The sequence below is a fragment of the Nocardia seriolae NBRC 15557 genome (assembly GCF_007990715.1).
GTDB classification, from domain to species: domain Bacteria; phylum Actinomycetota; class Actinomycetes; order Mycobacteriales; family Mycobacteriaceae; genus Nocardia; species Nocardia seriolae.
The window spans coordinates 1-55,882 of the sequence record NZ_BJWY01000001.1 but is presented as its reverse complement, the minus strand read 5'-3'; the positions used below and the strand labels follow the sequence as shown (position 1 = coordinate 55,882).

57 protein-coding genes and 1 pseudogene (1 of these 58 cut by a window edge) are annotated in these 55,882 nt (G+C 68.8%); 32 read left to right on the top strand and 26 right to left on the bottom strand.

Translation table 11 applies throughout. The features are described from left to right. Positions 1-4, bottom strand: partial view of a pyridoxamine 5'-phosphate oxidase family protein gene (locus NS2_RS00290; RefSeq protein ID WP_033085715.1) — the 5' portion only. The gene continues 689 nt to the left of window position 1, outside the view; only the first 4 of its 693 coding nucleotides appear in the window; it begins with the start codon at positions 2-4; the stop codon falls past the left edge of the window. Between the two features lie 82 nt (positions 5-86). Between NS2_RS00290 and NS2_RS00285 the strand changes: the two genes are divergently transcribed. The 4 genes from NS2_RS00285 (at position 87) to NS2_RS00265 (ending at position 5,370) form a co-directional block, all read left to right on the top strand. Then, positions 87-782, top strand: coding sequence for a DUF4184 family protein (locus NS2_RS00285; protein WP_052085984.1), 696 nt, complete (start codon positions 87-89; stop codon positions 780-782). Continuing rightward, positions 779-1,948, top strand: coding sequence for an alpha/beta hydrolase family protein (locus tag NS2_RS00280; protein ID WP_033085716.1), 1,170 nt, complete (start codon positions 779-781; stop codon positions 1,946-1,948). Before NS2_RS00285 ends, NS2_RS00280 begins: the two co-directional genes overlap by 4 nt. 45 nt (positions 1,949-1,993) lie before the next feature. Continuing rightward, entirely contained in the window at positions 1,994-3,637 is a 1,644-nt protein-coding gene (locus NS2_RS00275) for an aminotransferase class I/II-fold pyridoxal phosphate-dependent enzyme (protein WP_261772250.1), read from the top strand. A 119-nt stretch (positions 3,638-3,756) separates the two neighbouring features. Next, complete coding sequence (locus NS2_RS00265) at positions 3,757-5,370, top strand: carboxylesterase/lipase family protein (protein WP_033085718.1); 1,614 nt, start codon at positions 3,757-3,759, stop codon at positions 5,368-5,370. 6 nt (positions 5,371-5,376) lie between these two features. Here the strand turns inward: NS2_RS00265 and NS2_RS00260 are convergent, their stop codons facing one another. Continuing rightward, a complete protein-coding gene (locus NS2_RS00260; RefSeq protein WP_036546074.1) occupies positions 5,377-6,648 on the bottom strand; it encodes a condensation domain-containing protein in 1,272 nt (423 codons plus the stop codon). A gap of 95 nt (positions 6,649-6,743) precedes the next feature. Next, positions 6,744-7,508 carry a crotonase/enoyl-CoA hydratase family protein gene (locus NS2_RS00255; protein WP_033085720.1) on the bottom strand — a complete coding sequence of 255 codons (765 nt, stop codon included), beginning with the start codon at positions 7,506-7,508 and terminating at the stop codon, positions 6,744-6,746. A 115-nt stretch (positions 7,509-7,623) separates the two neighbouring features. On the opposite strand from NS2_RS00255, the gene NS2_RS00250 reads away from it, so the two are divergent. The 3 genes from NS2_RS00250 (at position 7,624) to NS2_RS00240 (ending at position 11,461) form a co-directional block, all read left to right on the top strand. Next, a complete protein-coding gene (locus NS2_RS00250; RefSeq protein WP_033085721.1) occupies positions 7,624-8,253 on the top strand; it encodes a TetR/AcrR family transcriptional regulator in 630 nt (209 codons plus the stop codon). 13 nt (positions 8,254-8,266) lie between these two features. Beyond that, positions 8,267-9,889: an acyl-CoA dehydrogenase family protein gene (locus NS2_RS00245; protein WP_033085722.1), complete on the top strand. Its 1,623-nt coding sequence runs from the start codon at positions 8,267-8,269 to the stop codon at positions 9,887-9,889. Positions 9,890-10,078: 189 nt separating this feature from the next. Further along, positions 10,079-11,461, top strand: a complete 1,383-nt coding sequence (locus tag NS2_RS00240) for a DUF1731 domain-containing protein (protein ID WP_071811584.1) — start codon at positions 10,079-10,081, stop codon at positions 11,459-11,461. Positions 11,462-11,530: 69 nt separating this feature from the next. Here NS2_RS00240 and NS2_RS00235 read toward each other — a convergent pair whose 3' ends face one another. Further along, positions 11,531-11,860, bottom strand: a complete 330-nt coding sequence (locus tag NS2_RS00235; protein ID WP_071811585.1) for a helix-turn-helix transcriptional regulator — start codon at positions 11,858-11,860, stop codon at positions 11,531-11,533. After that, positions 11,857-12,240, bottom strand: coding sequence for a type II toxin-antitoxin system RelE/ParE family toxin (locus tag NS2_RS00230; protein ID WP_033085761.1), 384 nt, complete (start codon positions 12,238-12,240; stop codon positions 11,857-11,859). Before NS2_RS00230 ends, NS2_RS00235 begins: the two co-directional genes overlap by 4 nt. Before the next feature lie 138 nt (positions 12,241-12,378). Between NS2_RS00230 and NS2_RS00225 the strand changes: the two are divergent. Further along, a pseudogene (locus NS2_RS00225) lies at positions 12,379-13,128 on the top strand (cytochrome bc1 complex cytochrome b subunit); the annotation flags it as partial. Further along, positions 13,125-13,364: a hypothetical protein gene (locus NS2_RS00220; RefSeq protein ID WP_033085724.1), complete on the top strand. Its 240-nt coding sequence runs from the start codon at positions 13,125-13,127 to the stop codon at positions 13,362-13,364. The pseudogene NS2_RS00225 and the gene NS2_RS00220, both read left to right, overlap by 4 nt. On the opposite strand, the gene pcrA is transcribed toward NS2_RS00220, so the two are convergent. Next, positions 13,365-15,836 (bottom strand): DNA helicase PcrA, encoded by a 2,472-nt coding sequence (gene pcrA / locus NS2_RS00215; protein ID WP_036546081.1) that lies wholly within the window; start codon positions 15,834-15,836, stop codon positions 13,365-13,367. A 320-nt stretch (positions 15,837-16,156) separates the two neighbouring features. On the opposite strand from pcrA, the gene NS2_RS00210 reads away from it, so the two are divergent. Continuing rightward, complete coding sequence (locus tag NS2_RS00210; RefSeq protein WP_033085726.1) at positions 16,157-16,462, top strand: chorismate mutase; 306 nt, start codon at positions 16,157-16,159, stop codon at positions 16,460-16,462. 201 nt (positions 16,463-16,663) lie between these two features. Here the strand turns inward: NS2_RS00210 and NS2_RS00205 are convergent, their stop codons facing one another. After that, positions 16,664-17,110, bottom strand: a complete 447-nt coding sequence (locus NS2_RS00205; RefSeq protein ID WP_045435819.1) for a PaaI family thioesterase — start codon at positions 17,108-17,110, stop codon at positions 16,664-16,666. Between the two features lie 204 nt (positions 17,111-17,314). Between NS2_RS00205 and NS2_RS00200 the strand changes: the two genes are divergently transcribed. After that, entirely contained in the window at positions 17,315-17,905 is a 591-nt protein-coding gene (locus tag NS2_RS00200) for a TetR/AcrR family transcriptional regulator (protein ID WP_033085727.1), read from the top strand. Here NS2_RS00200 and NS2_RS00195 read toward each other — a convergent pair. Then, positions 17,902-19,353 (bottom strand): NAD-dependent succinate-semialdehyde dehydrogenase, encoded by a 1,452-nt coding sequence (locus NS2_RS00195; RefSeq protein WP_147207040.1) that lies wholly within the window; start codon positions 19,351-19,353, stop codon positions 17,902-17,904. The genes NS2_RS00200 and NS2_RS00195 overlap by 4 nt on opposite strands. A gap of 216 nt (positions 19,354-19,569) precedes the next feature. Here NS2_RS00195 and pgi point away from each other — a divergent pair, with 216 nt between their 5' ends. Further along, a complete protein-coding gene (gene pgi / locus NS2_RS00190) occupies positions 19,570-21,240 on the top strand; it encodes a glucose-6-phosphate isomerase (RefSeq protein WP_033085729.1) in 1,671 nt (556 codons plus the stop codon). 341 nt (positions 21,241-21,581) lie between these two features. On the opposite strand, the gene NS2_RS38310 is transcribed toward pgi, so the two are convergent. Next, the gene (locus NS2_RS38310) at positions 21,582-22,931 is read right to left on the bottom strand and encodes a M23 family metallopeptidase (protein ID WP_081985636.1); all 1,350 of its coding nucleotides are present in this window, start codon (positions 22,929-22,931) and stop codon (positions 21,582-21,584) included. Positions 22,932-23,441: 510 nt separating this feature from the next. Between NS2_RS38310 and sucC the strand changes: the two genes are divergently transcribed. The 6 genes from sucC to purH all read left to right on the top strand — a co-directional run bounded on the left by sucC (position 23,442) and on the right by purH (position 30,760). Continuing rightward, positions 23,442-24,623 carry an ADP-forming succinate--CoA ligase subunit beta gene (gene sucC, locus NS2_RS00180; RefSeq protein ID WP_033085730.1) on the top strand — a complete coding sequence of 394 codons (1,182 nt, stop codon included), beginning with the start codon at positions 23,442-23,444 and terminating at the stop codon, positions 24,621-24,623. A 12-nt stretch (positions 24,624-24,635) separates the two neighbouring features. Then, positions 24,636-25,550: a succinate--CoA ligase subunit alpha gene (gene sucD, locus NS2_RS00175; RefSeq protein ID WP_033085731.1), complete on the top strand. Its 915-nt coding sequence runs from the start codon at positions 24,636-24,638 to the stop codon at positions 25,548-25,550. Between the two features lie 261 nt (positions 25,551-25,811). Then, positions 25,812-26,786, top strand: coding sequence for a DUF5336 domain-containing protein (locus NS2_RS00170; protein ID WP_052085985.1), 975 nt, complete (start codon positions 25,812-25,814; stop codon positions 26,784-26,786). 141 nt (positions 26,787-26,927) lie between these two features. Next, on the top strand, positions 26,928-28,451 hold the full coding sequence (locus NS2_RS00165) for a cell division protein PerM (protein ID WP_071812305.1): 1,524 nt from the start codon (positions 26,928-26,930) through the stop codon (positions 28,449-28,451). A 102-nt stretch (positions 28,452-28,553) separates the two neighbouring features. Continuing rightward, positions 28,554-29,189 carry a phosphoribosylglycinamide formyltransferase gene (purN, locus tag NS2_RS00160; RefSeq protein WP_370737262.1) on the top strand — a complete coding sequence of 212 codons (636 nt, stop codon included), beginning with the start codon at positions 28,554-28,556 and terminating at the stop codon, positions 29,187-29,189. After that, positions 29,186-30,760 carry a bifunctional phosphoribosylaminoimidazolecarboxamide formyltransferase/IMP cyclohydrolase gene (purH, locus tag NS2_RS00155; protein WP_033085732.1) on the top strand — a complete coding sequence of 525 codons (1,575 nt, stop codon included), beginning with the start codon at positions 29,186-29,188 and terminating at the stop codon, positions 30,758-30,760. The genes purN and purH overlap by 4 nt, the downstream gene beginning before the upstream one ends. Before the next feature lie 76 nt (positions 30,761-30,836). On the opposite strand, the gene NS2_RS00150 is transcribed toward purH, so the two are convergent. Then, a complete protein-coding gene (locus NS2_RS00150; protein WP_045435788.1) occupies positions 30,837-31,304 on the bottom strand; it encodes a hypothetical protein in 468 nt (155 codons plus the stop codon). Positions 31,305-31,520: 216 nt separating this feature from the next. Between NS2_RS00150 and NS2_RS00145 the strand changes: the two genes are divergently transcribed. Then, positions 31,521-32,084 carry a LysM peptidoglycan-binding domain-containing protein gene (locus tag NS2_RS00145; RefSeq protein WP_033085733.1) on the top strand — a complete coding sequence of 188 codons (564 nt, stop codon included), beginning with the start codon at positions 31,521-31,523 and terminating at the stop codon, positions 32,082-32,084. A gap of 80 nt (positions 32,085-32,164) precedes the next feature. On the opposite strand, the gene rpsR is transcribed toward NS2_RS00145, so the two are convergent. Genes rpsR through rpmB form a run of 4 tightly spaced genes read right to left on the bottom strand, consistent with a single transcriptional unit; the run spans position 32,165 to position 33,194 of the window. Then, the gene (rpsR, locus tag NS2_RS00140; protein WP_011211513.1) at positions 32,165-32,419 is read right to left on the bottom strand and encodes a 30S ribosomal protein S18; all 255 of its coding nucleotides are present in this window, start codon (positions 32,417-32,419) and stop codon (positions 32,165-32,167) included. 49 nt (positions 32,420-32,468) lie between these two features. Continuing rightward, the gene (gene rpsN / locus NS2_RS00135; protein ID WP_033085734.1) at positions 32,469-32,774 is read right to left on the bottom strand and encodes a 30S ribosomal protein S14; all 306 of its coding nucleotides are present in this window, start codon (positions 32,772-32,774) and stop codon (positions 32,469-32,471) included. Position 32,775: 1 nt separating this feature from the next. Next, a complete protein-coding gene (gene rpmG, locus NS2_RS00130; protein ID WP_033085735.1) occupies positions 32,776-32,946 on the bottom strand; it encodes a 50S ribosomal protein L33 in 171 nt (56 codons plus the stop codon). 11 nt (positions 32,947-32,957) lie between these two features. Beyond that, positions 32,958-33,194, bottom strand: coding sequence for a 50S ribosomal protein L28 (gene rpmB, locus NS2_RS00125; RefSeq protein ID WP_033085736.1), 237 nt, complete (start codon positions 33,192-33,194; stop codon positions 32,958-32,960). A gap of 111 nt (positions 33,195-33,305) precedes the next feature. Here rpmB and mrf point away from each other — a divergent pair, with 111 nt between their 5' ends. Genes mrf through rpmF form a run of 3 tightly spaced genes read left to right on the top strand, consistent with a single transcriptional unit; the run spans position 33,306 to position 35,037 of the window. Then, positions 33,306-34,577: a ribosome hibernation factor-recruiting GTPase MRF gene (gene mrf, locus NS2_RS00120; RefSeq protein WP_033085737.1), complete on the top strand. Its 1,272-nt coding sequence runs from the start codon at positions 33,306-33,308 to the stop codon at positions 34,575-34,577. Continuing rightward, the gene (locus tag NS2_RS00115) at positions 34,577-34,861 is read left to right on the top strand and encodes a type B 50S ribosomal protein L31 (RefSeq protein WP_033085738.1); all 285 of its coding nucleotides are present in this window, start codon (positions 34,577-34,579) and stop codon (positions 34,859-34,861) included. Before mrf ends, NS2_RS00115 begins: the two co-directional genes overlap by 1 nt. A 2-nt stretch (positions 34,862-34,863) precedes the next feature. Next, the gene (rpmF, locus tag NS2_RS00110; RefSeq protein WP_033085739.1) at positions 34,864-35,037 is read left to right on the top strand and encodes a 50S ribosomal protein L32; all 174 of its coding nucleotides are present in this window, start codon (positions 34,864-34,866) and stop codon (positions 35,035-35,037) included. Between the two features lie 35 nt (positions 35,038-35,072). Here rpmF and NS2_RS00105 read toward each other — a convergent pair whose 3' ends face one another. After that, positions 35,073-35,297, bottom strand: coding sequence for a hypothetical protein (locus NS2_RS00105; protein ID WP_033085769.1), 225 nt, complete (start codon positions 35,295-35,297; stop codon positions 35,073-35,075). 325 nt (positions 35,298-35,622) lie between these two features. Next, complete coding sequence (locus NS2_RS00100) at positions 35,623-36,651, bottom strand: DUF1906 domain-containing protein (protein ID WP_052085986.1); 1,029 nt, start codon at positions 36,649-36,651, stop codon at positions 35,623-35,625. Positions 36,652-36,867: 216 nt separating this feature from the next. Between NS2_RS00100 and NS2_RS00095 the strand changes: the two genes are divergently transcribed. Next, positions 36,868-37,674 carry a VOC family protein gene (locus NS2_RS00095; RefSeq protein ID WP_033085740.1) on the top strand — a complete coding sequence of 269 codons (807 nt, stop codon included), beginning with the start codon at positions 36,868-36,870 and terminating at the stop codon, positions 37,672-37,674. Between the two features lie 78 nt (positions 37,675-37,752). On the opposite strand, the gene NS2_RS00090 is transcribed toward NS2_RS00095, so the two are convergent. The 5 genes from NS2_RS00090 to NS2_RS00070 are packed head-to-tail and all read right to left on the bottom strand — an operon-like array spanning position 37,753 to position 43,189. Next, on the bottom strand, positions 37,753-38,535 hold the full coding sequence (locus tag NS2_RS00090; RefSeq protein WP_033085741.1) for an MHYT domain-containing protein: 783 nt from the start codon (positions 38,533-38,535) through the stop codon (positions 37,753-37,755). Positions 38,536-38,546: 11 nt separating this feature from the next. After that, positions 38,547-39,242, bottom strand: a complete 696-nt coding sequence (locus tag NS2_RS00085; RefSeq protein ID WP_228102528.1) for a GTP-binding protein — start codon at positions 39,240-39,242, stop codon at positions 38,547-38,549. Then, positions 39,223-39,600, bottom strand: coding sequence for a DUF742 domain-containing protein (locus NS2_RS00080; protein ID WP_045435784.1), 378 nt, complete (start codon positions 39,598-39,600; stop codon positions 39,223-39,225). Before NS2_RS00080 ends, NS2_RS00085 begins: the two co-directional genes overlap by 20 nt. A gap of 11 nt (positions 39,601-39,611) precedes the next feature. Then, entirely contained in the window at positions 39,612-40,022 is a 411-nt protein-coding gene (locus tag NS2_RS00075) for a roadblock/LC7 domain-containing protein (RefSeq protein WP_033085742.1), read from the bottom strand. Continuing rightward, positions 40,019-43,189 carry an ATP-binding protein gene (locus NS2_RS00070; RefSeq protein ID WP_230464091.1) on the bottom strand — a complete coding sequence of 1,057 codons (3,171 nt, stop codon included), beginning with the start codon at positions 43,187-43,189 and terminating at the stop codon, positions 40,019-40,021. Before NS2_RS00070 ends, NS2_RS00075 begins: the two co-directional genes overlap by 4 nt. A gap of 331 nt (positions 43,190-43,520) precedes the next feature. Between NS2_RS00070 and NS2_RS00065 the strand changes: the two genes are divergently transcribed. From NS2_RS00065 to NS2_RS00030, 9 genes are all read left to right on the top strand, one after another. Then, on the top strand, positions 43,521-44,210 hold the full coding sequence (locus tag NS2_RS00065) for a response regulator transcription factor (protein WP_033085743.1): 690 nt from the start codon (positions 43,521-43,523) through the stop codon (positions 44,208-44,210). Between the two features lie 38 nt (positions 44,211-44,248). After that, positions 44,249-45,688, top strand: a complete 1,440-nt coding sequence (locus NS2_RS00060) for a HAMP domain-containing sensor histidine kinase (protein ID WP_033085744.1) — start codon at positions 44,249-44,251, stop codon at positions 45,686-45,688. Between the two features lie 417 nt (positions 45,689-46,105). Then, positions 46,106-47,575 (top strand): S1C family serine protease, encoded by a 1,470-nt coding sequence (locus NS2_RS00055; RefSeq protein ID WP_081985639.1) that lies wholly within the window; start codon positions 46,106-46,108, stop codon positions 47,573-47,575. A gap of 98 nt (positions 47,576-47,673) precedes the next feature. Continuing rightward, on the top strand, positions 47,674-48,168 hold the full coding sequence (locus NS2_RS00050) for a MogA/MoaB family molybdenum cofactor biosynthesis protein (RefSeq protein ID WP_177327135.1): 495 nt from the start codon (positions 47,674-47,676) through the stop codon (positions 48,166-48,168). An 80-nt stretch (positions 48,169-48,248) separates the two neighbouring features. Then, entirely contained in the window at positions 48,249-48,395 is a 147-nt protein-coding gene (locus tag NS2_RS35740) for a hypothetical protein (protein WP_162836597.1), read from the top strand. A gap of 246 nt (positions 48,396-48,641) precedes the next feature. Further along, positions 48,642-49,313, top strand: a complete 672-nt coding sequence (locus NS2_RS00045; protein WP_033085745.1) for an MspA family porin — start codon at positions 48,642-48,644, stop codon at positions 49,311-49,313. A 62-nt stretch (positions 49,314-49,375) separates the two neighbouring features. After that, positions 49,376-50,047, top strand: coding sequence for an MspA family porin (locus NS2_RS00040; RefSeq protein ID WP_033085746.1), 672 nt, complete (start codon positions 49,376-49,378; stop codon positions 50,045-50,047). A gap of 298 nt (positions 50,048-50,345) precedes the next feature. After that, a complete protein-coding gene (locus NS2_RS00035; protein WP_033085747.1) occupies positions 50,346-51,026 on the top strand; it encodes an MspA family porin in 681 nt (226 codons plus the stop codon). 63 nt (positions 51,027-51,089) lie between these two features. Beyond that, the gene (locus tag NS2_RS00030) at positions 51,090-51,770 is read left to right on the top strand and encodes an MspA family porin (protein WP_033085748.1); all 681 of its coding nucleotides are present in this window, start codon (positions 51,090-51,092) and stop codon (positions 51,768-51,770) included. 83 nt (positions 51,771-51,853) lie between these two features. Here the strand turns inward: NS2_RS00030 and mscL are convergent, their stop codons facing one another. From mscL to NS2_RS00005, 5 genes are all read right to left on the bottom strand, one after another. Beyond that, the gene (mscL, locus tag NS2_RS00025) at positions 51,854-52,255 is read right to left on the bottom strand and encodes a large conductance mechanosensitive channel protein MscL (RefSeq protein WP_033085749.1); all 402 of its coding nucleotides are present in this window, start codon (positions 52,253-52,255) and stop codon (positions 51,854-51,856) included. Between the two features lie 79 nt (positions 52,256-52,334). Continuing rightward, complete coding sequence (locus NS2_RS00020; protein ID WP_033085750.1) at positions 52,335-53,000, bottom strand: RcpC/CpaB family pilus assembly protein; 666 nt, start codon at positions 52,998-53,000, stop codon at positions 52,335-52,337. Between the two features lie 87 nt (positions 53,001-53,087). Next, the gene (locus NS2_RS00015; protein ID WP_033085751.1) at positions 53,088-53,393 is read right to left on the bottom strand and encodes an FmdB family zinc ribbon protein; all 306 of its coding nucleotides are present in this window, start codon (positions 53,391-53,393) and stop codon (positions 53,088-53,090) included. 70 nt (positions 53,394-53,463) lie between these two features. Further along, the gene (locus tag NS2_RS00010; RefSeq protein ID WP_033085752.1) at positions 53,464-54,066 is read right to left on the bottom strand and encodes a 5-formyltetrahydrofolate cyclo-ligase; all 603 of its coding nucleotides are present in this window, start codon (positions 54,064-54,066) and stop codon (positions 53,464-53,466) included. A gap of 24 nt (positions 54,067-54,090) precedes the next feature. Further along, positions 54,091-55,746, bottom strand: coding sequence for a purple acid phosphatase family protein (locus NS2_RS00005; protein ID WP_081985637.1), 1,656 nt, complete (start codon positions 55,744-55,746; stop codon positions 54,091-54,093). Between the last annotated feature and the right edge of the window lie 136 nt (positions 55,747-55,882).

Here is a 55,882-nt window from a genome sequence, read left to right as displayed (position 1 = left end):
TCATGACTCCAGTTTCGAGGGGGAAATGGCATTCCTGAATAGCCAATTCCACGCAAGATCTACAGACCACTTTGGGGGGTCGAGTCGTGCCGTTCACGCTCGCGCATCCGGCCGCCGTCCTGCCGCTGCGGCGGGCGCTCTGGTTTCCGGGCCTGTTCGCCGGGAGTATCGCGCCGGATGTGCCGTACTACCTGCCGATCGGAGTGACCGGAGAGCTGACGCATTCGCTGCCGGGATTGCCCGTGGACGTCCTGCTGGGCGCGATCCTGGTCGGCATCGCCTGGGCCCTGCGGCGGAGTGTGGAGGGGATGCTCGCGAAGGCGATCACCATGAGCCGACCCGGACCGGTGGGTGCGGTAGCCGCCCTGCTGATCGGCGCGGTGACGCACCTGGTCTGGGATGCCTTCACCCACACCGACGGCCTCGCGGTCCGGCACTGGGAACTGTTGCGGGAGTCGGTGATCGGGCCGCACCGGGTCTACAACGTGATCGGCTATGTCTCCTCGATCGGCGGAATGCTGCTGCTCGCGGGCTGTCTGGCGGTCTGGTACCGCCGCGCCCGGCCCGCGCCCGCCGATCCCCGGCGCGTCTGGATCCTGGTGTCGCTGACCGGCATTGCCCTACTAGCCGGTCTCCTTGCCCGAACCGATCCGGTGGCGCGGATCAGCCTCTACGATTGCGTCCGGCACATGCTGATCTACGCAATCACCAGCGCCGGTACGGGTTTCGTCGGGTACGCACTCGTAGTCGCGGCAGCTTCGGTCTCCAGGGGACATCGTTGATCGCTCGACTCATCGCCACGGCCGCGACGGCGGCCACTCTGCTCACCGTGACCGGCTCGGCCGCCCATGCCGGGCCGATCGGGATCACCGTGCTACCACGCCCCAGCGGCCAGATACCGGTCGGCACAACGACTCTGCACCTGGTCGACGGGAACCGCCCCGACCCGTTCCATCCCGACCGGTCGCGTGAGCTGATGGTGTCGGTGTTCTACCCGGCCGCCGATGTCGAGCACTACCTGCGCGCGCACTACGTCTCCAGCCAGCTGGTCCCGGCCCTGGAACAGCAGATCGGCGTGGAACTGCCGGGGCTGCTGACCAATTCGTACTCCGACGCGCCCGCGCTGGCGGGCGGCGGTTATCCGGTCATCCTCTACTCGCCGGGCGCGGGCGTCACCCGCCTGCTCGGGACCGGCCTGGCCGAGGACCTGGCCAGCCGCGGCTACGTGGTGGTGACCATCGACCACACCTACGAGACCGCGCCCGCCGTGGAGTTCCCCGGCGGTCGCCTGGCTCAATTCGAATCGCAGCCCGAGGGTTTCGCGCCCGCGTTGCGTCAGCGCTACATCGACGCCCGGCTGCCCGATGTCGGCTTCGTGCTGGACTCGCTGACCGTGCTTGCCCAGGGCGGCAACCCGGACGCCGAACAGCGCGCCCTGCCCGCCGGGCTCGAGCACGCCCTGGACCTCGCCCACGTCGGCATGGTCGGTCACTCCTCCGGCGGCTACACCGCGGTCGAGGCGCTGCACGACGACCGCCGCATCGGCGCGGCCGTCGACCTGGACGGGCAGCTCGGCGTCGATCGAGACTTCGGCCGCGCCGCCACCGCGGGCGTGGACCGCCCGGTGCTGGTGCTGACCAGCCAGCAGATCGAGGAGGTCGGCGACGCCCGGCCCTCGCTGGACGCCTTCTTCGGGGTCGGCACCGGCTGGAAACGGCAACTGTCCCTGCGCGATTCGGCCCACTACGACTTCACCGACCGGCCGCTGCTCATCCCCGACGCCGCGCACCCGGTGGACCGCCGCAATATCGGCGTCATTCCCGCGGCCCGCGGCGCGAACCTGGTCCACGGCTACGTGGCCGCACTCTTCGACAAATTCCTCCGGGCCCGCACCGATACCCTGCTCGACCGCGCGCCCACCGACCCCGAGATCATCGTCCTGCGCTGAGTGGCATTCTGATAGTGACCGGTTCCCGATCGATCAGGAGGCCACTTGCGGGGAAATCGCCTGGCCGACGAGGACCTGCCCATCACCATCGACCGCACCGGCGGCGTACCGCTGGCCGCCCAGGTGGCCGCCGGTCTGCGTCGTGCCGCCGCCACCGGAGCGCTGCGCGGCGGAGACCGGCTGCCGTCCTCGCGAGACCTGGCCGATCGGCTCGGGGTGAGCCGGACCGTGGTCACCGCCGCCTACGACCAGCTGCACGCCGAGGGCTGGCTGGACGGCCGCCACGGGTCGGGCACCTATCTGACGGCCGCACCCGCACCGGTGGGCGCGCCGACCGATGGGCCCGAACGCATCGACCCGCTGTCCGGCCTGCTGGATCTGGGCGCGGGCGCACCCTCCATCGAGAACCTCGACCCCGCCGCCTGGCGGCGGGCCTGGCGCGCGGCCTCGGATCGAATCCCGTTGATCCGCAAGGACCGCCGCGGCGAGCCCGAGTTCCGCGAGGCCGTGGTGGAGCATCTGCTGCGGCATCGCGGGCTGGGCGCGGGCAGCGGCACCACCGTGCTGGCCACCGCCGGAACCAGTGCGGCGGCAGGCGAACTCGCCGCCGCCCTGCTGCGACCCGGCGACGTGGTGGCCATCGAGGACCCCGGCTACCAGCGCGCCGCGGGCGCCTTCCGGGCGGCGGGCCTGCGCCCGGCGCCGGTTCCGGTGGACGCCGAGGGCCTGCGGGTCGACCTGCTGCCCGAGTCCACCCGCATGGTGTATTGCACTCCCGCGCACCAGTTTCCGCTCGGAGCCCGGATGCCCGCCGCCCGCCGGGTCGCGCTCGTCGAATTCGCCCGCCGCACCGGCGCACTCGTGGTCGAGGACGACTACGACGGCGAATTGCGCTACGACACCGCCCCGCTGCCGCTGCTGGCCACCCTGGCCCCCGACGCGGTCGTGCACCTCGGCACCACCAGCAAGATCCTCACCCCGACCCTGGGCGTCGGCTGGCTGGTCGCCGACCCCCGCGTCACCGAGGCCGTGCTCGCCCATCGCGAACGCACCGGCACCAGCCCGGCCCCGGCCGGGCAGCAGGTGGTGGCCGAACTGGCCCGCCACGGCGACCTGGCCCGCCACCTGCGTCGCCTGCGCCGCGAAATGCCGCACCGCCGCGCCCTGGTGGTGGAAGAACTGCGCGGGCGCGGCCTCGAGGTGCGCGGCGACGATGCCGGTTCCCACGTCTTCGTGCCCCTGGCCACCCCCCGACCAGGAGGACCGCGCGGTGGCCGCCGCCCGCGAGCTCGGCGTCTACCTCGACGCGCTGGCCCGTCACCACGTCGGCCCCCGCCATACCTTCGGCCTGGCCCTGGGTTACGCCGCACTGCCGCGCGCGGACCTGCCGAAGGCCGTCCGGTTGGCCGGGGATGCGCTGAGCCGGGTCGTACAGTGGACCGCATGACCGAAAAGGACATCCACGCGCGCATCAAGGAACTCGTGGATCGCGAGCACGAGTTGCGCGCCAAGACCATCGGCGGTGACCTCGACCCGGAGACCGAGCGCCGTCAGCTGGCCGAGCTCGAGGTCCAGCTCGATCAGTGCTGGGACCTGCTGCGTCAGCGCCGCGCCCGCCTGGACCAGGGCCGCAACCCGGACGAGGCCCAGGTGAGCTCGGCCCGCCAGGTCGAGGGCTACCTCCAGTAACGGTTCAAAGCTCTTCGATTCCGGGGCCGCCCCGGTGGGGCGGCCCCGGAACCAGTTTGTTGTGAGTCCGGGGCCGAAGTCCCTGGGAGGCCGCCGTGCTTGGGCTTACGCTTTTTGGCATGGTGGCAATGACAGACATCACGACCGCGGACGGCGTCGTCCGCGGAATCCGGGGCCGCCGCGTTTCACGCTGGCGGTCCATTCCATTCGCAGCGGCTCCGATCGGCGAGTTCCGATTCCGCGCGCCGCAGCCGGTGCAGCCGTGGAGCGGTGTGCGCGACGCCACCGACTTCGGTTACGCCGCAATGCAACACCGCGACGGCGCGCGCACCGGGCCCCGGCAGATTCAGCCCACCGGCGAGGACTGCCTGACGTTGAACGTCACCGCGCCCAACGAGCTTTCGTCCGTGCCCCGCCCGGTCATGGTGTTCATCCACGGCGGCGGCTATATGATCGGCACTTCCGCCCTGCGGCTGTACTCCGGTGCCCGCCTGGCGCTGCGCGGCGATGTGATCGTGGTGTCGATCAACTACCGGCTCGGCGCCTTCGGCTATGTCGATTTCGGTGAATACTCCACGCCCACCAGCCAATTCGACTCCAACCTGGGGCTGCGCGATCAGGTCGCGGCGTTGGAGTGGGTGCGGCGCAATATCGGCGCGTTCGGCGGAGATCCGAACAATGTCACCATCTTCGGCGAATCCGCGGGCGCGCACGCCGTGCTGGCGCTGATGTGCACGCCCGCCGCCGCGGGCCTGTTCCATCGCGGCATCGCCCAGAGCGCGCCCGCCGACTGGGCCCCGACGCAGGCCGAGGCCCGGCTCTTCGCCCGCCGCTGTCTCGACCGGCTCGGCGTCACACCGGAGGACGCGGCTCAGGTCCTGCGCACGGCCCCGGCCAACGACATCCGCCGGGCCGTGGACCACACGGTCGCCCAGGTGATGCACGAACAGCCCGGCCTCTTCCCGGTCGCGCCGACGGTCGACGGCGAATACCTGCCCACCGGCCTGATCACGGCCTTCACCGATGGCACCGCGCACCGGGTGCCGCTCATCATCGGCACCAATCGTGACGAGGCCACCCTCTTCGTCCGCTTCGACGACACCCTGCCCACCACCCCCGACCGCATGCGCTGGCTGCTGCGCCACGTCGACCAGGCGCTGAGCGAGGGCGGCGACAGCCCCATCTTCACCAAACTCGGCCAGACCATGCCCACCTCGCCCGAGCGCCTGCACGAGGCGCTCGCCGATTCCGGCGTCGCCATCGAATCCCGGGTCACCGCGGCCTATCCCGGCTTCCCCGGCAAGAAGGCCACCGTCCGCATGGGCGGCGACTTCACCTTCTGGCGGCCGTCGGTGCGGGTCATGGAGGCGCACAGCCGCTTCGCGCCCACCTACGCCTACCGCTACGACTTCGCGCCGCGCGCAATTCAATTGGCGGGCTTCGGCGCCACCCACGCCCTGGACCTGATCCCGGTCTTCGGTGCGGTGGACTCGCCGGTCGGCCGGGCCATGACCGCCGCGGGCGGTCACCGCGGTTTCCGCTCGGTCTCGCGTCAGTTCCAGGACAATTGGCTGGCCTTCGCGCGCAACGGAACTCCGCTGCCGAACTGGCCCGCGTACACCGAGGATCAGCGGGCCACCATGGTGCTGGACGCGCCGGCGCGGGTCGAGAACGATCCGGATCGCGCCAAACGTCTTGCCTGGCAGGGAGTCCGGATTCCGGTTCTCGCCTGAGCGGCGTTACCAGGCGGTCCCGCGCAGGCCGTGTTCGGCCAGCGCGGTCCGGGCGAGCGCGCTGAGCGCGGCCGGGGTGGGGATCGCCCGCGGATCCAGGCTCACCAGCGACAGCGTGTAGGTGTCGGCGATGCGGGTCAGGTATCCGGAGAGCCGGGTGCGCGGCAGCGCGTCCGGCCGCAGGCCGGGATGGATGGCCCGCGCCGCCAGTCCGGTGCAGCCGTGCGGGCCCAGCGCCAGCAGCGACTCCGGCAGGTTTCCGATATTGGAGCACAGGATGTCCCGCTCGCCCGCGCCCTTGGCCAGCCGGTACGCCCAGCGGTCGGGGACGACCTGGAGGATCTCCTCGGGGATGCCGCCGGGGCTGGTCATGCGGTGCTCGTAGGCCGCGCGGGCCTTGCGGCGCAGGGTCGCCGGGGTGTCGTCGCGGGTGATGGCGACCTCGGTCATGGACATGTCGTTGTCCACGCGGGGTTCGTCGCGGGTGTCGACCGGGAGACTGGCCGCGATGGTGTCGCTGGGAAAACCGCTGGCCCACAGCATGTTCGCGACCAGATGCACGAACAGGCTATTGGCGGTGCCGCCGTGCGAGACGGCGACACGGTTCCAGTCGCGGGCCGGAATCTCGAGGATCGCGCCCGAGGTTACGGCCGCCCCACCGGTAATCGTGCCGCCGGGCAATGATTTCCGATCCGTCGGCGGAGCCTTTCGATCCGGTGGCGAACTCGGTCGTTCCGGAATGCCGTGGCGCAGCGCCCGGGCGGTCCCGCCCAGGACGGTGGCCCACATGCGTCGCGCGTCGGCCCAGTCCGAATGGCCCGCGGGCGGGGCCGCGAGCGGCGTGCCCGACAGTGCGTTGTCGATGGCCAGGGTCAGCGCCCGCCCGTCGGCCAGTGCGTGCGAGCAGGTCAGGGCCACCACGCGGCCGCCGTCATCGAGCCGCGCCGCCGAGAGCCGCCAGCCCGGCCCGGTCTCCGGATTCAGCTCCGCGCCCTGCCGATCGGCCCAATCCAGGACCGCCGCAACCGGTATCGGATCCGGGCCCATGGTGAACGGGTGGGCCGACTCGTTCGGCTGCCAGCGCGGGCGCGCCCCCGGCACCCGGGAGCGCACCACCCGCCGCCCGAGCGGCCCGGTGCGCAGATCCCGGTGTACCCGCCAGAGCAGGGCGGGATGCACGGGTTCGGCGGTACGCCAGAGTCCCTGCAGGACGATCGGGGTGCCGAGGCCCCGATGCGACCGCAGGAAAATCTCGTCCAGTACGCTCAGCCGATTCATCGAACGGCAAGCGTACCGATCGGTTCCATGGCGCGCCGCCGGACGTATTCGGGGCTACCCCGATTCATGCGCTCGCACGAGAGATCCATGCGCCCTCACGAGGCCGGGCGGCCGTGTCGGCCCGCACCGGAGGCGAACCGCTGCGCCCCGTCCAGGGCCCCGTCCATGAGCGCCTTCATGCCGTGCCGCAGCTCGTTGGCGATGGCCTCGGGCTCCTCCAGCCCGTCCTGCTCCAGCACCGACATGCGATCCGAACGCAGGCAGGTCTGCGGCAGCGCGGCCAGTTCGAGCGCGAGTTCCTCGGCGGCCCGGCGGGATTCGCCGGTCGGCACCACCCGGTTGACCAGGCCGATCTGCAGGGCCTCGGTCGCACCGACGGCGCGGCCGGTGAGGATCAGATCCATGGCCCGGCCCTCGCCGATGATGCGGGGCAGCCGCACGGTGCCGCCGTCGATGAGCGGCACGCCCCAGCGGCGGCAGAAGACGCCGAAGGTGCTGTCCTGCTCGGCGACTCGCAGATCGCACCACAGCGCCAGTTCGATGCCGCCCGCGACCGCGTAGCCGGAGACGGCGGCGATGACGGGCTTGGACAGCTTCATGCGGGTGGGGCCCATGGGGCCGTCGCCGTCCTCGGTGACCGCGTTGGAACGCTCGGTGCCAAGGGCTTTCAGGTCCGCGCCCGCGCAAAAGGTGCCGCCCTCGCCCCACAGCACGGCGACCGCCGCGGTGGGGTCGGCGTCGAAGTCGCGGAAGGCGTCGGCCAGGGCTTTCGCGGTCGGTCCGTCGACGGCGTTGCGGGCCCCGGGGCGGTGCAGGATCACGGTGTGGACGGGGCCGTTGCGCTCCACTCGTACTGTCACCGGGCCGACGTTACGCCGTACAAGAGGATTGCGGCGCGGAGCGCCTCGATTGAAGGGTGGCGGTGGGCGACGCGTGGGCTTGCGTCAAGAAATGAATTGATGGTTCACTTCTTGCATGGCCTATCGCAGAACACCCGCTGTGCAGGCGCGTCTGGACGCGCAGGCGGGGTCGATCGTGCGGGCGGCCATGACCGTGCTGTCCCGCGACGGCTTCGCCGGACTGTCCATGGCCGCGGTCGCCGCCGAGGCCGGGGTCGCGACCGGCACGGTCTACAAGAACTTCAGCGGCAAGGCCGAATTGGTGACCGCGGTGTTCCGCGAGGTCGTCACCCGCGAGGTGGACGCCGTGGCCCAGGCCGGGGCGGCGGGGGAGGGGCGGACCGCCCGCGACCGGGTCACCGCGGCGGTCGAGACCTTCGCCGGGCGCGCGCTCAAGAACCCCAAACTGGCCTACGTCCTGCTGGCCGAACCCGTGGATACCGCCGTTGACGCCGAACGCCTGCGCTTCCGCCGGTCCTTCGCACAGACCTACGTATCCGCCATCGCCGACGGCGTCGCCGATGGCCAACTGCCGCCGCAGGATCCGCTCACCTCCGCCACCGCGCTGGTCGGCGCGATCGGCGAGGTGCTGGTCGGGCCGCTGTCGGAGCAGTTGCAGAGCGAATCCGTGCTGCCGGAACTGGTGGCCTTCGCCCTGCGCGCACTCGGTGTTCCACCCGAATCACGCGGCTTCCCACACGAATAGGAGTCACTCCGCAATGCACACGCACGATGTCTTCAACCAGGTGCCGCCCATCTTCCCGTTCGACAACTCCCGCAATCCGGCCTTGATCGAGGGCCTGCACCGGGAGGGCGCGGGCTGGGCCGAGGCGGAAGTCCGGGAACTGGGTGTGCTCGCGGGCGGCACCGAGGCGCAGGAGTGGGGACGGCTGGTCAACGAGAACCCGCCGGTCCTGTACACCCACGACCGCTTCGGCAATCGCATCGACGAGGTGGAGTTCCACCCGTACTGGCACAACCTCATGGAAACCGCTGTCGCGCACGGCCTGCACGGCGCGCCGTGGCGCGACGACCGGCCGGGCGCGCACACCGCCCGGGCCGCCAAGCTCTACGCCTGGGGCATGTCCGACGCCGGGCACATGTGCCCGATCTCCATGACCTACGCGGTGGTGCCCGCGCTGCGCCACAATCCGGAACTGGCCGCGAAATACGAGCCGCTGCTGGCCTCGCCGGTGTACGACTTCGGCCTGCGCGAGCCCTCCACCAAGGCGGGTCTCATCGCGGGCATGTCCATGACCGAGAAGCAGGGCGGCTCCGACGTCCGCGCCAATACCACCACGGCGACACCGCTTTCCGACGGCACGTACCGCATCGTCGGCCACAAGTGGTTCACCTCGCACCCCATGGGCGACATGTTCCTGACACTGGCCCAGGCCCCCGGCGGCCTGTCCTGTTTCATGCTGCCGCGCGTGCTGCCCGACGGCACCCGCAACGCGCTGCGCATCCAGCGTCTGAAGGACAAGCTGGGCAACAAGTCCAACGCCTCCTCCGAGCTGGAGTACGAGAACGCCATCGGCTGGCTGGTCGGCCAGGAGGGCGCGGGCGTGAAGACCATTATCGAAATGGTCAATATGACCCGGCTGGACTGTGTGATCGGTTCGGCCACCGTCATGCGCACCGGGGCCGTCTTCGCCACCCATCACGCCCGGCACCGCATGGTGTTCGGCAAGCACCTGGTCGACCAGCCCGCCATGCGAAATGTGCTGGCGGACCTGGTGATCGAGTCCGATGCCGCGGCCACGGTCATGCTGCGCCTGGCCGGGGCCACCGACCGCGCCGACGCCGATCCGGCCGAGGCCGCCTTCCGGCGCATCGCACTGGCCGTCACCAAGTACTGGGTGTGCAAGCGCGCCCCCGCGCACGCGGCCGAGGCCCTGGAATGCTTCGGCGGCAACGGCTACGCCGAGGAGTCGGGCATGCCGCGGCTGTACCGCGAGGCCCCGCTCATGTCCATCTGGGAGGGCTCGGGCAATGTGGCGGCGCTGGATGCCCTGCGCGCCATGGGCCGCCAGCCCGAGACGGTCGAGGCCTTCTTCGCCGAGGTCAACCTGGCGCGCGGCGCGAACCGCCACCTGGATGCGGCCATCGACCGAATCGGCAAGGAGCTCACCGATTTCGCCGATATCGAATACCGTGCCCGGCGTGTGGTGGAGCTGATGGCGCTGGTACTTCAGGGTGCCCAGCTGGTCCGCCACGGTCACCCGGCGGTGGCCGATGCCTTCTGTGCCACCCGGTTCGGCGGTGACTGGGGCATCGCCTTCGGCACCCTGCCCACCGGCGTGGACGTCGAGGCGATCATCGAGCGCGCCTACGTCGGCTGAGGTGGATGCGGTCCGCTGATCCGGCCGGGCAATGCGCCGATCGGCTCAGGGATATCCTCCCTCACCCTGCGGTGGCGCGGGGTGTCATCAAGGGCGGAAATCCGTTGTATCCAGAAGCGCGGCTGATGGATCGGCGTTGCGACGAAGGCCACGCTTCCCGCGGTAGCCCAGCGGTTATAGCGTCGGGTTATGCCTCGTACAACGACGTACAGCCAGTGGATCGCCCTGCCGCCGCGGCAGCTGTGGACGGTGCTCGGCGATCCGGCCCGCTGGCCCGAATGGAATCCCGCCGTCGCCGCCGTGACACTGCACGCCGCGCCCGGCGCGGGCGTCACCGGCGACTATCTGCCGCGCGGGCGCGTCAACGGGGCGGTGCACGGGCGGCTCGCGAAACCGTTCACGCTCTCGACCTTCGTGCCCGAGCGCGAAATCACCATCGAGCAGCCCGAACCCGCGGGCGCCATGCGCATGCGCTGGGCGCTCACGGCGCGCGACGGCGGCACCCTGCTCACCCAGCAGCTCACCTTCACCGGTGTCACGGCCGCGGCCATGCGCAAGGTCGTCGGCGACCGGCTCGAGACCGACACCCACACCTGCTTCGCGCGTCTCGCGCAACTGGCCGGACTCGAACCGGCGGCCGACGCCCTGACGGTCGTGATCGCCGGTGGCACCGGCGCGCTGGGCCGCACCCTCGCCGCCGACCTCACCTGCCGGGGCCAACGCGTGGTCATCCTCACCCGGCGCACCGTGCCGGAACTGCCCTACCCGCAATGCGAATGGGACGGCCGCACCGTCGGCGCGTGGTCGGACGCGCTGCGGAATCCCGGCCGCACCGCGGTCATCAATCTCGCGGGCAAACTCGTCGACTGCCGCCCCACCGCCCGCAATATCGCCGAATTGCGCCGCAGCCGAGTCGATTCCACCCGCGCCCTGGTCGAGGCGTCGAAGAGCTTGGACCGCCCGATCGACCACTGGATCCAGGCCAGCACCACCGCCATCTGGGCCGACGCGGGCGAAACCCGCTGCACCGAAGCGACTCCGCTACCCGAGCCGGGCCTGCCCCAGATGCCCGGGGTGGCCGCGCCCTGGGAGGCGGCCTTCGAAGGCGCGAACGCCACCCACCGGACCATCCTGCGCACCTCGATCGTCCTGGACCCCGACGCACCCGCCATGAAACGCCTGGTGGCGCTGACCAAGGCCGGACTCGGCGGCAGCGTCGGCAGCGGACGGCAGTGGTTCAGCTGGATCCACCTCGACGACTGGCTGGCCATCGTCCGCTCCGGGCTCGGCCTGGACCCACGGGTGACACTGCCCAACGGCGTGGTCGTCGCCGCCACCGACTTCCCGGTCCGGAACAAAGAACTCATGACGACTCTGCGCAGGCAGCTGCGCCGCCCGTGGTCGCCGCCCACCCCGGCCCCGGCCCTCACCATCGGCGCGGTGCTCCTGCGCACCGACCCGGCGCTCGGTCTGACCGGTCGGCACGCCACCTCGGAAGTACTGCGGCACAACGGCTTCCGCTTCCGCTACCCCACCCTCGACGAGGCCCTGTCGAACCTCCTGCCGAGGTGATCGGGGCGCGATGATCCGCCATCGGAATCGTGGCGATGACCATCGCTGGATTCGGTGGGTGCTCGGGATCTAGGCGACCTTGATCGTATGCTGACCGACGCTGAGAGTGATCTCGACACGACCGCCAAGGGCTTCGGCGTAGGCGCGGAGCGTGTCGAGTTCCATTGCGCCGAGATCGCCGTTCTCGATCTGCGAGACACGAGACTGCGAAACCCGAAGGGCGGCGGCAACATCGGCTTGGGTCTTGCCCGCCGCCTTACGGAGTTCCTTCAGATGGTACCCCGCGATGTAGGCATCGAGGTGTGCGGCCGCCTCGGCTCGTACCGCGGGATCCGCCAGTTCCGGATGTAGGCGATGGGCTTCCGCCTTGATGTCACGCCAGTTACGCGCGGGGCTCATGGCTGCTCCTCCTGCTGCCTCATGTCTTTTTCGGCTCGATAGTCCGCGTACCGATGTTCAGCCAACGGAATCGCCTCTTCGTACCAACGAGTCCACCGACCGGCCTTGTCGCCGGCGACCAAAACGATGGCTTCGCGGTCCGGGTCGAAGACAAACAACATCCGGATCTCCGAAGAACCGCGGGAGCCGGGCCGCAGCTCCTTCAGATTGCGTAGTCGGCTGTGCTCCAGCGTATCGACGAGTGGACGACCGAGCGTGGGGCCCACCTCGGCAAGCCTGTCCAACGCCTGCTCGACCAATGCCGCCGTTTCTGGATCCGACTCGCACAGCTTCATGAACCAGTCGTCGACCGGCTCGAGCAGCGAGATTTCCCCGGGCACACGCAAAATATAATACAGGGGTTATGTCCGCTGTGGCACTTCGCCAGCTTCGCTGGTTCGTTGCGGCCAAAGTGTGCTCACTCGACGGTCGGCCAGGCCGACTTCCCGGTCGGCATCAAGGAATTCCGGTCCCCGGCAATCCCCGCCCAGATCTCGGCGGGATCGCAGCCCGACTTCTACATGATGTGGACCGACGGCCTGGCCCGGCTCATGCCGCCCTGGGAGATCTACCTCGGCGGCTACACCATTTCCGCGGCCTTCTGGGTGGCCATCATCGTGGGCCTGGTGCTGGTGGTCATCCCGATCTACCCGTGGATCGAGAAGCGGCTCACTCGCGACACCGCGCGTCACAATCCGCTGCAGCGGCCGCGAGATGTGCCGGTGCGCACCGCGATCGGGGCCATGGCCATCGCCTTCCACCTGGTGCTCACCTTCGCCTGCGTGAACGACATCATCGCCTTGAAGTTCGATGTCTCGCTGAACGCGACCACCTGGTTCTTCCGGATCGCACTGCTGCTCCTGCCACCGCTGGCCTACGCGGTCACCTACCGGTTCCGCCTGGGGCTGCAGCGCAGCGATCGGGCGGTGCTCGAGCACGGCATCAAGACCGGCATCATCAAGCGGCTGCCGCACGGCGAGTACATCGAGGTGCACCAGTCGCTCGGACCGGTGGACGCGCACGGGCATCCGATTCCCCTGGCGTATCAGGGCGCTGCCGTGCCGAAGAAGATGAGCAAGCTGGGCTCCGCGGGCAAGTCGGGAACCGGCGGGTTCCTCATCGCAGACTCACCCGAGGAGCGCGCGGCGCTGGATGTCGTCCATCATCATGAGGAACAGGCGCAGCTGGCCATGCTGAAAGCCAAGCAGGACACCGGGAGTCGAGGATGAAACTCCGGACACGCACCGACGACGGCGACTTCGGGCTGCTCGTGCCCGCGGCCACCGTCTACGACATGACGTCCGCACGCACCGTCCGGCAATTGCTGCGCACGCACGGCGTTCGCGCCACCATGGGCCGGACCAGCATCCACCGGTGGCGGAACATCAAGGACCGCTTCCAGATTCTGGTGTTCCCCGAGGACGCCGTACGCGCATACGACGTCCTCCGGCTCTACACCAGCTGATCAGAGCTTGGTCAGGGTTCGGCTGTATTGGGGGATCAGCCGGATCTTGCCTGCCGTGCCGAAGTCGATGGTGACCGTGGCCAGCGCGCCGAAGCCCTCGGCGGCGATCACTCGGCCCAGCCCGTACTTGTCGTCATTGACCCGGTCGCCCACGGCCAGTACCAGATTGGTGTTGTTGCGCTTGCCGGAGGCGGCCGCGGCGGGAGCGGGGCGGCGCTCGCCACGCACACCCGGGCGCTGCTCGGACCAGCCGTCGCCGCGCGTCCAATCCCGTTCCAGGCCATCGTCCTCGCCGCGGCGGCGGAAGCCGCGCGAAGCTTGCGAGGGTGCGGGCTCCAGACGGCGCCAGTCCAGCAGGTGGCCCGGAATCTCCTGGAGGAAGCGGGATTCCGGATTGGAGACCGGCTGACCCCAGCCCGAGCGCACGATCGCGCGGGTCAGGTACAGGCGCTTGCGGGCGCGAGTGATGCCCACGTACGCCAGGCGGCGCTCCTCCTGGAGTTCGGTGGGATCGCCGAGCGCGCGCATGTGCGGGAACTGCCCGTCCTCCCAGCCGGTCACGAAAACCACCGGGAACTCCAGGCCCTTGGCGGTGTGCAGGGTCATCAGGGTGACCACGCCCGAACCCTCTTCGGGAATCTGATCCGCGTCGGCCACCAGCGAGACGCGCTCCAGGAACGCGGCCAGCGAACCCGGCTCCGGCTCACCCTCGGCCTGCTCGGGCAGGATGCCCTCGGCGCGGGCCGCCTCCACATTGTTGCGCGCCTCGGAACTGAATTCGCGTGCGACGCTGACCAATTCATTGAGGTTGTCGAGCCGCGCACCGTCCTGCGGATCGTCGGAGGCCTCCAGCTCGGCGCGGTACCCGGTGCGGTCCAGCACCGCCTCCACCACCGAACCCACGTCCGGGAAGTCCATGTCTTCTTGCTTGCCCGCCGCCCGGATCTCTTCCAGCAGCTCCAGGAAGCCGGAGATCGCCCGCTGCGAACGGGTATTGAGCAGGGCCACCTTGCCCTCGGCCGCGTCCCGGAGTGCCTGCGCGAAGCCGATATTGCGCTGCTCGGCGTGCACGGCCACGCAAGCCTCCGCGCGATCGCCGATACCGCGGCGCGGAGTGTTCAGCACCCGGCGCAGGCTCACCGCGTCGTCCGGATTCTCCAGCACCCGCAGATAGGCCACGATGTCGCGGACCTCCTTGCGCTCGTAGAAGCGCACACCGCCGACGACCTTGTAGGGCAGGCCCATTCGGATGAAGATCTCTTCCAGCGCCCGCGAATTGTTGTTGGTGCGGTAGAAGACGGCCACATCCGCGTAGTTGGCGTCGCCCTGGTCGACCAGCTTGTCGATCTCGCGGGCCACGAACGAGGCCTCGTCGTGCTCATTGTCGGCCACGTAGCCGACGATCAGATCGCCGTCGCCCGCATCGGTCCACAGCTTCTTCTCCCGCCGCCCCTCGTTGCGGGCGATGACCGCGTTGGCGGCGGTCAGAATGTGCTGGGTGGAGCGGTAGTTCTGTTCCAGCAGAATGGTTTCGGCGTCCGGGAAGTCGCGCTCGAACTCCTCGATATTGCGGATGGTCGCGCCGCGGAAGGCGTAGATGGACTGGTCGGCGTCACCCACCACGCACAGTTCCGACGGCGGCACCCGGTTGTCGTCGTCGGTCTCGGTCGCGTCGCCCCACAGATTCCGGTGATGGCCCACCAGTTCGCGCACCAGTACGTACTGGGCGTGGTTGGTGTCCTGGTACTCGTCGACCAGCACGTGCCGGAAGCGCCGCCGGTAGTACTCGGCCACCTGCGGATGCCGCTGCAGCAGCGACACCGTCTCACCGATCAGATCGTCGAAGTCCATGGCATTGGCCGCGCGCAACCGCCGCTGGTACTCGTCGTAGACCTTGGCCACGATGCGCGGCAGCTCGGCGTCCTCGGTCTCGGCGTCGGCGGCGGCCTGCTCGGGATCGATGAGCTCGTTCTTGAGATTCGAGATGGCGGTGGACAGCAGCCGCGGCGAGTACTTCTTCGCGTCGATGTCGAAATCGCGAATGATCATGCCCAGCAGCCGGCGCGAATCATCGGCGTCGTAGATGGAGAAGTTGGAGTTCAGCCCCGCCACCAGCCCGGCCTGGGTGCGCAGGATGCGCACACAGCTGGAGTGGAAGGTGGACACCCACATGCCCGCCGCGCGCGGGCCGACCAGCCCGGCGACGCGTTCGCGCATCTCCGCGGCGGCCTTGTTGGTGAACGTGATGGCCAGAATCTCGCCCGGCCGCACCCCGCGCGCGTCGAGTAGATAGGCGATGCGACGGGTGAGCACCGCGGTCTTGCCCGACCCGGCCCCGGCCACGATCAGCAGCGGGGTGCCCGTATGCATCACCGCAGCACGCTGTTGTGGATTCAACCCCTCGAGCAATGCTCCGCCTCCCCGCGCTTGCTCGACCATCTTCTGCTCGTCCCGTGCCACCGTCGTGTTCATCGCCCATCCACGCTACCGGCGCACACCGACAGGCGGCGGACCGGATCGCACAGGTGTCCGATAAGTGCCGGTCCGGCGAACTCCCGGTGAACCGGGCCGGGTGCGAAAACTCAGAAGATTCACACACGAACCCGTTTTGCTTGGGTCATCATGCGTGGCACACTCGTCCAATGACCGGGTCGATTGCGACGCATTGCACCTGAGCACCATCCCGGGGGGACAATGTATGGCCAACAGGTCAGATTCTTGGTGAAGAACCGATCGGTAACAGCACGGGTCCACGCGCCGATCGACGTTCGGGACCACGAGGAGTTGAAAGAATGAGCATCTCGACGACGGGACATTCCGAGTCCGCCACCGGGTCGGACTCGGCCCTGCCCTCCGAGGCTGAGATCGAAAAGCTGCGCTTGGAAATCGACAAGCTGGACGCCGAAATCCTCGCCGCCATCAAGCGCCGCACCGAGGTTTCGCGCATCATCGGGCGGACTCGAATGGCGAACGGCGGGCCCAAGCTCGTCCACTCCCGCGAGATGAAGGTGCTCGAGCGCTTCAGCGAGCTGGGCCAGGAGGGCCACACCCTGGCGATGCTCCTGCTCCGCCTCGGTCGCGGCCGACTGGGGCATTGAGAACCCTCGTTAACGCGCAGCACCGCTCGCTCCGATACAACGAGCATGCCACCGCGTCCTAGCTGCGGCTTGTTCGCGGGCTCCTGCGAGTGCCTGTGAGTTGATCTCGCCTCATGCCTGCTGCATGCGGAGCCACGGATGCAGCCTTCCCAGGCCGCCCCGGGTGTCTCGACCCCGGGGCGGTTTTGCCTGTTCCTGCGGTCAACCGCCGATAATGAGCAGCGTGGTGGTGGCGGTGGCCACGGCCTTGCCGTCGGCCGAGCGAATGTCGGCCTCCGCGAAGCAGATCCGCGAGCCGGGCTTGACCACCCAGCCGTGCACCAGGAGCTCGTCACCCGCGCGCACCGCCCGCAAATAGCTCACCTTGATCTCGATGGTGGTGAAGCCGACGCCGGCGGGCAGCGTGCTGTGCACGGCCGCCGAGGCCGCCGAATCGAGCAGCATGCTGATAAGTCCGCCGTGCACCACGCCGATCGGATTGACGAACGATTCGTCGGCCACGCAGCGCATGAGCACGTCGCCCGGCTCGATGTGGACGGCCTCCATCCCGGCGGTCGAGATGATGGGTGAGACCGGCAACTTGCCCTCGGCCATCGCGGTCAGATAGTCGGCCCCGCTCATGGCCAGCCCGAGGGTGACCGTGGTCATCGGGTCATGCCAGGTCACCGTGCGTTCTCGCAGTTCACCCCAGGTATCGGGGTCGCCGAGCACGGCCGTCGTCTGCTGCTGTCCTATGCTGCTCTCCTCGTGAGCGAAGGTGTCCGAGGTCGGACGAGCCGAACGTAACACTGTTTCGAAACACTGTCACGATTGAGATCCGGAATCGTGACGCTGTTTCGATAAACTGCCGCCGTGCCCCGCGTCAAACAGCGAACCCCGGAACTCCGCGAGCAACTCCTCGCGGTCGCCGTCGAGCTGCTGGCCCGCGACGGCGTCGCCGGATTCACCGCCCGCACCATCGCCACCCGGGCCGGGACCTCCACCCCCGCGCTCTACGAATTGTTCGGGGACAAGGGTGGATTGGTGCGCGCGGTGTACTTCGAGGGCTTCCGGCTGCTGCGCGGGCAGCTCGATGCGGTGCCCCGGACCGCCGACCCGCGCGCGGACCTGCTGGCCGTGATGGCCGCCTATCGCGGCTGGATGCTCGGGAACCGGGTGCTCGCCGAGATCATGTTCGCGCGCCCCTTCACCGACTTCGATCCCGGGCCCGAGGAGCTGAAAGCCAGTGCCTCGCTGCGGGTCTTCATCGTGGACCTGGTGCAGCGCTGCGTGGACGCGGGCGTGGTGCGCGGCGACGCCACCGATATCGCCCACGTGGTGGTGGCCCTGGTGCAGGGCATGGCGGCCGCCGAGGCGGCCCGGCGCCTGGGCGGCACGCCCGAAGGAGTCCAGCGCCGCTGGGATCTGGCGCTGAACTCGGTGCTGAAGGGGCTGGCCGACTAGGGCAGGGCGATGTACTTCGTGCTGAGGTACTCCTCGATGCCCTCGAAGCCGCCCTCGCGGCCGAAGCCGGACTCCTTCACGCCGCCGAAGGGGGCGGCCGGGTCGGAGATGACGCTGCGGTTGACGCCGACCATGCCGGTCTCCAGGCCCTCTGCGATCCGCAGCGCGCGGTCCAGGCTGCGCGTGTAAACGTATGCGACCAGGCCGAATTCGGTGTTGTTGGCGGCGGCCAGGCCCTGCTCCTCGGTGTCGAAGCCGACGATCGGGGCGACCGGGCCGAACACCTCCTCGCGCAGGATGCGGGCCGCGGGCGGGATATCGGTGAGGACGGTCGCCGGGTAGAACCAGCCGGGGCCGCCGGGGGCCTTGCCGCCCAGCTTGACCTGCGCGCCCGCCGATACCGCGTCGTCCACGAGTTCGCTCACGGTGTCGAGCTGGTCGGCGTTGATGAGCGGGCCGAGGGTGGTGTCCGGGTCCACGCCATTGCCGAGCTGGTACGCCGCCATGGCCGCGGTCAGCTTGTCGGTGAATTCCTGGCGAACCGAATTCTGGACGTGGAAACGGTTGGCGGCGGTGCACGCCTCACCGCCGTTGCGCAGCTTGGCCAGCACCGCGCCCTGCACGGCGGCATCGATATCCGCGTCGTCGAAGACCACGAACGGGGCATTGCCGCCCAATTCCATGGAGGTGCGCAGCAGGCCGTGCGCGGACTGCTCCACCAGCTTCTTGCCGACCGGGGTGGAACCGGTGAAGGTCAGCTTGCGCAGCCGCGGATCGTTGAGCAGCGGTGCGGTCACCGCGCTCGAGTGCGAGGTGGTGATCACCGACAGCACGCCGTCGGGCAGTCCCGCCGCGCTGCACAGCTGGGCCAGCAGCAGCATGGTCAGAGGCGTCTCGCCCGCGGGCTTCACGATCATGGTGCACCCGGCCGCCAGCGCCGGGCCGATCTTGCGGGTGCCCATGGCCAGCGGGAAATTCCACGGCGTGATGGCCAGGCACGGGCCCACCGGCTGCTTGTGCACGAGAATCCGCCCGGTCCCGGCCGGGGCGGGCTGATAGCGGCCGTGAATCCGGACCGCCTCCTCGCTGAACCACCGGAAGAACTCCGCCCCGTAGCGCACCTCATTGCGGCTCTCCGGCAGCGCCTTTCCCATTTCCAGGGTCATCAGCAGCGCGAACTCCGCGGACCGCGCGGTGATCGCATCGAACACCGCGCGCAGAATCTCCCCGCGCTGCCGGGCCGGTGTCGCCGCCCACTCCGCCTGCGCGGCCACCGCCGCGTCGAGGGCCCGCACCGCGTCATCCGGGGTGGCATCGGCGACCCGGGCGATGACCTCACCGGTGGCCGGATTGTGTACCGGGAACGTCGCACCCCCCGTGGCGTCCACCGGTCCGCCGATCCAGAGTTGCGTGGGAATGGACGAGAGTAGGCCGCTTTCAGTCACCATTTCGCCAGCCTATGCCGCTGGGCCGAATTTGCCTCGAGTCACAGGACTTATCGCTGAACAGCTAAAAGGTTCGCGGCGCGTCTCGTTCTGGACTGAGCGGAGCGGGGGAGCGAAGCGGAGGAGCGGAGGGAGGGAAGAACGAGACCTCCAGCGCCGCGAACCCCCCCGTAGCGAAGCGGAGGGCAAAATAAGCACGGTGGTTGTACCCTCGCCCGAGTGAGCAGCGACATCACCGCGTCGGCGGTCTGGCGGAAACTGCACGATCATCATGCGGCCATCGGCACGCGGCACCTGCGGGAATTCTTCGCGGAGGATCCGGGCCGCGGCGGTGAGCTGACCGTCCAGGTGGCGGATCTGCACATCGACTACTCCAAGCATCGGGTGACGCGCGAGACCCTCGATCTGCTGGTCGAATTGGCGCACACCGCCGGGGTCGAGGCGCGGCGTGACGCCATGTTCGCGGGCGAGCACATCAATACCTCCGAGGACCGCGCGGTCGGGCACGTGTGGCTGCGCCGGCCGGTCGGGCAGCCGCTGACGGTCGACGGGCAGGACATCGAGACCGATGTGCACGAAGTACTGCGCCGGATGGGCGAATTCACCGATCAGGTGCGTTCGGGACAGTGGCGCGGCGCGACGGGGGAGCGGATCGCCACCGTCGTGAACATCGGCATCGGCGGCTCCGACCTGGGCCCGGCCATGGTGACCCTGGCGCTGCGGCACTACGCGGACGCGGGCATCGCAGCGCGCTTCGTCTCGAATGTCGATCCGGCGGACCTGGTTTCGAAGCTGCACGGGCTCGATCCGGCGACCACGCTGTTCATCGTGGCGTCCAAGACCTTCTCTACGCTGGAGACGCTCACCAATGCCACCGCGGCGCGGCGCTGGCTGGTCGCGGCGCTCGGCGAAGACGCGGTGGCCAAGCACTTCGTGGCGGTGTCCACGCACGCACAGCGGGTGGCCGACTTCGGCATCGACACCGCCAATATGTTCGGCTTCTGGGACTGGGTGGGCGGGCGCTACTCCGTCGACTCGGCCATCGGGCTGTCGGTCATGGCGGTCATCGGCAAGGAACGTTTCGCCGAGTTCCTCGACGGAATGCACCGGGTGGACGAGCATTTCAAGTCCGCGCCGCTGACGGAGAACGGTCCGGCGCTGCTGGGCCTGCTCGGCGTCTGGTACTCGAACTTCTTCGGCGCGCAGTCCCGCGCGGTGCTGCCTTACTCCAATGATCTGGCGCGCTTCCCGGCGTATCTACAGCAGCTCACCATGGAGTCGAATGGGAAATCCGTTCGGGCGGACGGGACTCCGGTGCCGACCGGCACCGGCGAGATCTTCTGGGGCGAGCCCGGCACCAACGGCCAGCACGCCTTCGACCAACTGCTGCACCAGGGCACGGTGCTCGCACCCGCCGATTTCATCGGATTCGCCCGCCCCACCGACGATCTGCCCACCCTCGACGGCACCGGCAGTATGCACGACATCCTGATGTCGAACCTCTTCGCCCAGACCAAGGTGCTGGCCTTCGGCAAGACCGCCGAGGAGATCGCCGCCGAGGGCACCGACCCGAAGATCGTGCCGCACAAGGTGATGCCGGGCAACCGCCCCACCACCGCCATCCTCGCCCCCCAGCTGACCCCGTCGGTGCTGGGCCAGCTCATCGCCCTCTACGAGCACATCGTCTTCACCGAGGGCGCCATCTGGGGCATCGACAGCTTCGACCAGTGGGGCGTGGAACTCGGCAAGGCCCAGGCCCTGGCCCTGGAACCACTGCTCACCTCACCCGAAGACCCCGCACCCCAGGCGGATTCGTCCACCGACGCCCTGATCCGCTGGTACCGCCGCCGCCGCCTCCCCGCGCCTTCAGCGGGCGGCAGCGAGCCGTGAACGGTTCTGCACCCGTGCCAGCCGGTTGGGAGCCGAACCGATTTCGGTCGTACCCGGTGAGTTACCCGGAACCTCGCGAAATCAGTTGTCGCGTCACGTGACCTCGATCAGCCCGGCCGTTGCGGTGGACCGTGCCCTGCGGCCTCCAGAATCGCCCGTACCGCAACGAGATCCGGGCGGCCGGTATCCGGGCAGCCGCAAGCGGTGGCCGGACCGGCTGCGGGGCCTTGGGCGCGCCGCGACCCGGCCCCTCCGCCGACGGCGAGGCCTGAACGCCGACTCCGGCAATGACGAAAGGCGCGCCGCTGTGGGCGCGCCTTTCGGTGGTATTCGGTTGTCCGTCAGTCCCGTTCGGGGCCGAGGGAGATGCCTCGGGAGGCGAGCCAGGGGAGGGGGTCGATCTTGTCGACGCCGTTCAGCCAGACCTCGAAGTGGCAGTGCGGGCCGGTGGAGAAGCCGCGGTTGCCGACGGTGGCGATTTGGTCACCGGCCATGACGCGCTGGCCCTGGGAGACCGTGGTGGTGTCGATGTGGCCGTAGATGGTGACGGTGCCGTCATCGTGCAGTAGTCGCACCCACATGCCGAAGCCGGAAGCGGGACCGGCCTCGAGGACCGTGCCGTCGGCCACCGCGTAGATCGGGGTGCCGATGGGGGCGGCGATGTCGACGCCCTGGTGCGCGACGCCCCAGCGGATGCCGAAGCCGGAGGTGAAGGTGCCGGCGGCGGTGAACTTGGTCCACAGCGGGCGGTACTTCGAAGCCTCGGCCTGGGCCATGTCGGCCGCGTACTGCTTGCCCTTGGCCAGGATGTCGTTGAACTGGTCCAGGCTGGCGGGCGAGTTCGGGTTGACCACCTGCGGCGAACCCGAGCCGCCGTCGCCGACCACCGAGGTGGCCGCGACTTCCTTGACCTGGTTGGCGGCCTGGTAGTCGACATTGCTGCTGTCGTGGCCCGCGGCCTCGATGGTGGCCTGGCCCGCGGCCACGACCGCGCCGGCGGCCACCGCGACGACCGCGGCGCGGCCCTTGAGCGCGGCGGGCGGGGCGGGCACGCGATGGGTGCCACCCGCGCGGCGCTTGCCGCCCGAACGGACGGGGCGCGCCTCGTCGTCGGAATCGGATTCCCGCGCACCGCGATCCACGCGCGCGCCGTCACCGGAGAACTGGAGCTTGTCACCGGAGGCGGTACGGAAGGTGTAGACCGGCCGGTAATCGTCGGAGGGGGTCGGGTCCGCGGTCGGATCCCAGTTGGTCCGCGACTGCGGGGCCCAGGCACTCGGATTCGGGGCGGCCCAGCCGTTCGCGGTGGTCTGGGCGTTGGGGTCGTCCCAGCTCTGCGCGGAGTCGTCCCAGCTCTGCTCGGGGGACTGCCAGCTCTGCTCGGCCTGCCAGGCGGGCTCGTTCCACTGCTGGGGCTGCTGCTCCCACTGCTGGCCGCCGTTCCAGTCGGCGTCGGAGTTCCACTGCGCGCCGGACTGCCACTGCGCCTCGGAATTCCACTGCTGGGCGTCGGCATTCCACTGCGAGTCGGAGTTCCACGCCTGGGTTGCGTCCCAATCGCCGTGGGTGACCGTGCTCTGGACCGCGAGGGGTGCGTCGAAAGTGGTTGCGCCGCCGTAATTCTCTATGTCCTCGCGGTAGCGGTGGCCACGTCGGGTCCGGTGCTGCGAGGGGAAGGGGCCGTCGCTCATTTGCGCCGGTCCGAGGAGTATCGCGGGGCCGACAAGTCGCCTGCGGTGCGGCTCATGGTGCTGGGAGCGCTGTGCTGCGTCAAGCCTGCCGTCCTCCTGTCCGTGACCGGGTTGTGACATCGACCGCAACGACGGTAACGAAACGATTGCGGCTCAGCAAGCGATGAACCTGGTTCGACACGTTCGTGTGACATTCATCACTCTGTGCGCCGGAATGCGCTCACTGTGCTGTGGGTAACCGGGTGAGGTTTTCCAACGACGCAACGTAGTAGCGCGGGTCACTCTCCGAGATTCGTGTGCTCCACCTGGCGCCGGGTCAACAAGCTACCGATGAGTAGCATTGACAAGGGCTTTTGGGATCGTGGAGACACCACCGTGACCTGCGCCACTTAGGCTGTATGCGGCTGATTTCCGCTCCATGTGACTGATTAGAGTCCGACTCGACCCGCCTCCGACGACGGGCCGCCAACCAAGACGTTGTCACCACAACGCAGACGAGACGGTGAGTACATGGATCTCTTCGAATATCAGGCGAAGGAACTCTTCGTGAAGCACGGAGTGCCTTCGTCGGAGGGCCGCGTCACGGACTCGGCCGAGGACGCCCGCGCGATCGCCGAAGAAATCGGCAAGCCGGTAATGATCAAGTCGCAGGTCAAAGTCGGTGGCCGCGGCAAGGCCGGTGGCGTGAAGTACGCCGCCACCCCGGACGACGCGTTCACCCACGCCAACAACATCCTGGGCCTGGACATCAAGGGCCACATCACCAAGAAGATCCTGGTTGCCGAGGCCAAGGACATCGCCTCGGAGTACTACATCTCCTTCCTGCTGGACCGTTCCAACCGCACCTACCTGGCCATGTGCTCGGTCGAGGGCGGCATGGAGATCGAAGAGGTCGCGGCCACCAAGCCCGATCGTCTCGCCAAGGTCGCCGTCGACGCCGTCAAGGGTGTCGACCTGGCCTTCGCCCGTTCCATCGCCGAGCAGGGCCACCTGCCCGCCGACATCCTCGACGCCGCCGCGGTGACCATCCAGAAGCTGTGGGAGGTGTTCATCAACGAGGACGCCACCCTGGTCGAGGTCAACCCGCTGGTGCGTACCCCCAACGACGAGATCCTGGCCCTCGACGGCAAGGTGACCCTGGACGAGAACGCCGAGTTCCGCCACCCCGACCACGCCGAGTTCGCGGACATCGACGCCACCGATCCGCTCGAGCTCAAGGCCAAGGAGAACGACCTCAACTACGTCAAGCTCGACGGCGAGGTCGGCATCATCGGCAACGGCGCGGGTCTGGTCATGTCGACCCTCGACGTCGTCGCCTACGCCGGTGAGAACCACGGCGGCGTCAAGCCCGCCAACTTCCTCGACATCGGTGGCGGCGCCTCGGCCGCCGTCATGGCCGCCGGTCTCGACGTCATCCTGAACGACGCTCAGGTCAAGTCCGTGTTCGTGAACGTCTTCGGCGGCATCACCGCCTGTGACGCGGTCGCCAACGGCATCGTCGGCGCGCTGAACACCCTGGGCGACGAGGCCAACAAGCCGCTGGTCGTCCGCCTCGACGGCAACAAGGTCGAGGAGGGTCGCAAGATCCTCGCCGACTTCAACCACCCGCTGGTGACTCTCGCTCAGACCATGGACGAAGGCGCTGATAAAGCGGCCGAACTGGCAGCTTCTTCCAACGGCTCGGCCAAGTAAAGGACCACGAACATGTCTATCTTCCTGAACAAGGACAACAAGGTCATCGTCCAGGGCATCACCGGCGGCGAGGGCACCAAGCACACCGCGCTGATGCTGAAGGCGGGCACCAACGTGGTCGGCGGTGTCAACGCGCGCAAGGCGGGCACCACCGTCAAGCACGTCGACAGGGACGGCAACGAGGTCGAGCTGCCCGTGTTCGCGTCCGTGGCCGAGGCCATGGAGAAGACCGGCGCCGACACCTCCATCGCCTTCGTGCCCCCGGCCTTCTCGAAGGACGCCATCATCGAGGCCATCGACGCGGAGATCCCGCTGCTGGTGGTCATCACCGAGGGCATCCCGGTGCAGGACACCGCCTACGCGTGGGCCTACAACGTGGACAAGGGCGGCAAGACCCGCATCATCGGCCCGAACTGCCCCGGCATCATCACCCCGGGTGAGTCGCTGGTCGGCATCACCCCGGCCAACATCGCGGGCAAGGGCCCGATCGGCCTGGTCTCCAAGTCCGGCACCCTGACCTACCAGATGATGTACGAGCTGCGGGACTTCGGTTTCTCCACCGCCATCGGCATCGGCGGCGACCCGGTCATCGGCACCACCCACATCGACGCCATCGAGGCGTTCGAGAAGGACCCGGAGACCAAGCTCATCGTCATGATCGGCGAGATCGGCGGTGACGCCGAGGAGCGGGCCGCGGCCTACATCCAGGCCAACGTCACCAAGCCGGTCGTCGGCTACGTCGCGGGCTTCACCGCGCCCGAGGGCAAGACCATGGGCCACGCGGGCGCCATCGTGTCCGGCTCGGCCGGTACCGCCCAGGCCAAGAAGGACGCCCTCGAGGCCGCGGGTGTGAAGGTCGGCAAGACCCCGTCCGAGACCGCCGCCCTGGCGCGCGAGATCCTGGAAAAGGCTTCCATCAGCGCTTGATGTTCTCGTGCCCCGCTTCCTTCCGGAAGCGGGGCACAGGGCGAGGGAATGGTGGGCCGGGCCCGCCTGAACAGCTGATCACGAAGGCCGCCTGTCGAATTCGACGGGCGGCCTTCATGCGTTGTCGGGGGTGTGCACGGGCGCGATTTCGGGTATTGCGGTAAGGCCACGGCTGGTGGTAGATGGTGCCCCCGACCGCAGAGTGCAGTAGCGTCGGTGGAGGTTCGTGAACGAACGGACGACTCGATAGGAGACGACGACATGTCATACCCGACCGGGGGCTCGGGATACAACGCGCCCCAGCCGACGCCCTCCTCCGTGCCCGGATACGGCTCGCAGCCCGCAGGCGCTCCCGCTGCCGGTCCGGGGACATCGCCCGTCGCGGGCAAGGGCCTGCCTTTCTTCCTGACCGTCGGTATCGCCGCGTTGGGCGTCATCAACTTCCTGCTGGGCTTCGCGCCCTACACCGGCATGGAGATCGGCGGACTCCGCAGCAGTGACACCACCTTCAGCCTGTTCCAGAACACCGGCGCGGCCACCCTGGTGACGTTGGGTCTGCTGGCCGGTCTGCTGGCGGGCCTGTCGCTGCTGCCGAAGCAGACCGCCAACCCGGGCCTGGTGGCGGCGGTGTCGCTGGCCTCGTTCCTCGGCATCCTGTTCAGCTCCTTCGACCTCGGCGAAGGCATGTCGCTGAAGTGGGGTGGCTGGGTGATCCTGTTCCTGGCCTTCGTGCAGGCCGTGGTGGCCGTGGTGGCGCTGCTGTTCGAGCTCGGGATCATGAAGGCGCCGGCGCCGAAACCGGTTGCCGCGCAGGGTGGTTACGGTCAGCAGCCGTTCAGCACCTCCGGTTCGCAGTTCCAGCAGCCGTCGTTCGGTCAGCAGGGCGGATACGGTCAGCAGCCGTCGTACGGTCAGCAGGCCGCGCAGCCGTCGTACGGACAGCAGCCGTCCTATGGTCAGCAGGCCCCGTCCTACGGTCAGCAGCCCGCCGGATACAGCACCGGTTCGCAGCCGACCTATGGTCAGCAGCAGCCGTCCTACGGTCAGCAGCCCGCCGGTTACGGTCAGCAGTCGCCGTACGGTCAGCAGCCGCAGCAGCCCGCCGGTGGCACCGACGCGACCCAGCACTTCGGTGCGCAGGCGCAGCGCCCGGCGCAGCCCTTCGGCGGCGAGCAGGCCGCCGATCCGGCGGCCGACGCCACTCGCGCATTCCGTCCGGGCCAGGACGACAAGTAATTTCACTGCTCGTGAGCGCGGCCTCCGGTGTGTCACCGGGGGCCGTTCTCTTTGCCCGTGCGCCGGGCTGCCCGTCGGTCGACTGGCTGTTCCGGCGCGCCTGACCCCCCGGTTTCCGAGATGCTGCCACGCTGGTTGTCCATGAGTGCCCCCAGAACTGCCCTGGCTCGCCTGAGCGACCCCGATCTCCGGGAGTCGCCGCGGCCGCCGGTTCGGCGGGGCGGGGGTTTCGGATCGCTGACCCCCGAACGCGCCCGGGTGCTGATGCTGGTGGCCGCCCGGCCCTCGGCCATCACCATGCTGGTGATCTTCATCCTGGTGTACGGCACGCTGTTCGCGGCGGGCGGCGGCATGAACGGCTCGTCCGGGGCGATCGCCGCGAGCTGGCTTGCGGTACACCAGGTTCCGCTGGTGATCGGAAAGACCGGGATCGGGCTGTGGCCGCTGCTGGCGACCGCGCTGATGCTGTGGCTGGTGACCCGCGAGAGTGCCGCGGGCGCCGGACCCGACTGCGAGACCGATGAACTGGGCTGGGTGGTCGCCGCGGCGGTGGGCGGGCCGCTGGTGATCACCGCGGTGTGCCTGGCGGTGGCGGGCGACGCGTCGGCGGTGGTGGCGCTGCAACCGCCGGACACGCTGATCGCGTTCGCCCTGGTGCTCGGTCTGAATCTGCTGGCGGCACTGGTCGGTATCGCGACCCGGCGCTGGCGTGATCTCACCGATCTGCTGCCGATTCCCTTGCCGGACTGGGTGATTCCCGGTTTCCGTGCGGGTCTGCGAGCGGCGGGGCGGCTGCTGGCGGCCGGTGCGGCGGTGACCGTGGTGTCCTTCCTGGCGCACTGGTCCCGGCTCGGCGACACCTACCAGGCTTCCGGAAACGCCGTCGGCGCACTGGGTTTGACGCTGCTGTCACTGGCCTACCTGCCGAACGTGGCGGTCGACGCGGTGAGCGTGCTGATGGGCGGGCAGGTGCACATCGGCCCGGGATCGTTGAGCCTGTTCGCGATTCAGGGCGCGCCGGTGCCCGCGGTGCCGGTGGCGGCGGCGGTGCCGTCGGGTCCGGTGGCTCTCTGGTGGCTCGTGCTGCTGGTGGTGCCCGCCGCGGTGGGTGTGCTCTCGGGGCTGGATTGTGGTCGCACATCCCGTGATCGGGCGGCCGCGCCGTGGGCGACGCTGACCGCGGCCGGGGTCGCTGCCCTGGTGATGGCATTGCTGGGCGCGCTGGCCGGCGGCGCGCTGGGCACCTTCGGCCGGATCGAGCCGGACGCGGTGACCGTGGCGCTGGTCTTCGTCTGGCTGGCCGTCGCCGGATACGTGGGCCTGCTGGGCGCGCGCTGGTTCGGCGGCCCGGCGGTGGCAGGCGCGGCGGTCTACGACGAGTACGAGGACGAGTACTACGACGACGAGGACTACCCGGACGACGAGTACTACTACGCCGACGACGAATACGACGACGAGGACGACTACGACGACGAATTCGACGATGCGGACGCCGACGACCCGGTACCGGCGACCGGCGGCGGCTGGTACGACGATGAGGATCTCGACGGCGCCCTCGACGCGGAGTTGGTCGAGGACGACGCATCCGGCGTGGATGTGAAATCCGCCGAGAACCCCGACATCGTGGACGCGGAAGTGGTAGAGGGAGACCTGCCGGACAAGTAGCAATCGGGCGATAGTTACTCTTTAGGCGGCGGAACCGCCCCCCGCCGTCCCTTCCCGCTCCGATACCCAGGGAGTAGAGCGCTGACGTCCACGCCCGCCCAGTTGCTGCCGCCGACCGCGCCCGCGAGCATTGTCGTGCTGGCCTCCGGCACCGGATCGCTGCTGCGTTCACTCCTGGAAGCGACCCGGCAGCCGGGCTATCCGGCCCAGGTCGTCGCCGTCGGAGTGGATCGCGACTGCGCCGCCACCGAGCATGCCGAGGCGTTCGACGTCTCCTCGTTCAAGGTCGCGCTGGGCGATTTCGCGAGCCGCGCCGAATGGGATGCCGCGCTGACCGAGATGGTCGCCGTGTTCCAGCCGGATCTGGTGGTGTCCGCGGGCTTCATGAAGATTCTCGGGCCGCAGTTCATGGACCGCTTCGGCGGTCGCATCATCAATACCCATCCCGCGCTGCTGCCCGCGTTCCCGGGCGCGCACGGGGTGCGGGACGCGCTCGCCTACGGCGTCCGGGTCACGGGTTCGACCGTGCACCTGGTCGATTCGGGTGTGGACACGGGGCCGATCCTGGCGCAGGAGGCGGTCGCGGTGCTGCCCGATGACGACGAGGACACCCTGCACGAGCGCATCAAGGTCGTGGAGCGGCGGTTGCTGGCGGAGGTCGTCGCCGCCGTCGCTACCCGAGGCATTGTCTCCGATGGACGAAAGGCAGTTATTCCAGATGAGCGAGTTCTCCGGTGAGTGAACGCAAGCCGATCAAGCGGGCCCTCGTAAGCGTCTACGACAAGACCGGTCTGATCGAACTGGCCACGGGCCTGCATCAGGCGGGCGTGGAGCTGGTCTCGACCGGCTCGACCGCCAACAAGATCGCCGATGCCGGCATCCCGGTCACCAAGGTCGAGGACCTGACCGGTTTCCCGGAGACCCTCGACGGTCGCGTCAAGACCCTGCACCCGCGCGTGCACGCCGGTATCCTGGCCGACACCCGCAAGGAGGAGCACGTCGACCAGCTCGTCGAGCTCGGGGTCGAGGCGTTCCAGCTCGTCGTGGTGAACCTGTACCCGTTCACCCAGACCGTGGCCTCGGGCGCGAGCATCGACGAGTGCGTGGAGCAGATCGACATCGGCGGCCCGTCCATGGTGCGCGCCGCCGCCAAGAACCACCCGTCGGTCGCGGTGGTCGTGAACACCGGTGACTACGCCGAGGTGATCGCGGCCGTGCAGCAGGGCGGATTCACCCTGCCGGAGCGGACCGCCCTGGCCGCCAAGGCCTTCCAGCACACCGCCACCTACGACGTGGCCGTCGCCAGCTGGATGACCAATGTGGCCGTCCCGGCCGCCGCGCCGGAAACCGAAGCGGCGGACAAGTTCCCGGCCTGGATCGGCGGCACCTGGAACCGCGAGAACGTGCTGCGCTACGGCGAGAACCCGCACCAGGGCGCGGCGCTCTACGTCAACGAGGCCGGTCCGGCCGGGCTGGCGCAGGCGAAGCAGTTGCACGGCAAGGAAATGTCGTACAACAACTACACCGACGCCGATGCCGCCTGGCGCGCCGCCTACGACTTCGACGCCCCCGCCGTCGCGGTCATCAAGCACGCCAACCCGTGTGGCATCGCGGTCGGCGCGGATATCGCCGAGGCGCACCGCAAGGCGCACGCCACCGACCCGGTCTCCGCGTACGGCGGCGTGATCGCGGCCAACCGCGAGGTCTCCGTCGAGATGGCCGAGCAGGTCGCCGACATCTTCACCGAGGTCATCGTGGCCCCGTCCTACGCCGCCGGTGCGGTGGAGGTGCTGGCGCGCAAGAAGAACGTGCGCGTGCTGGTCGCCGAGCCCGCCCAGCGCAAGGGCGCGGAGCTGCGTCCGGTCAGCGGCGGCGTGCTGCTGCAGGACCGCGACATCCTCGACGCCGAGGGTGACAGCGCCGCCACCTGGACCCTCGCCGCGGGCGAGGCGGCCGACGAGGACACCCTGCGCGATCTCGAATTCGCCTGGCGCGCTTGCCGTGCCGTGAAGTCCAACGCCATCCTGCTGGCCGACGCCGGTGCGGCGGTCGGCGTGGGCATGGGCCAGGTCAACCGGGTCGACTCCTGCAAGCTGGCCGTCGAGCGGGCGGGTGATCGCGCCAAGGGCTCGGTCGCGGCGTCGGACGCCTTCTTCCCGTTCTCGGACGGTCCGCAGATCCTGGTGGCCGCCGGCGTGCGCGCCATCGTGCACCCGGGCGGTTCCATCCGCGACAAGGACACCATCGACCTGTGCCGCGAGGCCGGGGTCACGCTGTACCTGACGGGGTCCCGTCACTTCGCCCACTGAGTGGCGTAGCGGCACAGCAGAATTGAGAAAGGGTGTGGATCGCGATAGCGATTCACACCCTTTCTTTTCGGCTGATCTACTTGGCGCTCAGCACTTTCCGGTCACCCAGCGGCGCTTTCAAGCTGATTTCGAGGGTGCCGAAGACCGCGATCATGGTGCACATCTTGCCGACCGCCTCGGGCAGCGTGCCGGACTTCAGATCGACCGTGACGGTCGACGAGGTCTCGGTGACGGCGGCGTCGACGCCGTAGCACTCGGGCGAGCCGGTCTGGAAGTTCACCGCGATCTTGTCGGGGGCGAGGCGGGTGTAGCTGTCGAACGGGATGCTGTGCGGGCTGACGATGGCGGGGTTGGCGGCGAAGGCTCGTCCGATTTGTCCGTTGGGTGCCTCGGTGGGCGTGCCGGTGGTCGTGGTGGCGGCGCTGCTGCTACCGGATTTCGTTTGGTCGCCACTGTTTTCCGTGCTTCCGCACGCGGTGATGGCGAGTCCGATGAGGGTGGCCGCAGCGGCAGCGATCAGGCGGCGTCCCCGTGTCCCGTACATGGCTGTCACCCTAGTGTCCCGGGACCGTATGGACGGTTTCGCGGGTCGGTTTCGACCCGCTGGCGAATTTCCGGCGAAGACACGCCGAAATCTTCGCAGAACCGGCGCGTAACCGTGCGGTGACCGGGGCATGATCGCTAGTGTTGTCCTAGATGTGCGAATGCAGTTACGTGCCATCGACTTACCTGATCTTCCCCCTTCGGAAAGGAACGTGCCGTGGGCGACTCGTTGCGTGTAGGCGAAGAACTCAAGATCGGACAATCGCTTCAGGGTGGCGCTTACAGCCTCACTCTGCAGCCTGATGGCAACCTGGTGCTGAGCGAGCCCAGCGGCAACGTCGTCTGGTCGACGCTGACCCACGATCAGGGCGTGGAGCGCGGTGTCCTGCAGGAGGACGGCAACTTCGTTCTCTACAAGGGCGAGGGCGCCGCCTGGTCCACCGAGACCAATGGCAAGAGCGCGGACCGCTTGGTCGTGCAGCCCGACCGCAATGTCGTGCTGTACGGCACCGACGGCAGCGCGCTCTGGTCGTCGGGCTCCAACACCGACAACCCGCTGCCCGCGCCGGAGCCGGTGCAGACCGAGGCTGCCGCGGTCGTCGAGGATGTGCCCCCGCCGCCGCCCGCCGCGCAGACCTACACGGTCGAGCCGGGCGACACCCTGTGGGCCGTCGCCGAGCGCTTCTACGGCGACGGCAACCGCTACCAGGAGATCGCCAACGCCTCGGGCATCAGCAATCCGGATGCCATCGACGTCGGCCAGGTGCTGACGATCCCGTAAATCGCGGCGCTGCCAACGATTTTCGAGACAAAGAAGGGGCCCCGATGTGAAAGCATCGGGGCCCCTTACTGTTTCGTTGCTTACCGGCTCGTGAAGGGGAGGAGCGCCATTTCCCGCGCGTTCTTCACCGCGACGGCGACCTGCCGCTGCTGCTGCGGGGTCAGCCCCGTGACGCGCCGGCTGCGGATCTTGCCTCGATCAGAGATGAACGTGCGCAGCAGGTTCACGTCCTTGTAGTCGACGGTCTCGATGCCGGCCGCGATCAGAGGGTTCTTCTTCGGCCGACGGGCCTGCTCGGCACGGACCTTCTTCGACGGTGCTCGCTTCACTGCCATGTCAGCGGTTCCTCACTCATGCGGGGCCAGTTTCATGATTGGTGGATGCTTACCAGCTCGATTTGTGCACACCGGGCAGCTCTCCTCGATGGGCCATCGCGCGAACCCGCACACGCGAGAGACCGAATTTCCGGAGATGACCACGCGGGCGTCCGTCCGCAGCGTCCCGATTTCGCAATCGTACCGGACTGGCATCCCGCGGCATTCTCGCCAGGGCGGCCTGTGCGGCCGTCCGGTCCGCATCGCTGCTGGTCGGCTTGCGAATGATCTCCTTCAGCTCCGCGCGCCGCTCGGCGTAACGGGCCACGATCCGTTTGCGCTCTTCGTTTTTGACGATCTTCGACTTCTTCGCCACCTCAGCGGTCCTCGCGGAAATCGACGTGCCTGCGCACGACCGGGTCGTACTTCTTGAGAACCATCCGGTCGGGATCGTTGCGCCGGTTCTTGCGGGTGACATAGGTGTAGCCGGTCCCGGCCGTGGACTTCAGCTTGATGACGGGGCGGATGTCGGTCGACTTCGATGCCATGGTGATTCCTCTCAGATCTTCTCGCCGCGGGCGCGCAACCGGGCCACCACTGCCTCGATGCCGTCACGGTCGATGGTCTTGATGCCCTTGGCCGAGACGTTGAGCGTGATGCGCCGCCCCTCGCCGGGCAGGTAGTAGGTCTTGCGCTGGATATTGGGGTCCCAGCGCCGGTTGGTCCGCTTGTGCGAGTGCGATACGGACTTGCCGAAGCCCGGCTTGCGGCCGGTGACCTGGCAGATGGCCGACATGGGCACTCCCTTCCGGTGGTAGACGTTACTGATAATCGTTTTCGACAACGCGGTTATTCCAAGGTACATTGACTCCTCGGTAATTGAAAATCATTGTCGAAAGGGGGACCGGTGCCGTCCCAACGCAAGCCCGTGCTCGTCCTCGCGGGACTCCCCGGACGCGCCGCCGACGGTGTGGATCGGGCCGCCCGCCTGCTCGGCGCCGAGCCCGGCACCGTCGTGGTCCGCCACGACCTGAGTGAACTGCGCGAAGGCGTGGTGCGCCGCAGCGTCCGCCTCGACGGTCGCGAGGACCTCGGCGTGCTGGAACTCGCGCACGGCTGTGTCTCCTGCACGCTGCGCGCCGACCTGCTGCCGTATCTGTGCCTGCTCGCCGAACGGGATTCGGTGCGGCGCATCGTGCTCGCGCTGGATCCGGCCTTCGAGGCGGAAGCGGTGTGCCAGGCCATCGATGACGTGGTGGTGACCGGCGTGGTCGGCCGGGTCGACGGCCCGGCCGGGCGCAGCGTGCGCATCGATACCGTGCTCACCTGTGTCGACGCCCGCGACTGGCTGGCCGACGCCACCGGCGACGAGACCCTCGCCGAGCGCGGCCACGCCACCGTCGAGGACGAGCGCACCATCGCGCAGCTGGCCGTCGGCCAGGCCGAATTCGCCGACGCGCTGGTGGTTTTCGACTCCGGCGCCGATCTGGTGGATCGCGAGCGCACCACCGCCGTACTGGCGCGGTTGACCCCGCGCGCCCCGATCACCTGGGTCGCCGATCCCGCAGTGCTGGATATCGACGATCTGACCTGGCTGCTGCGCCGGGTGCCCGCCGACGCGCGCCGCGGCGCGCCCTTCGATCCGCACGCGCCACTGTTGGCCGGACAGCCGCCGCTGGAGCCGGATTGCGGTGTGGCCCTGGTGGAATTCGCCACCGACCGCCCGTTTCATCCCGAGCGCCTGCACTCGGCCATCGACGTGCTGCTGGACGGTGTGGTGAGCGCGCGGGGCCGGGCGTGGCTGGCCACCCAGCCCGACGAGGTGGTGTGGCTGGAGTCCGCCGGTGGCGGGCTGCGGGTCGGCGGCGCGGGAAAGTGGCTGGCCGCCATGAACTCCCGGGAACTCGACGAGGTCGGTCCGGAACGCCGCACGCTGGCGTCACTGCGCTGGCACGAGGAGTTCGGGGACCGGCACACCTCGCTGGTGATCCTGGTCGCCGACGCCGACGCCGAGGAGATCCGCCACGCGCTGCACTGGGCGCTGGTCGACGAGGACGAACTGCGCCAGGTGCGCTTCGCGCCCGAACGCGTCGCGATGTGGCCGGACCCGTTCGGCGATCAGCGCGAAGAAGAGCCGCAGGCACCGGCCGAAGAACCGCAACCACGAAAGGTGAAGTGATGAAACAGGGAATTCACCCCGACTACCATCCGGTGGTCTTCCAGGACGTGAGCACCGGAAAGTGCTTCCTGACCCGATCCACCGCGGTGTCCACCCGCACCATCGACTGGGAGGACGGCAATACCTACCCGCTGCTGGTGGTGGATGTGACCTCGGATTCGCATCCGTTCTGGACCGGCAATCAGCGGGTGCTCGATACCGCGGGCCGGGTGGAGAAGTTCGAACGCCGGTACGGCAAGCGCATTCGCGGCAATCGCAATTCGACGACGGATCGGGAGAACTGACCATGGCGGTTCCGAAGCGCAGAATGTCGCGCGCCAATACGCACAGCCGCCGCTCGCAGTGGAAGGCGACGCCGCCGGATCTGATTCCGGTCAAGGTCGGGGGAGTGGAACACATGGTGCCGCGCCGCCTCGCGCGCGCGGTGGAGCGCGGCCTGATCGATCCGGGGAAGCTCTGACCGATCAGGCCACCGGGCTCGGGACCTCCGGGTGCCTAACCCTCCTTGGCGGCCAGATCGACCAGGGTGGCGGCGAGCCGGAAGTACTTGTTCTTGCCGAGATCGGCAATGGTCTTGATGCCCAGGGCATCGAGGAGCTTTTCGTCGTGCTTGTCGGTCAGTCCGGCGAGCGCCGAGGGCGGCGCGGCCAGGATGTCGTCGAGAGACTTGGTCTCATAGGCCTTGTCGAGAGCTTTGTCGAGTACCACGCTGACGGCCACGAGAGCCTCCTTCATCTGGAACCGGAACAATAGTTCGGACGAGGCAGACAATAGCCTCGAAGTTGCTGTCCCACCAGAGAACTGCGCGAGTGTTGCGGATGCGTGAACCGGCCGACCAATTGTTTCGGGAGTGCGAAAAAGTCTTCCCAAAGTTGTGAACTCGTGGCCTGGCGACTGTATCCTCGTGCCTTGAGGGCGGGTTCTTCTGATTACAGAAGAACCCGCTCATCGCCACTTCAGGGGCAGTTCAGCGCGGGTTTCGGCGCGGTTCACCGGCCGGTGGCCGCTTTTCGCATTCCGGAGAAAATCCGACAAATCGCCCAATTCAGTTGCCGGATGGGCCATTCGGCTCACCGACGGCCGGAGCTTGTCCGCCTTCGGCGGAACGGACCGAATCGCCATTGGGTCCGACGCCCCAGCCGGGTAACGGCACACCCGGCAGCAACTGCTCCAGCTTTGCCAACTGATCGGCGACCACGGCGGCCGGACCCTCCACCAACGAGAAGGGGAACGGCCAGTGATGCTGGCCGCCCAGCCGGGCCACCTCGGCCTTCAGTTCGGCGGTCGTGGCCTCCAGATCGCTGATCTCGGTGCGCAGTTCATCGATCTGGGTGAGCGCCGCCGCCAGCCCGTCCACCACGGTCCGGTTGTGGCCCTGGGCATCGGTGCCCAGCTGCGGCCAGCCGCTGAGGCCGGGCCCGCGCAACTGGGTCTGGATATCGCGCAACACTTGGTCCTGTTCGGGTGTCAAGTCCGGTTCCTCCGTTTCCACATCCCATTGGCCGAAATCGGCTCGATCGGTTTCGTTTACGTCGCAGCGCACGCCGTCGACGGTCACCTGCTCACCGGTCTGATAGATCGAGATGCGCGGGTCGACATTGCCGCCCGACCAGGCCACCGTCTGCCACGCCCAGGTCGCGGTGCCCGCGTCCAGCGCCCGGCTCACCGGCCAGAACCCGCCGTAGATACCGACATTCGCGCGTCCGATGACGCTGGCCGCGCCGTCGAGGTAGTCATTGATCGGCACCTGCTGCTGCGGGGTGGCGTCGAAATCGGCGGAGAAGTAGATGGGCCGATCCGCCCGCCCGCCGCAGCGCAGCACCCGCGCCAGTGCCGCCCGCGCGTCGGTGACGCCCGCGCCGTAGCCGTCGAGCATGCGCGCGGCCGTGGTCTCCCAGTTCGAAACGATGGAAATGCCTTGTGCGCGCAGGTCGTCCGCTTCGGCCGGAGTGAGCAGTTTGCCCGGCAGGGTGGGGCCGCCATCGGACAGGTATCGGACCACGAAGTCGTACCCGGCCGCTTTGATGGCACTCGGGGCGGGCCGACCTGCGGCGTAATCCAGCCCGAAACGCATGCCTCTCACTGTAATTCGTGGGACACGCCGAGAGAGCCATATCGCGGTGGTTGACTGGTCCGTTATGAGCGAACGCGACAACTGATTTGGTGCGATCGGGGTAACTCGTCGGGGACGTCCAGAGTCGGGTTGGCTCTCAACTTAACTCCGCATGCATGCCTGTCAACGGCTCTCAGCCGGGCGCTGAAGTCGCGGGGAGGCGGAAAAGGATGACCGATGCCTGTACGCGAAGAGGCGTGGCCCCCGGGCACACCGTGTTGGGTCGACTGTCAGGTCGACGATCCGGCCAAGGCCGGTGAGTTCTACGCCGCGCTGTTCGGCTGGGATGTGCAAGGCGGCGGGGAGGACGCCGGGGGATACCTCATGGCCATGCGCGAGGGACGGGCGGTGGCGGGCATCGGGCCCAAACCCGAAGCGGGCGTGCCGTCGGTGTGGACCACGTATTTCGCGGTGGCCGACGCCGACAAGAGCGCCGAGCAGGTGACCGCCGCGGGCGGCAAGCTGCTGGTGCCCGCCTTCGACGTGATGGAATTCGGCCGCATGTTCGTGGCCGCAGACGCCTCGGGCGCGCCCTTCGCGGTCTGGGAGGCGCGCGCGCACGACGGCGCGGCCGTCCACAACGAGCACGGCTCCTACGTCTGGAACGACCTGCACACCGGCGATTTCGCGGCCGCGAAGAGCTTCTACGGCGACGTCTTCGGATTCACCTTCACCGAATTCGACGAGGAGAACCTGCGATACGCCACCTTCACCCCGCCCGGCGGGACCGAGGCCGTCGGCGGCATCAATGACGACAGCGTGGGCGGCGTGGCGGCCGAGGTGCCCTACTGGCTGACCTGGTTCCAGTTCGAGGGCATCGACACCGGCATCGCGAGCGCGGTGGAACTGGGTGCGACCGTGCTCATGTCGGCCACCGACGGGCCGTTCGGCCGCATGGCCATCATGGCCGCGCCGCAGGGCGAACTGTTCGGCCTGCTCGATCCGACCACCACCGTCGCCGCCGAGCCCGCGGCCGACGACTGACTCGCCACACACGTCGGGCCGGGTCCGTCGACCCGGCCCGGAGGGCGTGAAATCCGGCTCGGCGGCACCGGTTCCGGCTCAGTGCACCGATTCCGGTCGCCGCAGCCCCAGCGTATCCTCTGCCTGCGACCCGGCGGCCCGGGCCGCGCGGCGGTCCGGCGCGACCAGGATGGCCGTGATCGGAATCGCCAGCGACAGCGTGCCGATGATGAAGAACGGCACGAAGAAGTCGAACAGCACGGCCCCGCGCGGCGTGGCCGCGGACGGCTCCACGTGCACCTGCAGCCCGGTCAGCCCGGCATAGTGCATGCCGGTCACCAGGATCGCGTAGACCAGCGCACCGGCCAGCACCAGCGGCACCGACGACACCCAGAGGCTGAACCACAGGGTCAGCGCCGAGAGCACGAAGGCGATCACGTACACCGCGACCGTGGACACCAGGCTCAGCTCCACGGTGCCCTGGATGTGAATCGCGTTGAGCAGCAGCTGATGTACGTCGCCCAGGCCGAAGGCCATCACACCGGCCGCCACCAGCAGCCGCCACCAGACCAGCCGCCGGCCGTTGATCAGCATGGCCAGGAACACCGTCGTCGCGGCCAGCACCGAGAACAGCGTGATGGACACGTTGTCGTAGCGCAGCGGGCTGCCCTTGACGTCGAAGCCCAGCATCGACACGAAGATGGGCATGGCGACACCGACGCCGCCGATCGAGACCGCCGCCACGAACTGCCACACCAGCCGGAAGCGCTGGGTCACCGACTTGGTGGACTGGCGGATGCAGGCCAGCCCGCAGGCGGCCCCCGCGAAGGACACGATCAGTGCCAGCGCGATGACCCAGTAGCCCATCGAGAAATAGATCATCCGGTATCCCCCTAAGCGCGACCGGCGTTTTCGCGTTGCGCCGCCATCAGCCTTTCGATCGCGTACTCCGTGACGGCGGCCAGTGAACGCCGCACCTCGGCCGGGTCGCGCGCGTCGATGTCCACGATCGGGACCCCGTCGCGCACGCTGAGCGCCTCGCGCAGCTCGGCGACCGGGAAGCGCGGCGCGTCCGGAAAGCGATTGACCGCGATCAGGAACGGCAGCGACTTGGCCTCGAAGAAGTCCACCGCTGCGAAGCTGTCCTCGATGCGGCGGGTGTCGACCAGCACCACCGCGCCGATGGCGCCGCGGATGAGGTCGTCCCACATGAACCAGAACCGCCGCTGCCCGGGCGTGCCGAACAGGTACAGCACCAGGTTGCCGGGCAGGATGATGCGGCCGAAATCCATGGCCACCGTGGTGGTTTCCTTGCCCGGCGTGGCGGCGAGGTCGTCGACCCCGTCGGAGTAGCCGGTCACCATGGCCTCGGTGCGCAGCGGCACGATCTCCGAGACCGCGCCGACGAACGTGGTCTTGCCCGCGCCGAATCCGCCCGCTACGACGATCTTGGTGGAGGCGGTGCGGGCCTCCTCGCCCGGTCGCGGCGGGAACTGCAGGGCCGGGTTGGGGAATTGCCCGGTCGTGTAGCCGGGGGCCCCGTGGGGGCCACCGGGGTAGCCTCCGCCGTCAAAGGGCGCGGAGTCCATGCAGGGTCCTCTCCATCAGGGATCGTCGCTCGTCGAAGGTGGCCTGGTCGCTCAGGGTCGAATGCACGCGCAGGGTCCCGGCGACGACCAGGTCGCCGATGACGACCCGGATCATGCCCAGTGGACGTCCCAGGTGCGCGGCGATCTCCGCGACCGAGAGCCGGGCGGTGCCCAGCCGCAGGATCTCGGTGCGCACATCACCGGCGGGCCAGTCGAAATGGGCGGTGTAGGACAGGGTCTCGACGACCGCCTCGAGCGGCAGTTCGACCGCCGGCTCGGTGCGACCGGAGGTCAGCGCGTAGGGACGAACACGTGTGGTCGGTGGCCGGTTACCGCCACCGCCAAAGGAATTGGTCATGGGCGGCTCATCTAGGAAGCTGTGCGGGCGGTGGCCGAGACCACCGACCCGACCCGGTCGACCAGCAGGGCCATCTCGTAGCCGATGCGGCCGATGTCGTGTTGCTTGTTGGCCAGCACCGCCAGGTGCGAGCCATTGCCCACGCTCATGACCAGCAGGTAGCCGCGCTGCATCTCGACGATGGACTGCATCACCTTGCCGCCCTCGAAAAGCTGTGCGGCACCGGCGGACAGGCTGGCCAGACCGGCGGTCACGGCGGCCAGCTGCTCACCGCGATCGGACGGCAGGTGCGGGCTGGTGGCCTGCAGCAGACCGTCCGCGGAGACCAGGACGGCGTGCGAGACGCCCGGCACCTCCCGGGTGAAGCGGGTGACCAGCCAGTTCAGATTCTCATCCGTGGTGGTGCGCTGAGTCTCGGTCATGCATGCCCTCCGTCGTTGTACTGGGAGTCGGCCCGCCCGGAATGGACACCGCTGAGATGCCTGGAGAGGCTGTTGCGGATCTCCTCCGGATTGCGGCCTGCGCCGTCGTCCTCTTGGGCGACGGCTCCGGGCACCAGCTGGGCGCCGGGCTGCCGAATCGGCAGCCCACCCTGGGTGCGACTACTGGTGATCGGGTTGGCCGCCTCCTCGGCCGCGGCCCAGCCGACGTCCGAGGTCGACGACCACGCCGCGCCGGTCTGTTCGGTGGCGGCCGGTTCCACCAGCCACTCGGAGACCATGCGCTGGAAGATCGGGGTCGGGGCCCCGTCCACCGGGCGCAGTCCGGACGGCTGGGCGGCCGGCCGCTGCGCGGCGGGTGCGGCGTCATTGCCGCGAATATCTGTGGTGGCAACGGCATCGGCGTCGGGAGCGTCTCCCTCGGAGACGGCGGCATTGCCGTTGGCGGTGGTGGCTTCGCCGTGTGCGCCGGCGCCGAAATTGCCGTTGGCCGGCGTGGCCGTGCCGTTGACGTGGGCGTTGCGGTTGTAAGGCCCGACCGCGTAGCCGTTCTCGGTGGGCCGGGCCACCGGGTGCTCGCCGGTGCCGAAAGCGCTGTAGCCGTTGCCGAACGAGGTGCCCGCGCTCTCCGCCTCGGCGCTGAAGCCGTATCCGGAGTTGTCGCCGTATCCGGAGTTGTCGCCGTATCCGGAGTTGTCGCCGTATCCGGAGTTGTCGCCGTAGCCCTGGTTGTCGCCGTAGCCGGAGCGGTCGAGGCCGGTGATCGGCGCGACCGGCTCGGGCGCCTGCGCGACCGGTTCGGGCGTGCGGGCCTCGCCCCAGAAGTCCATCCGATCCGGCGCGGCCGGAACCTCGCGTTCCGCGTTGAGCGCGGTGACCCCGTAGGCACGGGCGTCCTCCGGCGCGGTGAACGCGTCGGTGAACCCGTCGGAGAAGCGATCCTGGCGCGGCTGCTCACCCCGGAAGGCGGGGACCACGGGCTGCTCGCCGGTATCGGGACCCGGCTTGCGCTGCGGCAGGCCGGAACTGGTGGTCGCGAAGCGACCGGTGGTGGTGGCCGGCGCGGGCTCGGGCGGATTGGGCACCGGCGTCAGCCGCGGCGCGGGGACCGCGGGCTGTGGCCCGGAGGCCGGGCCCGACGGCACGCCGATCGGCCCGGACAGCAAGGGATTCTGCGCGGTGGGCATCGGGATCGGGCCCGAGGCCAGCGCCGAGGGCGGCACCGGCAGGGCTGACGGGGGCACCGGCAAGGCCGACGGCACCGCGTACTGCCCGGTCGGGTCGCCGGTGCGCTCGGGCGCGGGCGAGACCAGGCTGCCCGGCAGGTGCACGCTGGCGGTGATGCCGGGCTGCTGCACCATGGCCGAGGTGCGGCGCAGGCTGACGGTGATGTTGTGCCGCTTGGCCAGGCGGCCGACCACGAAAAGACCCATGCGGCGTGCGGTCTCGACATTGACCTCGCCACCGGAGGCCAGCCGGTCGTTGATGCCCTGCAGATCCTCGGCGTTCATGCCGAGGCCGCGGTCGGTGATCTCGATCAGGTAGCCGCCGTCCACCGCGCGCGCCACCGACACCGCCACCGGCGTGGTGGGCGGGGAGTAGCGCAGCGCGTTGTCGATCAGCTCGGCCAGCAGGTGCTCGATATCGACGGCCGGTTCACCGGCGACGATGCCGTCGGGCACGGTGCCGATCTCGACGCGCTGGTAGTCCTCCACCTGGGAGACCGAGGACCACAGCATGTCCGACAGCGGCACCGGCGCGAGATGGCCGCGGCGCAGCGCGGTTCCGGCCAGCACCAGCAGGTTGTCGCCGTTGCGGCGCATGCGGGTGGCGAGGTGGTCGAGGCGGAACAGCGACTGCAGGCGCTCGGAGTCGTCCTCGTCGCGTTCGAGCTCCTCGATCAGGCCCAGCTGCTGCTCCACGAGGGATTGGCTACGGCGCGAGAGGGTCTCGAACATGTTGCCGATCTGCAGGCTCAGTCGCGCCTGCTCGGCGGCCAGGTGCAGCGCCTGGGAGTGGATGTCGTCGACGGCGCGGGCCAGCTGGCCGATCTCCTCGGTGGTGTGCACGTCGACCGGGGTGATCTCGGGGGTCGCGCCGCCGGCGCGCACCACCTCGAGCTCCTGTGGCAGGTCGATGTGGGCCACCTGCAAGGCATCTCGCCGCAGGCGGCGCACCGGCACGACCAGTGAGCGGGCCACGATCAGCGCCAGCGCCAGACCGGCCAGCAGCATCCCGATCACGACGGAGGTATCGCGGAGCACGTTGTTGCGGGCCTCGGTGGTCAGCCCGGACAGCTTGCCGTCCATCGAGTTCGCGACGCTCTCGACCTCTTTGGCGTATGCCTCGGCACTGCTGTGCAGCGAGTCCTGCATGGCCGGCAGCGAGCCCGCGTCGGGCACGTTCTGCATCAGGATGCCGACGCGCGCGCCCGCATTGTCCTTGAGCGTGTTGGCATTCTGCGCCGCGTCGGGCGCGAGGCCGCGGTACACCTCGATCATGGTGATCTCGGCGCCGATGGCGGTCAGCAGCTTGGTGCGCAGGGCCGGATTGTTGCCCGCGCCCGGCACCGCCAGCATGACGCGCTCCTGGGTCAGCAGGCGCGACGCGGTGAGCGCCGCACCGAACTGCAGGAACGACTGCTGCACCCGGAGGTCACCGACGGTCGGCGCGTTGGTGAGCGCGGTCTGGGTCCGGGTCTGCACCTCGTCGGCTTGATCGCCGATGGTCTGGGGGGAGCTGGTGCGCAGGCTGTTGCGCATGGTCTTGGCGACCGCCATGGCGGTGCCCAGCTCCTTCACGACGCCCGGCTCGGCGTTGGAGGTCTTGAGGGTGGTGTCCAGGGCCGCCGTCGCCTGATCGAACTTGGCGGTCGCGGCGTCCAGCGCCGGATCGACGTCCTGGTTGCCGCCGTTGATCGCGGCCACCGCGAGTTCATTGGTGGAGGTGATGAATTGGACCGTGGAGTGCAAAACGTCCATCTGGTCCGTCGCCGCGCTCAGTTTCGAAATGGTCTGCAATTCGCTGTTGATGCGCAGTACCGCGAACGTCGCGGCGAGGAGCACCGGGAGCACCAGCACGATCCCGACCTTGCGGGTAACGGGCCAGTTGGACAGGCTGAATTGCCAGGACCGGGGTGCTGCTTCCATCCCGCTTCCGTCGCCTCCGCTTTCACGATTGACCCCCGGGTACGTATGCGGTTGTACGGCTTTGGGGTCGAACCCGCGCGGAACCAACTAGAGGTCTTCTTTTACGGCCTGCAACATACCGCGTGAGCTGCGTAACGGCAATTCGGGCGACTTGCTGTATAAGACCCCGAATGCGCGCTTGCCACAACGGGTTTCGCGTCAATTTGGGTGACATCACAACCACTCCGCGTAAGCCGTTCATAAAACACGCAGGTCATCTGCCTCACTTGCCCGGCGTGTCGGAGGGGACCTTCTCAGTCACCTCTCAGTCGCTGTGGGCAGACTTGTTGCCATGCGCATTCTGGTAGCCGACGACGACCGCGCGGTTCGCGAATCGCTGCGTCGCTCGCTGACCTTCAACGGTTACACCGTCGACCTCGCCGTCGACGGTCTCGACGCCTTGGAGAAGACCGCCGGTCAGCGACCCGACGCCCTCGTCCTGGACGTCATGATGCCCCGCCTCGACGGCCTCGAGGTCTGCCGCCGGCTGCGCAGCACCGGCGACGATCTGCCGATTCTGGTACTCACCGCACGGGATTCGGTCTCCGAACGCGTCGCGGGCCTCGACGCCGGCGCCGACGACTACCTACCCAAGCCCTTCGCGCTCGAGGAACTCCTCGCTCGGCTGCGCGCCCTGCTGCGCCGCACCGCCACCGGGGAGGCCGACGCCCTCTCGGAGGCCATGACCTTCGCCGACCTGTCGCTGGATCCGGTCACCCGCGAGGTCACCCGCGGCGAACGCCCGATCAGCCTCACCCGCACCGAGTTCTCGCTGCTGGAAATGCTGATGGCCAACCCGCGCCGGGTGCTCACCCGCAGCCGCATCCTGGAGGAGGTGTGGGGCTACGACTTCCCCACCTCCGGCAACGCGCTCGAGGTGTACATCGGCTACCTGCGCCGCAAGACCGAGGCCGACGGTGAGGCGCGACTCATCCACACCGTGCGCGGCGTCGGCTACGTGCTGCGCGAGACCCCGCCGTAGGAGCCGAGTTCGTGGGTAGAACCGTTCCCCGGCGCCCGGTGGTCGCCGGTCTCGGGTCGCGGACCGAGACGGCCGAATTGCGGCCGCCCATACCGCTGACCCGCTCGGTGTCGCTGCGCTGGCGGGTGACCCTGCTGGCCGCCTCGGTGGTGGCCGTGGCCGTCGCCTTCACCTCCATCGCCGCCTACGCCATGGTGGCGCGCTCGCTGTACGCGGACGTGGACTCGCAACTGCGGGCCCGCGCCTCGGTCATGGTCGACAACAATCTCGACAGCCTCGGGTTCCAATCACTGGTGTTCGCGGGGCTCTACACCAACGATGTCGGCGTGGCCCTGGTCTTCGCCGACCAGTCGCAGTACGTGCCGCCGCAGGCCACGATTCCGCCCATCGGCAATCAGGAGCGCGCGGTGGCCCGCGGCGAGATCGCCTTCTCGCTGCGCACCGTGGACGATCAGCGGGTGCTGGCGCGGCGCATGCACTCCGGGGCCACCCTGGTGGTCTCGCAGCGGCTGCAGCCCACCCGGGAGGTGCTCGACCGGCTGGCCTGGCTGCTGTTCGTGGTCGGCGGCTGCGGCGTGGTGGTGGCGGCCGCGGCCGGAACCACCGTGGGGCGCACCGGGTTGCGGCCCATCGCCCGGCTCACCGCCGCCACCGAGCGCATCGCCCGCACCGACGATCTGACCCCCATCCCGGTCACCGGCGACGACGAACTCGCCCGGCTCACCGAGAGTTTCAACACCATGCTGCGCGCCCTGGGCGAATCCCGGGAACGGCAGCGCCGATTGGTCGCCGACGCCGGGCACGAGCTGAAGACGCCACTGACCTCTTTGCGCACCAATATGGAACTGCTCATCGCCTCCTCGCGGCCGGGCGCGCCCCGCATCCCGGACCAGGACATGGCCGAGCTGCGCACCGACGTGATGGCCCAGATCGAGGAGTTGTCCACGCTGGTGGGCGATCTGGTCGACCTGGCCCGCGAGGACGCACCCGAGACCGTGTACGAGCAGATCGACCTCGGCGATGTGGCCGAGCGAGCGCTCGAGCGAGTCCGCCGTCGTCGCACCGGCATCGAATTCGACGCCCAGTTGCGCCCCTGGTTCATCTACGGCGACGAACCGGGACTGGAACGCGCCCTGCTCAATGTGCTCGACAACGCGGCCAAATGGAGCCCCGAGGGCGCGAAGGTCTTCGTCACCATGCGCGAGAGCGGGCGCGGGCTGCTGGAATTCGCGGTCGACGACGCCGGACCCGGCATTCCGCCCGCCGAACGCGAGCTCGTCTTCGAGCGTTTCTATCGCACCACCGCCTCGCGTTCCATGCCAGGATCCGGTCTGGGCCTGGCGATCGTGAAGCAGGTTGTGACCAAACACGGGGGCACCATCAACATCGATACTTCCGACCGCGGCGGCGCTTTGATCCGTATCGTGCTGCCTGGAGAAGGTGCACCGCCGCAATCCGTGGTGGCGGACGACAACTGAACCCCGGGAAAGCTCGGCTAAAAGCAAGCACGGTCTCAGTCCACTCTCAGTCGTTCCCGCCAGGCTTGGCGACGAGACTCGAGGAGAAAACGAGAAATGACCGAGGATTCGAACCAGCGGGGCACCGAGCCCGAAGGCGCCGCAGCCGGGGCCGCCCAGCCGAACCCGCCCGCGACCCCGGGCGAGCAGCCGCCCGCGACACCGGAGGGCGATTCGCCTCGAGCCACCGCCTCCGGCCTGCCCGTGCGTGACACCTCCGGCCCGGCCACGCCCGGCGCCGCCGACCAGCCCTTCGACGGCTTCGCCGCGGCACAGTCCTTCTCGGCCGGTGTGTCCCACGCCCAGCCACCCGCCGCTCCGGTCGCACCGGGCTACGGCGTTGCGGGACAGCCGGGTTCGGTCCCGCCCGGCTACCCGATGCCCGCCGGTGATCCGGCCACGCAGGCCATTCCGGCCTCGCCCTACGCCCGGCCGCAGCCCGGCCCGGGCGGCGCGGCTCCGGGTTACGGCGCGGCTTTCGGTGGGGCACAGCCCTATTCGGAGCAGTTCGGGGGCGCGAAGCAGCCGACCGAGGAGATCCCCGTCGGCACCGAGCAGATCCCGGCCGGTGCGTACGGGCAGGCGTATGCGGCGTCGGGGGCCGGATACGCGACGGGCCAGCATCCGGCGTACACGACCGGTCAGCACCCGGCCTACGCCACGGGACAGCATCCGACACAGGTGATCCCGGGCGCGCCGGGTGGCCCCGGGATGCCGTACCCGGGTGCACCCGCGCCCAAGCGGTCCGGCAAGGCGAGCCTGGTCGCGGGCGCGGTGGTGCTGGCCCTGCTGAGCGGCGGCCTCGGCGGCGGCGTGGTCGCGCTGGCCACCCGCAACGACAGCCACAGCGCGGTGACCAATGCGCTGGATCAGCCGATGGGCGGCACCGGCAAGACCACGCCCGCGCCGGACGGTTCGGTGCAGGCGGTGGCACAGAAGGTGCTGCCCAGCGTGGTCATGATCCGGGTCGCCGGGGCGCGCGCCGAGGGCGAGGGCTCGGGCGTGATCCTGTCCTCGGACGGCCTGATCCTCACCAACAATCACGTGGTCAGCGGCGCGGGTGCGAACGCCAAGATGGATGTGGCCTTCAGCGACGGCACCACCGCCCCGGCCACCGTAGTGGGCGCGGATTCGGTCTCCGACATCGCGGTCATCCGGGTCACCGGCAAGACCGATCTGAAGCCGATCGAGCTGGGTCAGTCCGCGAATCTGGCGGTGGGCCAGGGCGTGGTGGCGATCGGTTCGCCGCTGGGCCTGGCGGGCACGGTCACCAGCGGCATCGTCTCCTCGCTCAACCGCCCGGTCTCCACCAGCGGCGAGCCCGGCTCGCAGGGCACGGTGATCGACGCCATCCAGACCGACGCCGCCATCAACCCGGGCAACTCCGGCGGCGCGCTGGTCGACATGAACGGCAAGCTGATCGGCATCAATACCGCCATCGCCACCATGGGCACCGCCGAGTCGGCGGGCGCGCAGAGCGGCTCCATCGGCCTGGGCTTCGCCATCCCGGTGGACACCGCGCGCCGGGTGGCCGACGAGCTGATCAAGAACGGCAAGGCCACCTACGCCCAGATCGGGATCACCGTGAAGGCGCAGGACGATGTGAACGGTGCGCGCGTCATCGACGTGTCACCGGACGGCCCGGCGGCGAAGGCGGGCATCCCGAAGAACGCGATCATCACCAAGATCGATGACCAGATCGTGGATTCGGGCAACTCACTGATCGCCGGGGTGCGTTCGCACCGCCCCGGTGACAAGGTCAAGGTGACCTACACCGATGACCAGGGCAAGAACCCCAAGACCGTCGAGGTGACCCTCGGCGAGGCAGCTGCGGAGGGCGGCCGATGATGTTTCACGAGGCTGGTAGGGAACCGGTACCGACGATCCGTGTCACACCGGACGGGGGCTGGGAGCTGTTGTCGGACAAGGGCGCTACGGTGAGCACCATGGAAATCGATTCCGCTGTCGCGGGCCGTGCTCTTGTCGTTGTCGTCGACGACCGAACCGCCCATGGCGGGGTGGACTCGCTGGGCCCGCTGGTGACCGAACTACTCACCGAGGCCGGGTTCCTGGTCGACGCCTCGGTCTCGGTGCAGGCCGACGAGGTGGAGATCCGCAATGCGCTCAATACCGCGGTGATCGGCGGTGTCGACCTGGTCATCTCGGTCGGCGGCACCGGCATGTCGCCGCGCGACGTGACCCCGGAGGCCACCGAGGAGGTGCTGGACCGGGTGCTGCCCGGCATCAGCGAGGCGCTGCGCTCCTCCGGGCTGGCCTCGGGCTCGCTGGACGCGGGCCTGTCGCGCGGGCTGGCCGGGGTGTCGGGCAGCACGCTGGTGGTGAACCTGCCGGGTTCGCGCGCCGCCATTCGCGACGGTATGGCCACCCTGGGTCCGCTGGCCAGTCGCGTCATCGATGAGCTGTCCGGCCTGTCGGAATGACCGACGGCGAAGAACCTTCCGGGTCGACCGATTCGACAGCGTCACCCCGTCCGGCCGAGCGCCGGGCGGGGTCTCGTCGTTTGACCCCTGCCGAACGCGCCAGGCTCGCGCGCGTCTTCGGTGACGAACTGCCGTCCACCACCAAGGACGAGCGCACTCCCGAGCCCGAATCCGGTCGATCCTCGGATGATTGGCTGCGTTCCCAGGTCCCGCCGCATCACGGCTGAGACACCCGCAAATAATGAACGCCGAGAGTTTGCCATTGCTCTGACGGTGAGCTTTGCCGCACCCTTTATCTAGTTGTTGCCATTTGGTAGCTGTTGTGGCTAAGGTCTCCCTCGGGTCAATAAAGCTACGGCTCTATTGAGTTTGAGTCGCGTGCCGGAACGTTGCTTGTGTGGAATTCGGTGCCGTAGCGACCCTCTTCAGCCCCGGTGGTCGGGGTTGTCCGCAGAAAAACTGATGAGGGAACTATGAGCGAGAACCGGACCGCCGGTTTGCGACGAACCGCCCGTATCGCGGGTGTCGGCGCGGCCGCCTCCGTGGCCTTGGGCCTGATGTCCACCGGCGCCGCCAACGCCGACACCTTCGTGCCGTTGCCGGACGGCCACAAGGTCGCCGCGGGCGTCAGCATCGACCGGGTCGGCGAGCGCGCCATCATCTCGCCGTCGCTGTCGGCGAACGGCGCGGGCCGCACCGCCTGGCTCTCGGGCAAGGTCATCGCGAACGTCGATACCCCGGACGGCACCGTCGGCCCGAACAACGGCCCCAAGAACGGCCCGGGCTCGAACAACTCCTCGACCCACGGCACCTCGCAGGTCAACACCGGCTACATCATCGGCTGCCAGGTCAACATCTCCGACTCCGCCGTTTCCGCGGGCGTCTCCGGCGGCGTGAGCCTGACCGGTGCCAACGCCGGTGGCTCCATCGGCCTGAACCTCGGCCCCGGCCAGGTCACCTTCGTCCAGGTCAACTCCAAGGACATCCCCAGCTCGGGCACCTACTCGATCGACTACAAGGATGTCCCGGTCGACGTGCAGGGCTGCGCGGGCTACGCCCAGGCGCGCGCCTACACCGTGGTCGAGATCATCGGCGACAACTACTCGAAGACCACCCTCTACGGGCAGCCGTTCAGCCTCGGCTGACGTGTGGTCACCACTCGATTCATTTCTCGCGTAAGCGAATTCGACCCTAGAGGGAAACAATCATGAACGTTCGCAAGACGATGGCGCGGGTCGCCGGCGTGGGCGTCGTCGCCACCGCCGCCCTGGGCCTGTTCTCGACCGGCGCGGCCAATGCCGACACCTTCGTGCCGCTGCCCGGCGGCTCCATCACCGAGACCATGGACGACGGCACCGTGGTGACCATCACCATGACCGGTGAGTCGGCCAACATCAACCCGTCCATGGGCGCCACCCCGCTGCACCGCAACGCCTGGGCCTCCGGTTCCGCGCAGGTGCACCTGTCCGGCACCAACGGCACCGCCGGCGGCAAGATCGTGCCCGGCTACGTGGTGGGCTGCCAGGTCAACATCGCCGGTGGCGGCGCCAACGGCGGACCGAGCGTGGGCGCTGACTACAGCGGCGAAAACGCGACCGCCGGTGCCACCGCCGGCGGCAACCTGACCCTGGGCCCGGGCCAGACCAAGGCCTTCTACCTGCTCGATCAGGAAGCTCCGGACGACTACGGCAGCGAGGCGCACTACGTGCGCAACAAGTTCTCCGGCAACTCGGGTTCGGTTACCTGGTCCGACGAGACCATCAACCTGAACGGCTGCGGCGGCTACGCCCAGGCCCGCTCGTTCGTGGCGGTCCAGGTCGAGACCGACCACGCCATCAGCTCCTACACGCTGTGGGGTCAGCCCTTCAGTCTCGGCTGATCCAGTTTCCGCTCAGCGGAAACCCAAGGGGCCCGGTGCGATTAGCACCGGGCCCCTTTTGCTATGTATGACTTTCTCGACATACCTGCGGGTTTGTGTCGGCGAGTGACCGATCCTGTTCGCTCACGTCTCAAAGCCCACAGGTGTGATGTAAAGTGCCCTGCGTCGCTACGCGAAAAGAATTTGTTAGCAGTAACACAGTGGCAACAATGTGGCGACAAACTCAACCGGGATTCGCAAGAGTCCCATTTCAACCTCGGTGGTCGAGGTTGACCGCAAGAACCTGATGAGGGGAAGTATGAGCGAGAACCGCACCCACGGTCTGCGCACCGCGGCCCGTTTTGCGGGCATCGGCGCGGCCGCGGCCGTGGCCATCGGCCTTATGTCCACTGGTGCCGCGAACGCCGATACCTTTGTGCCGTTGCCGGACGGCCAGAAGGTGAACCCGGCGGGCACCGTCACTATCACCCGTACGGGCGAACACGCCATCGTGTCGCCGTCGCTCTCCGCCAACGGTGCCGGCCGTGTGGTGTGGGTCAGCGGCGCCGCCTCCGCGGTGATCACCGACACGCCGGAAGGCACCGCCGGGCCGAACAACGGCGCGGCCGGCGGCGCAGGCACCAATAACTCGTCCACCCATGGCATTTCGCAGATCAACACCGGCTACATCGTCGGCTGCCAGATCTCCATCGGTGAGGACGCCATCTCGGCCGGCGTCTCCGGCAGCATTTCGCTGACCGACGGTTCGCTCGGCGGTTCGATCGGCGTCAACCTCGGCCCCGGCCAGGTGGCGTTCGTGCAGATCGACTCGAAGGATGTCCCGAAGGCGGGCACCTACTCGGTCGAGTACCGGGATGCCGAGATCCAGATCCAGGGTTGCGCGGGTTATGCCCAGGCGCGTGCGTACACCGTCGTCGAGATCATTGGCGACCACTACTCCAAGACCACCCTTTACGGTCAGCCGTTCAGCATCGGCTGAGTGGTCTCCGCCCGCCAAATCCTTTCTCGCGTAAGCGAATTCAACCCTGAGGGACATCCAGAAATGAACATCCGTAAGACTGTGGCGCGGGCGGCCGGTGTCGGTGCCGTTGCCACCGCCGCTCTTGGCCTGTTCTCCACCGGTGCGGCCAATGCCGACACCTTCGTGCCGCTGCCGGGCGGCGAAATCACCCAGACCCTCTCCGACGGCACCGTTGTCACGGTGAAGCTGGTCGGCGAGTCCGCCAACATCAGCCCGTCGATGGGTGCCACCCCGGTGCACCGCAACGCCTGGGTCTCGGCGTCGGCGCAGGTCCACATCTCCGGTGACAGCACCGCCACCGGTGGCAAGATCTTCCCGGGCTACGTGGTCGGCTGCCAGGTCACCATCGACGGTGGCGGCGTCAGTGGCGGCGGTACCGTGGGTGCCGACTGGAGCTCGGGCAACAATGCCACCCCGAAGGCCAGTGCCACTACCGGTGCCAACCTGACACTTGGGCCGGGCCAGGCCAAGTCGTTCTACATCCTCGATGAGGAAATGGCCGACGACTTCGGTCGGGAAGTCCACAAGGTCCGCAACAAGTTCAGTGGCACCGACGGTTCGGTCACCTGGTCCGACGAGACCATCGGCCTGAACGGCTGTGGCGGTTACGCCCAGGCGCGCTCCTTCGTGAGCGTCGAGGTCGAGACCGACAACGTGATCAGCTGGGTCACCCTGTGGGGCCAGCCCTTCAGCCTCGGCTGATCTGACGCGACCTCCTGGCGCGACAGCGTAATACCAACGGGCCCGGTGCTTTTCGCACCGGGCCCGTTTGCTGTTCCGGTGCTTCAGTTCTCGTGTTTTCCGCCCGCGCCGCGTTCGGCTAGCAGATCCCGGATCTGGTGCAGCAGTTCGTTATCCGAGAGCGCGGCGTCATCCTTGTCGCCCCAGCGGTCCTGGGCCTTCTTGGCCGGTATCACGATGACGAAGTACAGCAGCGCCGCGATGATCACGAAGTTGACGGCGGCGGTGATGATCGGCCCGATGGCCACGAAGGTGGCGGGCTTGTCGGCCACCAGCTGGAAGCCCAGGCCGAGCTGATTGCTGCCGCCGAAGACCGCGAGCAATGGATTGATGACGCCGTCGCTGAACGCGGTGACGATGGCGACGAAGGCGGTGCCCATGACCACGGCCACGGCCAGGTCGACGACATTGCCGCGCAGCAGAAAATCCTTGAAACCCTTGAGCATTGCCGAAACTCCTCTACCTGAGGGATCGAACGCAGAGTTATGGGGGTACCCGGCGATGCTAGTTCACCGGCCTGCCGGTTCAGTGGAACACGACGGTGAGTGCGCTGTGCAAAGAGGCTGCGGCCACCGCGGTGGCGCGCCGCGAATCCAATGCCACCAGCACCACCCGTTCGGTGCGGCCGCGCGCGTTCCCGGTGCCCGGCCCGTTCTCGGCGCCCGACACCAGCACCACGGCCGCGTCGGCGGCCAATAGCCGCGCCGGGCGGCCGTGCTGCCCGGTGTCCTCGCCCGCCACCACGTCCACCCGGTCCCCGGCCCGCAGGATCTCGGCAACGGCGTTGTCCGCCAGGCGAATCGGCACGATGCGCGCGTCGGGCTCGTGCGCCGCCACCGCGGCCAGGCGCGGCCCGACCACCCGCAGTTCGGTGACGATCTCCCCGGCCGCCAGCGCGCCCGCCAGGGTGGCGCCACGCAGTGTCCCGGCGTCGCGCACCGCGCCCGCGGGCAGCGTGGCCGTCTCGCGTGGCGCGCGGTGCAGATCGCCCTCGCCCAGCACCTGGCCGGGCGGCAGGTCGCGCGCGGCGACCAGGACCTCGGTGCGCCCGGCGGCGGGATCGGGGCGCAGCGCCAGCAGGGCCGCCAGCACGAGCAGCGCGACCGCCCCGGCCCGGCGCAGTAGCACCGTGTCCACTCGGTCCAGGTGGCTACGGAACTCCTGCAGGAATGCTCGGTGCGGTCGCGTCATGCGGGCAGCGTAGGGCCGTCCGGACAGCAACACGCCCGGGCGGGACCCGGGCTGTGGATAACGAAGGAGCCTGTGGAAAAGCTCGGATCAGGCGGCGGAGGTGCCCGAGCCGCTGGTCGAGGCGGCGGGCGTGCTGGTGGAGGAGTTCGGCGCGGCCGCGCCGGAGACGCTCTCGGAGCTGGTCGACGGCTTGGCGGGCTCGGAGGAGGTGGAGCCGTTGCGGCTGTCGGTGCGGTAGAACCCGCTGCCCTTGAAGACGATGCCGACCGAGTTGAACAGCTTGCGCAGCTTGCCGTTGCAGCGGTCGCAGGTGGTCAGTGCGTCATCGGAGAAGGACTGCACGATGTCGAACTTGTTGTCGCACTCGGTGCATGCATACGAGTAAGTAGGCATCGGGTAACCTCCACGCTCTTCGTCGAATTAGCACTCTACAGCTGGCAGTGCCAACGCTGCCAATCGGGTGTCAATTCCCGATGTGATCTTCCAGCCGCCGGAGTCCGCCGAACGGGGTCAGCGCCCACCCCATTCGATGGTCGTGGGACTCCTCCGGCAAACGCCGCACGAGTTCGTCGTCGCGCACCACCGCGATCAATCGGGCATCGGCGCGAGCGGCGTCCAGACTGCGATCGTAATAACCCGCGCCGCGCCCCAATCTGACTCCCCGGCAATCAACCGCCAATGCCGGAACCAGAATGGTCGCCGCCATTGCGATCCCATTCGCGACCGGCGCGCCTTCGGGTTCCCGGAGTCCGAATCGGCCGCGCCGCAAGCCTTCCGGTCCGGTGTACTCGGCCCACTCCAGCGGGCCGGGCTCGCCGGTCAGGGGAAGCAGCACCCGGAAACCGGCGGCCCGCAGCGCGTCCAGCATGGCGAGCGATCCGGGCTCCCCGCCGACGGGCACGTAGGCGCACACCACATCGCCACCGGGATTCGCGGAGGGGCCGCCGAGACCCGCGGCGGCAGCGGCCAGGGCGGCCGCCTCCCGCGCCCGGACCTCGGCGGGCAGCGCCTTGCGCCGCGCGAGGATCTCCGCCCGCCAGCTCGGTTTGTCCCGTCCGTCCGTCACCCGCCCACCCTAGGGCGCGCCGGATCAGCGATCGGTACGCGGGCGGGTCAGCGTGAAGGTATCGACCGCCTTCAGCTCGCTGGTCGGCCCGGTGAGGGCGTAGTAGGTGCCGGTGATGGTGGTGTTCCCGCCCGGCTGCCCCGGATCAACGTCGAAAGCGCAGAAGCCGTAAGGGTGTTCGGCATCCTTGAACGCCGACCAGGGCGCGTCCTCCAGCACGTACACCGGCGTCTTCTTCCCGGTCGCCGGATCCTTGTCACCGACCGCGGTGATGACCCGGCACTTGTCGCCGGGGAAGAACAGCTGATTGGACGGCGCGGAGGTGCCGCCCCCGCCGATCACCAGGTGCACGGTGCCCTTGGAGGTGTCCACCACGTCCTTGCGGGTGTCGACGGGTTTGGGCGTGAGCGTCTCGGATCCGGTGACCCCGCGCACGGGATGCGAACGCTCGTAATGGTGTTCGTGCCCGCACAGCACCAGATCGACCTGGTACCTGTCGAACAGCGGCAGCCAGTCCTGCCGGATGCCCAGGTCCGCGCCGTTGAACTTGTCGGCCGAGGAGATGGCGACCTGGTGCATGAACACCACCACCCAGTCGATGCCCCGGTCGGCGCGGGCCTTGGCGAGTTCACCTTCCAGCCACCGCTTCTGGGCCCCGCCGGAATACCCCTTGACGTAGCTGTTGCCGCCGTCCTGCAGGCAGATGTCGTCATTGGCGACCGCGATGACGCGCATGCCGCCGACGGTGAAGGAGTACCAGAGCCCCTTGGCATGGTCCTCGGCCCCGGCGTCGGGAACGGTGAAATAGGTTTGGAACGCCTCGAATCCGATCGGCCCGTTGCCGAGTTCGTTCTCGTGATTGCCCGGCGCGGGCATCCAGGGTCGGTAGCGGGCCGAGCGGGAGTTGTTGGCCCACCAGTCGTTCCAGGTGCGGATGCGGTCGGTGGCGATATTGGCGTAGCAGAGGTCGCCGTTGACCAGGTTGAACAGCGGGGCCAGCGATTCCACGGCCGAGGTGACGTCGCCGGCGTACTGGGAGCCGAGATTGTCGTTGACCGCCTTGCCGTCGACGATCTTGCCCACCGTGGGCGTGCCCTGATCGCCGAAGCTGGTGAAGCGGAACCTGGCGCGACCCGCGGGCGCGGTGCGAATGGTGCCGAGTTCGGGTGGCGCGCCGTCGTGCCCGGCGGCGTAGACGTAGTCGGTGTCGGGGGACAGGCCGGTGATCCGGGCGTGGTGGGCCTGGATCTCGATGCCGGACTTGGCATCCCGGTAGGTGCGGGTCTGCGCCTGCACGCTGGTGCCGAAGCCGGAGTCGGCGGTGCCGTAGCGCACGGTGGGTTTGGCGACCGAGCCGGTGGTGTGCCAGGTGACCACCACCTCGCGCGCCGCGTCGGCCCCGAATTGCAGGTGCAGGCCCGAAACGCGTGGCGCGGCAGCCCGATCCGGGGTGGTCACCAGTTCGGCCGAGCGCGGCCAGGCGGCGGAGCCGTCGGAGCCGTTGCCGCGCAGTGCCACCGCACCGCCCGCACCGACCGCGAGCCCGGCGATGCCGGCGATGGCGGAGGCCCCGAAGAGTCGGCGGCGGCTCAGGCCGCGCCCGGTTTCGGGGGAGTTCGTGGCCGCGGTGGCCGGGTTGTCCGGGGAATCTGAGCTGTGGGGATCCTCACGGTCGGTCATGAGTGTCAGCTAACAACCGCTGGGTACGACGTAGGTCACGGCGCGGCGAACACGAAATGAAATGAACCGGTCCGTCTACCAGATAGGCCTCGGACCGGCGTTCGGTGCGCCCCGGGCCGCCGCGACCCTTAGTACT

What these genes read in the sequence shown, in the direction of transcription:
- NS2_RS00035 (WP_033085747.1), top strand. Translation starts at nt 50,346, where the DNA reads ATGAGCGAGAACCGCACCCACGGTCTGCGCACCGCGGCCCGTTTTGCG.
- NS2_RS00265 (WP_033085718.1), top strand. Translation starts at nt 3,757, where the DNA reads ATGGTGGCAATGACAGACATCACGACCGCGGACGGCGTCGTCCGCGGA.
- NS2_RS00050 (WP_177327135.1), top strand. Translation starts at nt 47,674, where the DNA reads ATGGAAATCGATTCCGCTGTCGCGGGCCGTGCTCTTGTCGTTGTCGTC.
- NS2_RS00005 (WP_081985637.1), bottom strand. Translation starts at nt 55,746, where the DNA reads ATGACCGACCGTGAGGATCCCCACAGCTCAGATTCCCCGGACAACCCG.
- NS2_RS00065 (WP_033085743.1), top strand. Translation starts at nt 43,521, where the DNA reads ATGCGCATTCTGGTAGCCGACGACGACCGCGCGGTTCGCGAATCGCTG.
- rpmG (WP_033085735.1), bottom strand. Translation starts at nt 32,946, where the DNA reads ATGGCATCGAAGTCGACCGACATCCGCCCCGTCATCAAGCTGAAGTCC.
- NS2_RS00085 (WP_228102528.1), bottom strand. Translation starts at nt 39,242, where the DNA reads ATGGACTCCGCGCCCTTTGACGGCGGAGGCTACCCCGGTGGCCCCCAC.
- NS2_RS00170 (WP_052085985.1), top strand. Translation starts at nt 25,812, where the DNA reads ATGTCATACCCGACCGGGGGCTCGGGATACAACGCGCCCCAGCCGACG.
- NS2_RS00020 (WP_033085750.1), bottom strand. Translation starts at nt 53,000, where the DNA reads ATGACGCGACCGCACCGAGCATTCCTGCAGGAGTTCCGTAGCCACCTG.
- NS2_RS00115 (WP_033085738.1), top strand. Translation starts at nt 34,577, where the DNA reads ATGAAACAGGGAATTCACCCCGACTACCATCCGGTGGTCTTCCAGGAC.
- rpsR (WP_011211513.1), bottom strand. Translation starts at nt 32,419, where the DNA reads ATGGCAGTGAAGCGAGCACCGTCGAAGAAGGTCCGTGCCGAGCAGGCC.
- NS2_RS00260 (WP_036546074.1), bottom strand. Translation starts at nt 6,648, where the DNA reads ATGAATCGGCTGAGCGTACTGGACGAGATTTTCCTGCGGTCGCATCGG.
- NS2_RS00205 (WP_045435819.1), bottom strand. Translation starts at nt 17,110, where the DNA reads ATGACCACGGTCACCCTCGGGCTGGCCATGAGCGGGGCCGACTATCTG.
- NS2_RS00055 (WP_081985639.1), top strand. Translation starts at nt 46,106, where the DNA reads ATGCCCGCCGGTGATCCGGCCACGCAGGCCATTCCGGCCTCGCCCTAC.
- NS2_RS00030 (WP_033085748.1), top strand. Translation starts at nt 51,090, where the DNA reads ATGAACATCCGTAAGACTGTGGCGCGGGCGGCCGGTGTCGGTGCCGTT.
- pcrA (WP_036546081.1), bottom strand. Translation starts at nt 15,836, where the DNA reads ATGAACACGACGGTGGCACGGGACGAGCAGAAGATGGTCGAGCAAGCG.
- NS2_RS00045 (WP_033085745.1), top strand. Translation starts at nt 48,642, where the DNA reads ATGAGCGAGAACCGGACCGCCGGTTTGCGACGAACCGCCCGTATCGCG.
- sucD (WP_033085731.1), top strand. Translation starts at nt 24,636, where the DNA reads ATGTCTATCTTCCTGAACAAGGACAACAAGGTCATCGTCCAGGGCATC.
- NS2_RS00220 (WP_033085724.1), top strand. Translation starts at nt 13,125, where the DNA reads ATGAAACTCCGGACACGCACCGACGACGGCGACTTCGGGCTGCTCGTG.
- NS2_RS00235 (WP_071811585.1), bottom strand. Translation starts at nt 11,860, where the DNA reads ATGAGCCCCGCGCGTAACTGGCGTGACATCAAGGCGGAAGCCCATCGC.
- rpmF (WP_033085739.1), top strand. Translation starts at nt 34,864, where the DNA reads ATGGCGGTTCCGAAGCGCAGAATGTCGCGCGCCAATACGCACAGCCGC.
- NS2_RS00095 (WP_033085740.1), top strand. Translation starts at nt 36,868, where the DNA reads ATGCCTGTACGCGAAGAGGCGTGGCCCCCGGGCACACCGTGTTGGGTC.
- NS2_RS00210 (WP_033085726.1), top strand. Translation starts at nt 16,157, where the DNA reads ATGAGCATCTCGACGACGGGACATTCCGAGTCCGCCACCGGGTCGGAC.
- NS2_RS00100 (WP_052085986.1), bottom strand. Translation starts at nt 36,651, where the DNA reads ATGCGTTTCGGGCTGGATTACGCCGCAGGTCGGCCCGCCCCGAGTGCC.
- mscL (WP_033085749.1), bottom strand. Translation starts at nt 52,255, where the DNA reads ATGCTCAAGGGTTTCAAGGATTTTCTGCTGCGCGGCAATGTCGTCGAC.
- sucC (WP_033085730.1), top strand. Translation starts at nt 23,442, where the DNA reads ATGGATCTCTTCGAATATCAGGCGAAGGAACTCTTCGTGAAGCACGGA.
- NS2_RS00245 (WP_033085722.1), top strand. Translation starts at nt 8,267, where the DNA reads ATGCACACGCACGATGTCTTCAACCAGGTGCCGCCCATCTTCCCGTTC.
- NS2_RS00015 (WP_033085751.1), bottom strand. Translation starts at nt 53,393, where the DNA reads ATGCCTACTTACTCGTATGCATGCACCGAGTGCGACAACAAGTTCGAC.
- NS2_RS00090 (WP_033085741.1), bottom strand. Translation starts at nt 38,535, where the DNA reads ATGATCTATTTCTCGATGGGCTACTGGGTCATCGCGCTGGCACTGATC.
- NS2_RS00040 (WP_033085746.1), top strand. Translation starts at nt 49,376, where the DNA reads ATGAACGTTCGCAAGACGATGGCGCGGGTCGCCGGCGTGGGCGTCGTC.
- NS2_RS00195 (WP_147207040.1), bottom strand. Translation starts at nt 19,353, where the DNA reads ATGGTGACTGAAAGCGGCCTACTCTCGTCCATTCCCACGCAACTCTGG.
- NS2_RS00165 (WP_071812305.1), top strand. Translation starts at nt 26,928, where the DNA reads ATGAGTGCCCCCAGAACTGCCCTGGCTCGCCTGAGCGACCCCGATCTC.
- NS2_RS00080 (WP_045435784.1), bottom strand. Translation starts at nt 39,600, where the DNA reads ATGACCAATTCCTTTGGCGGTGGCGGTAACCGGCCACCGACCACACGT.
- rpmB (WP_033085736.1), bottom strand. Translation starts at nt 33,194, where the DNA reads ATGTCGGCCATCTGCCAGGTCACCGGCCGCAAGCCGGGCTTCGGCAAG.
- NS2_RS00070 (WP_230464091.1), bottom strand. Translation starts at nt 43,189, where the DNA reads ATGGAAGCAGCACCCCGGTCCTGGCAATTCAGCCTGTCCAACTGGCCC.
- NS2_RS00150 (WP_045435788.1), bottom strand. Translation starts at nt 31,304, where the DNA reads ATGTACGGGACACGGGGACGCCGCCTGATCGCTGCCGCTGCGGCCACC.
- NS2_RS38310 (WP_081985636.1), bottom strand. Translation starts at nt 22,931, where the DNA reads ATGAGCGACGGCCCCTTCCCCTCGCAGCACCGGACCCGACGTGGCCAC.
- NS2_RS00075 (WP_033085742.1), bottom strand. Translation starts at nt 40,022, where the DNA reads ATGACCGAGACTCAGCGCACCACCACGGATGAGAATCTGAACTGGCTG.
- NS2_RS00250 (WP_033085721.1), top strand. Translation starts at nt 7,624, where the DNA reads ATGGCCTATCGCAGAACACCCGCTGTGCAGGCGCGTCTGGACGCGCAG.
- NS2_RS00240 (WP_071811584.1), top strand. Translation starts at nt 10,079, where the DNA reads ATGCCTCGTACAACGACGTACAGCCAGTGGATCGCCCTGCCGCCGCGG.